This window comes from Enterococcus sp. C65, from assembly GCF_040887165.1.
GTDB lineage: Bacteria > Bacillota > Bacilli > Lactobacillales > Enterococcaceae > Enterococcus_B > Enterococcus_B hirae.
In genome coordinates this window covers 115,344-173,014 of record NZ_JBFOFG010000008.1, presented here as the reverse complement: position 1 = coordinate 173,014, position 57,671 = coordinate 115,344, and the positions used below count along the sequence as shown (strand labels likewise).

The 57,671-nt window shown below is 37.6% G+C and carries 50 protein-coding genes and 1 riboswitch (2 of these 51 cut by a window edge); of the genes, 6 read left to right on the top strand and 44 right to left on the bottom strand.

Translation table 11 applies throughout. The features are described from left to right. From ftsH to pth, 9 genes are all read right to left on the bottom strand, one after another. On the bottom strand, positions 1 to 514 hold the start of the coding sequence (gene ftsH, locus AB3I12_RS10505) for an ATP-dependent zinc metalloprotease FtsH (protein ID WP_063627630.1). The gene continues 1,598 nt to the left of window position 1, outside the view; only the first 514 of its 2,112 coding nucleotides appear in the window; its start codon is at positions 512 to 514; the stop codon falls past the left edge of the window. A 90-nt stretch (positions 515 to 604) separates the two neighbouring features. Next, positions 605 to 1,150: a hypoxanthine phosphoribosyltransferase gene (gene hpt / locus AB3I12_RS10500; protein ID WP_010737292.1), complete on the bottom strand. Its 546-nt coding sequence runs from the start codon at positions 1,148 to 1,150 to the stop codon at positions 605 to 607. Further along, complete coding sequence (gene tilS / locus AB3I12_RS10495) at positions 1,150 to 2,592, bottom strand: tRNA lysidine(34) synthetase TilS (RefSeq protein ID WP_063627631.1); 1,443 nt, start codon at positions 2,590 to 2,592, stop codon at positions 1,150 to 1,152. Before tilS ends, hpt begins: the two co-directional genes overlap by 1 nt. A gap of 110 nt (positions 2,593 to 2,702) precedes the next feature. After that, a complete protein-coding gene (locus AB3I12_RS10490) occupies positions 2,703 to 3,185 on the bottom strand; it encodes a S1 domain-containing RNA-binding protein (protein WP_010720579.1) in 483 nt (160 codons plus the stop codon). A gap of 44 nt (positions 3,186 to 3,229) precedes the next feature. Continuing rightward, the gene (locus tag AB3I12_RS10485) at positions 3,230 to 3,643 is read right to left on the bottom strand and encodes a septum formation initiator family protein (RefSeq protein ID WP_010737290.1); all 414 of its coding nucleotides are present in this window, start codon (positions 3,641 to 3,643) and stop codon (positions 3,230 to 3,232) included. 62 nt (positions 3,644 to 3,705) lie between these two features. Then, positions 3,706 to 3,981, bottom strand: a complete 276-nt coding sequence (locus tag AB3I12_RS10480) for an RNA-binding S4 domain-containing protein (protein WP_010720581.1) — start codon at positions 3,979 to 3,981, stop codon at positions 3,706 to 3,708. Further along, on the bottom strand, positions 3,981 to 5,591 hold the full coding sequence (locus tag AB3I12_RS10475) for an oligosaccharide flippase family protein (protein WP_010737289.1): 1,611 nt from the start codon (positions 5,589 to 5,591) through the stop codon (positions 3,981 to 3,983). The genes AB3I12_RS10480 and AB3I12_RS10475 overlap by 1 nt, the downstream gene beginning before the upstream one ends. A gap of 15 nt (positions 5,592 to 5,606) precedes the next feature. Further along, positions 5,607 to 9,128 carry a transcription-repair coupling factor gene (gene mfd / locus AB3I12_RS10470; protein WP_010720583.1) on the bottom strand — a complete coding sequence of 1,174 codons (3,522 nt, stop codon included), beginning with the start codon at positions 9,126 to 9,128 and terminating at the stop codon, positions 5,607 to 5,609. Positions 9,129 to 9,143: 15 nt separating this feature from the next. Next, a complete protein-coding gene (gene pth, locus AB3I12_RS10465) occupies positions 9,144 to 9,704 on the bottom strand; it encodes an aminoacyl-tRNA hydrolase (RefSeq protein WP_010720584.1) in 561 nt (186 codons plus the stop codon). Between the two features lie 353 nt (positions 9,705 to 10,057). Here pth and AB3I12_RS10460 point away from each other — a divergent pair, with 353 nt between their 5' ends. From AB3I12_RS10460 to AB3I12_RS10450, 3 genes are all read left to right on the top strand, one after another. After that, on the top strand, positions 10,058 to 11,032 hold the full coding sequence (locus AB3I12_RS10460; RefSeq protein WP_005875171.1) for an L-lactate dehydrogenase: 975 nt from the start codon (positions 10,058 to 10,060) through the stop codon (positions 11,030 to 11,032). Between the two features lie 170 nt (positions 11,033 to 11,202). Continuing rightward, a complete protein-coding gene (locus tag AB3I12_RS10455; RefSeq protein WP_010720585.1) occupies positions 11,203 to 12,609 on the top strand; it encodes a L,D-transpeptidase family protein in 1,407 nt (468 codons plus the stop codon). Positions 12,610 to 12,720: 111 nt separating this feature from the next. Then, positions 12,721 to 13,164: a hypothetical protein gene (locus tag AB3I12_RS10450; protein ID WP_063627632.1), complete on the top strand. Its 444-nt coding sequence runs from the start codon at positions 12,721 to 12,723 to the stop codon at positions 13,162 to 13,164. A gap of 238 nt (positions 13,165 to 13,402) precedes the next feature. Here the strand turns inward: AB3I12_RS10450 and AB3I12_RS10445 are convergent, their stop codons facing one another. Continuing rightward, complete coding sequence (locus AB3I12_RS10445; protein WP_010720587.1) at positions 13,403 to 13,909, bottom strand: VanZ family protein; 507 nt, start codon at positions 13,907 to 13,909, stop codon at positions 13,403 to 13,405. A 118-nt stretch (positions 13,910 to 14,027) separates the two neighbouring features. Here AB3I12_RS10445 and AB3I12_RS10440 point away from each other — a divergent pair, with 118 nt between their 5' ends. After that, entirely contained in the window at positions 14,028 to 15,830 is a 1,803-nt protein-coding gene (locus AB3I12_RS10440) for a M3 family oligoendopeptidase (protein WP_063627633.1), read from the top strand. A gap of 462 nt (positions 15,831 to 16,292) precedes the next feature. Here the strand turns inward: AB3I12_RS10440 and AB3I12_RS10435 are convergent, their stop codons facing one another. The 18 genes from AB3I12_RS10435 to AB3I12_RS10350 all read right to left on the bottom strand — a co-directional run bounded on the left by AB3I12_RS10435 (position 16,293) and on the right by AB3I12_RS10350 (position 34,499). Further along, entirely contained in the window at positions 16,293 to 17,855 is a 1,563-nt protein-coding gene (locus AB3I12_RS10435) for an NlpC/P60 family protein (protein ID WP_063627634.1), read from the bottom strand. Positions 17,856 to 18,072: 217 nt separating this feature from the next. Further along, positions 18,073 to 18,582 carry a rod shape-determining protein MreD gene (gene mreD, locus AB3I12_RS10430; RefSeq protein WP_010737284.1) on the bottom strand — a complete coding sequence of 170 codons (510 nt, stop codon included), beginning with the start codon at positions 18,580 to 18,582 and terminating at the stop codon, positions 18,073 to 18,075. Positions 18,583 to 18,585: 3 nt separating this feature from the next. Then, a complete protein-coding gene (gene mreC, locus AB3I12_RS10425) occupies positions 18,586 to 19,440 on the bottom strand; it encodes a rod shape-determining protein MreC (protein WP_010720591.1) in 855 nt (284 codons plus the stop codon). Positions 19,441 to 19,595: 155 nt separating this feature from the next. After that, positions 19,596 to 20,231: a thiamine diphosphokinase gene (locus tag AB3I12_RS10420; RefSeq protein ID WP_063627635.1), complete on the bottom strand. Its 636-nt coding sequence runs from the start codon at positions 20,229 to 20,231 to the stop codon at positions 19,596 to 19,598. After that, positions 20,232 to 20,882 carry a ribulose-phosphate 3-epimerase gene (gene rpe / locus AB3I12_RS10415; protein ID WP_010720593.1) on the bottom strand — a complete coding sequence of 217 codons (651 nt, stop codon included), beginning with the start codon at positions 20,880 to 20,882 and terminating at the stop codon, positions 20,232 to 20,234. A gap of 12 nt (positions 20,883 to 20,894) precedes the next feature. After that, entirely contained in the window at positions 20,895 to 21,794 is a 900-nt protein-coding gene (gene rsgA / locus AB3I12_RS10410) for a ribosome small subunit-dependent GTPase A (RefSeq protein ID WP_010737282.1), read from the bottom strand. Between the two features lie 128 nt (positions 21,795 to 21,922). Beyond that, the gene (pknB, locus tag AB3I12_RS10405; protein WP_010737281.1) at positions 21,923 to 23,956 is read right to left on the bottom strand and encodes a Stk1 family PASTA domain-containing Ser/Thr kinase; all 2,034 of its coding nucleotides are present in this window, start codon (positions 23,954 to 23,956) and stop codon (positions 21,923 to 21,925) included. Then, positions 23,953 to 24,693, bottom strand: a complete 741-nt coding sequence (locus AB3I12_RS10400; RefSeq protein WP_010720596.1) for a Stp1/IreP family PP2C-type Ser/Thr phosphatase — start codon at positions 24,691 to 24,693, stop codon at positions 23,953 to 23,955. Before AB3I12_RS10400 ends, pknB begins: the two co-directional genes overlap by 4 nt. Before the next feature lie 12 nt (positions 24,694 to 24,705). Further along, entirely contained in the window at positions 24,706 to 26,064 is a 1,359-nt protein-coding gene (gene rsmB / locus AB3I12_RS10395) for a 16S rRNA (cytosine(967)-C(5))-methyltransferase RsmB (protein WP_063627636.1), read from the bottom strand. Then, positions 26,064 to 27,005, bottom strand: a complete 942-nt coding sequence (gene fmt, locus AB3I12_RS10390) for a methionyl-tRNA formyltransferase (protein ID WP_010737278.1) — start codon at positions 27,003 to 27,005, stop codon at positions 26,064 to 26,066. Before fmt ends, rsmB begins: the two co-directional genes overlap by 1 nt. Further along, positions 26,998 to 27,489, bottom strand: coding sequence for a peptide deformylase (gene def, locus AB3I12_RS10385; protein ID WP_010720599.1), 492 nt, complete (start codon positions 27,487 to 27,489; stop codon positions 26,998 to 27,000). Before def ends, fmt begins: the two co-directional genes overlap by 8 nt. 13 nt (positions 27,490 to 27,502) lie before the next feature. Continuing rightward, positions 27,503 to 29,911, bottom strand: a complete 2,409-nt coding sequence (priA, locus tag AB3I12_RS10380; protein WP_063627637.1) for a primosomal protein N' — start codon at positions 29,909 to 29,911, stop codon at positions 27,503 to 27,505. A gap of 245 nt (positions 29,912 to 30,156) precedes the next feature. Continuing rightward, on the bottom strand, positions 30,157 to 30,462 hold the full coding sequence (gene rpoZ / locus AB3I12_RS10375) for a DNA-directed RNA polymerase subunit omega (RefSeq protein ID WP_010720601.1): 306 nt from the start codon (positions 30,460 to 30,462) through the stop codon (positions 30,157 to 30,159). A gap of 4 nt (positions 30,463 to 30,466) precedes the next feature. Next, the gene (gmk, locus tag AB3I12_RS10370) at positions 30,467 to 31,081 is read right to left on the bottom strand and encodes a guanylate kinase (RefSeq protein ID WP_010720602.1); all 615 of its coding nucleotides are present in this window, start codon (positions 31,079 to 31,081) and stop codon (positions 30,467 to 30,469) included. A gap of 304 nt (positions 31,082 to 31,385) precedes the next feature. After that, positions 31,386 to 31,670, bottom strand: a complete 285-nt coding sequence (locus AB3I12_RS10365; protein WP_010720603.1) for a hypothetical protein — start codon at positions 31,668 to 31,670, stop codon at positions 31,386 to 31,388. A 16-nt stretch (positions 31,671 to 31,686) separates the two neighbouring features. Continuing rightward, positions 31,687 to 32,577 (bottom strand): YicC/YloC family endoribonuclease, encoded by an 891-nt coding sequence (locus AB3I12_RS10360; protein WP_063627638.1) that lies wholly within the window; start codon positions 32,575 to 32,577, stop codon positions 31,687 to 31,689. An 18-nt stretch (positions 32,578 to 32,595) separates the two neighbouring features. Further along, positions 32,596 to 32,814 (bottom strand): YdbC family protein, encoded by a 219-nt coding sequence (locus tag AB3I12_RS10355; RefSeq protein ID WP_010720605.1) that lies wholly within the window; start codon positions 32,812 to 32,814, stop codon positions 32,596 to 32,598. Beyond that, on the bottom strand, positions 32,784 to 34,499 hold the full coding sequence (locus AB3I12_RS10350) for a patatin-like phospholipase family protein (RefSeq protein WP_063627639.1): 1,716 nt from the start codon (positions 34,497 to 34,499) through the stop codon (positions 32,784 to 32,786). The genes AB3I12_RS10355 and AB3I12_RS10350 overlap by 31 nt, the downstream gene beginning before the upstream one ends. A 261-nt stretch (positions 34,500 to 34,760) precedes the next feature. Here AB3I12_RS10350 and AB3I12_RS10345 point away from each other — a divergent pair, with 261 nt between their 5' ends. Continuing rightward, entirely contained in the window at positions 34,761 to 35,537 is a 777-nt protein-coding gene (locus AB3I12_RS10345) for a hypothetical protein (RefSeq protein WP_010720607.1), read from the top strand. Between the two features lie 76 nt (positions 35,538 to 35,613). Here the strand turns inward: AB3I12_RS10345 and thiT are convergent, their stop codons facing one another. The 9 genes from thiT to mprF form a co-directional block, all read right to left on the bottom strand. Further along, complete coding sequence (thiT, locus tag AB3I12_RS10340) at positions 35,614 to 36,174, bottom strand: energy-coupled thiamine transporter ThiT (protein ID WP_063627640.1); 561 nt, start codon at positions 36,172 to 36,174, stop codon at positions 35,614 to 35,616. An 84-nt stretch (positions 36,175 to 36,258) separates the two neighbouring features. Then, positions 36,259 to 36,360: riboswitch (TPP riboswitch) on the bottom strand. A gap of 18 nt (positions 36,361 to 36,378) precedes the next feature. Then, on the bottom strand, positions 36,379 to 37,347 hold the full coding sequence (locus AB3I12_RS10335; protein ID WP_010737274.1) for a ribose-phosphate diphosphokinase: 969 nt from the start codon (positions 37,345 to 37,347) through the stop codon (positions 36,379 to 36,381). A 93-nt stretch (positions 37,348 to 37,440) separates the two neighbouring features. Further along, entirely contained in the window at positions 37,441 to 38,814 is a 1,374-nt protein-coding gene (gene glmU / locus AB3I12_RS10330) for a bifunctional UDP-N-acetylglucosamine diphosphorylase/glucosamine-1-phosphate N-acetyltransferase GlmU (protein ID WP_063627641.1), read from the bottom strand. 376 nt (positions 38,815 to 39,190) lie between these two features. Continuing rightward, positions 39,191 to 40,009 (bottom strand): pur operon repressor, encoded by an 819-nt coding sequence (purR, locus tag AB3I12_RS10325; RefSeq protein WP_010720611.1) that lies wholly within the window; start codon positions 40,007 to 40,009, stop codon positions 39,191 to 39,193. 165 nt (positions 40,010 to 40,174) lie between these two features. Continuing rightward, positions 40,175 to 40,999 carry a metal ABC transporter permease gene (locus AB3I12_RS10320; protein ID WP_063627642.1) on the bottom strand — a complete coding sequence of 275 codons (825 nt, stop codon included), beginning with the start codon at positions 40,997 to 40,999 and terminating at the stop codon, positions 40,175 to 40,177. After that, complete coding sequence (locus tag AB3I12_RS10315) at positions 40,972 to 41,652, bottom strand: metal ABC transporter ATP-binding protein (RefSeq protein ID WP_010737272.1); 681 nt, start codon at positions 41,650 to 41,652, stop codon at positions 40,972 to 40,974. The genes AB3I12_RS10320 and AB3I12_RS10315 overlap by 28 nt, the downstream gene beginning before the upstream one ends. Positions 41,653 to 41,669: 17 nt before the next feature. Further along, on the bottom strand, positions 41,670 to 42,620 hold the full coding sequence (locus AB3I12_RS10310) for a metal ABC transporter substrate-binding protein (RefSeq protein WP_368015656.1): 951 nt from the start codon (positions 42,618 to 42,620) through the stop codon (positions 41,670 to 41,672). A 324-nt stretch (positions 42,621 to 42,944) separates the two neighbouring features. Next, the gene (gene ispE / locus AB3I12_RS10305) at positions 42,945 to 43,793 is read right to left on the bottom strand and encodes a 4-(cytidine 5'-diphospho)-2-C-methyl-D-erythritol kinase (protein WP_014834412.1); all 849 of its coding nucleotides are present in this window, start codon (positions 43,791 to 43,793) and stop codon (positions 42,945 to 42,947) included. A gap of 241 nt (positions 43,794 to 44,034) precedes the next feature. After that, positions 44,035 to 46,608, bottom strand: coding sequence for a bifunctional lysylphosphatidylglycerol flippase/synthetase MprF (gene mprF / locus AB3I12_RS10300; protein ID WP_063627643.1), 2,574 nt, complete (start codon positions 46,606 to 46,608; stop codon positions 44,035 to 44,037). Positions 46,609 to 46,782: 174 nt separating this feature from the next. Here mprF and proC point away from each other — a divergent pair, with 174 nt between their 5' ends. Continuing rightward, complete coding sequence (gene proC / locus AB3I12_RS10295) at positions 46,783 to 47,589, top strand: pyrroline-5-carboxylate reductase (RefSeq protein ID WP_063627644.1); 807 nt, start codon at positions 46,783 to 46,785, stop codon at positions 47,587 to 47,589. 153 nt (positions 47,590 to 47,742) lie between these two features. Here the strand turns inward: proC and AB3I12_RS10290 are convergent, their stop codons facing one another. The 7 genes from AB3I12_RS10290 to AB3I12_RS10260 form a co-directional block, all read right to left on the bottom strand. Beyond that, positions 47,743 to 47,904 carry a hypothetical protein gene (locus AB3I12_RS10290; RefSeq protein ID WP_010720618.1) on the bottom strand — a complete coding sequence of 54 codons (162 nt, stop codon included), beginning with the start codon at positions 47,902 to 47,904 and terminating at the stop codon, positions 47,743 to 47,745. A 124-nt stretch (positions 47,905 to 48,028) separates the two neighbouring features. After that, positions 48,029 to 50,932 (bottom strand): type 2 lanthipeptide synthetase LanM, encoded by a 2,904-nt coding sequence (lanM, locus tag AB3I12_RS10285; protein ID WP_063627645.1) that lies wholly within the window; start codon positions 50,930 to 50,932, stop codon positions 48,029 to 48,031. A gap of 474 nt (positions 50,933 to 51,406) precedes the next feature. Next, a complete protein-coding gene (gene rny / locus AB3I12_RS10280) occupies positions 51,407 to 52,963 on the bottom strand; it encodes a ribonuclease Y (RefSeq protein WP_010720620.1) in 1,557 nt (518 codons plus the stop codon). A gap of 569 nt (positions 52,964 to 53,532) precedes the next feature. Further along, on the bottom strand, positions 53,533 to 54,573 hold the full coding sequence (gene recA, locus AB3I12_RS10275) for a recombinase RecA (RefSeq protein ID WP_010720621.1): 1,041 nt from the start codon (positions 54,571 to 54,573) through the stop codon (positions 53,533 to 53,535). A gap of 105 nt (positions 54,574 to 54,678) precedes the next feature. Then, positions 54,679 to 55,926, bottom strand: coding sequence for a competence/damage-inducible protein A (locus AB3I12_RS10270; RefSeq protein WP_063627646.1), 1,248 nt, complete (start codon positions 55,924 to 55,926; stop codon positions 54,679 to 54,681). A 315-nt stretch (positions 55,927 to 56,241) separates the two neighbouring features. After that, on the bottom strand, positions 56,242 to 56,820 hold the full coding sequence (gene pgsA, locus AB3I12_RS10265; protein WP_010720623.1) for a CDP-diacylglycerol--glycerol-3-phosphate 3-phosphatidyltransferase: 579 nt from the start codon (positions 56,818 to 56,820) through the stop codon (positions 56,242 to 56,244). Between the two features lie 168 nt (positions 56,821 to 56,988). After that, positions 56,989 to 57,671, bottom strand: the 3' portion of a protein-coding gene (locus tag AB3I12_RS10260; RefSeq protein WP_010720624.1) for a RodZ domain-containing protein. 208 nt of this gene lie beyond the right edge of the window; the window shows 683 of its 891 coding nt (coding positions 209–891); the start codon falls outside the window, past its right edge — the gene reads right to left on this strand; the stop codon is at positions 56,989 to 56,991.

Below are 57,671 nucleotides of genomic sequence, written 5' to 3'. Positions count from 1 at the left end.
TACCAAAGTTCATGACACGGCCACCGCCGCCTCCGCCACCACCTTGTTGCCCCATCATCATATAGAAGAAGAACACAAGGATGATAATTGGTAAGAAGCTTAGCAATAAGGATACCCATACGCCACTGCTTGATTCTTCTTTGACTGTTGTAGCTACGTTATGTTCTTTCGCTAAATCAGTCACTTGGCTAAGTGTGGTATCGTTTGGCAAAATAATCGTTGTAAAGTGTGTCGTTTTTGTATCTGTCGATCCTAAGATAGCAAGTCCACCACTGTTAGAGACGGTTTGCTGTTCTTTATACTCTCCAGAAATTTTATATACACCATTTGCAGGTTGCACTTCAAATTCTTTGATTTTCCCTGCTTGTAATTGTTCTGTAAATTTTGTGTACTCGATATCTGACGATCGTTGGCCGTTATTACCAAAGATAAAATATACGACCATAACCATCGCTAAGATTACGAGGACATAATACAAGGCATTTTTCATCATGCCATTGTTTTTTTTGTTCATAGTTGCCCTCCCTATGCGTTATTTTAATTTAGCATTTTTTTTATCAATCCTGACCATTCTATTGTAACACAATTTATAGTAGATACAGCACTAATTTGATTGATAAACGCTAGGCTTCAATACACCGATGTATGGTAAATTACGGTAAGCTTCTGCATAATCTAATCCGTAACCCACTACAAATTCATTAGGAACATTGAATCCAACATAGTCTGCTTCAATATCAACTACTCTACCTTCTGGTTTATCAAGCAATGTGACAATTTTCACTGATTTTGCTTTACGGTATTTAAATAGATCAACCAAATAAGCGAGTGTTCTTCCACTATCGATGATATCTTCAACGATCAGTAAGTCACGGCCTTCAACATTGGTATCTAAATCTTTGACGATTTTGACTTCTCCTGATGAAACCGTTGCATTTCCATAACTTGAAACATCCATAAAGTCTATTTCCAAGTGAGCATCAATCGAACGTATGATATCTGCCATGAATGGAACAGCGCCTTTTAGAACACCAACAACGAGTGGATTATTATGCTTATAAGTTTCTGCCAATTCTTTGCCTAGTTCTTCACAACGAACTTGTATTTCTTCTCTTGTAATCAAAACTTTTTCAATATCCTTTTCTAACATCAGGTTCTCCTTCCAATTGCTTCTTTGTGATATTTGTAAAGAAGTATGTAGTGTATTTTATCAGTTTCTACACCAATACTCAAATAGGAATAGGTAAATGGGACCAAACTATAAATATTTTCATTTTGATCCCTCACGACCCATGCCTCTTTTCTTTGTGAATCAGGTACTTTGTTATCAATCAAATATCTGGATATTTTCTTTTTTAGTTTGCTATTTAGCTGGATACGCTCTCCTGCTTGTCTCTTTCCTACAAACAGTTCTTGATGTGAAGATAGCCAAAGATCATGAGAAAACTCGTCCCAATCATCTGCTTTTCTAGCTTCTTCGGCTGCTTCAGGTGTAAACAAGCCGATCCAGCAGCTTTCATCTAACCTGATGCGTTGATTCAACTCCAACTTATACGCCTCTGTTCGTTCTTGTATTGTTTTTGAGGGATCAGCTTTCTCTTGGATAAGATAGATTTTTTCATAGCTACGTTGCAGAACCCACCCTCGTTCAAGAGTAATTTTCCATTGGCCTTTTTTCTGTTGACACTGTTGTAAAATCAGTTGGATTTGTTTTTCTTTGATCACGATCGCTGTTTTTTCAAAAAAATGATCAAAGAATGCGTATAAGAAATAATAGCTTTCTTCTTCTGGCATCTCCGCTAATAGTTTCCAAGGAAAATGCACCCATTCGTTTTCTTCTACGACATTTTCCATCAAGACTTTCTTCATGTGTGTTTGAATCAATCGATCTGCCCATTGGATCTGCTGCGAAAAACGTTGAAAATGAACCATTGCTTGTGGATTTTCTTGTTTTAGTTGAGGCAGAACCAAATGACGAAGGCGATTACGTTGAACATCCAACTCTTGATTCGTATGGTCTTCAAAATAAACCAGCTCTCGCTCTGAAGCATATTGATATAATTGCGCCTTACTAAATCCTAGTAACGGACGAATCAATCGACCATTGGAGAAGGGTTGGGCTTCTTTGATCCCAGCATAGGTACTAAGTTGCCCCCCACGCAACAACTTCATTAAAACCGTTTCCATTTGGTCATCCCCATGATGTGCCGTCATTAGGCAGTCATAGCTGCCGCTTTGCATCTGCTTCGCAAACACTTGATAACGAAACTCTCGAGCCGCTGTTTCAATGCCCTTTTTTGTTGGCTTTTCCCAAACTTCCACTTGTAATGGGAGTTGATGTTGTTGACAATACTTCTTTAAATACGCAACTTCATGAACAGATTCTTCTCTTAATTGATGATTGATATGGGTCACTGCCAAAAAGAAACCCCATTTTTTTTGCGCTTCCATCATTAAATCCAGAAGAACCATAGAATCTACTCCCCCAGAAACCGCCAGTAGCGCTCTTGTTTTTTCATTCAAATAACCATTAATTTCACAATTTGTCAAAAAACGTTGTCTGATCTTCCTTGCGTCTTGTTCTTCTTCCATCGAATCACTTCCTTGTTCCTTCTCGGCTTCGATCAACCTACCATCAAAGATTCCAATGAAAAAAAGAGCGGACAAAAGTCTGCGACAATTGCCTGCTCTTAAGTTTTTGGTTAGCTGCGACGTCCGCCGCGTCCGCCACGTTTACCTTCTGTATTGCGCTTCAAGGAAGTCAATCGATCATCACTATCCTTTAAAAATGAACTCATTAATGAATCGAAGTCTTCTTTATGGTTATTAGAAGATTGACTGCGAGAAAAAGGTTTTTTCTGTGTTGAACGACCTCGATTATCGCGAGGATCTCTTTGTTGGTATTTTTTTGGACGCTTATCATCATCTGATTCTGTTGATTCCGCTGGTTTTGGTTGTGTTTGACGGATTGATAATCCAATTTTACCATCATCATTAACTGAGATAACTTTAACAGTTACTTCATCACTGACACTTAAAACATCATGAATATCTTTGATATAGCCATTTGAGACTTCACTGATATGAACTAGACCAGTTTTTCCAGCTCCTAAATCAATAAACGCGCCAAAATTTGTAATTCCTGATACTTTTCCTTGCAGTTTTGCTCCTACCTCGATTGACATAAAAAAAATGTTCCTCCTAATTATTAACCTATTTATAATACTGCTTATTTTGCAGTTGTTGAACTAGTTGTTTGGTCTGTGTCATCCGTATTTGATTCTAATACTGGATAAACCTGCTCGCCTTCTTTTGAATAAAAGTATTTGCTTCTCGCAAGTTTCGCCACATAGTCATCATCTTTCAATAATGAGACATCCTGTGTTAGCTGATCCACATCAGCATTGACTTGGCTTAATTCCGTATTTGCTTCAACTTTCAATTCGTTTAATTGATTCATTCTTTGCATATCACGAAAAATTTGAAAACCTAAAATTGCGAAAATGACCAAAGCACCTATAAAAATAACTGCTAATCGACGTCTACGAAAAATCAACTGGCGTTGTTGTTCTTGAAATTCGACATATTTTTTCTTTGCATACTCTGTATCTAAAGCAGCAATTTTGTTGCTTTTTTTTGTCACTTCTCTTCGCTCCAATCTTTTTTGATTGTCGTTTTCATTATACCAATATCATTGAGGGTTGTCTAATCTATTTCGTCAGTGTTTTGCTTGCGAATCTCCGAAATGATCTCATACATTTTTTGAGCATCTTCTTTTTTCGTTGACTCATGTAATTCATTGACTTTTACTTCCATTGTTTTGTTTCCAAATTGAATCTTCAATTGATCGCCTACCTTGACATCACTAGAAGATTTAGCCAATTTTCCGTTGATTTGAATTCTTCCTTTATCTGCCACTTCTTTTGCTACAGAGCGGCGTTTGATAATTCGGGAAATTTTAAGAAATTTATCTAATCGCATTAGGATTCCTCACTTTTATTTTTTATAAGTTTATTAAATCGTAAAATCTTTTTTCCAAACGGTAACATCAACCATTCTCTAACCGTAAATAATTTTGTCCAGATCACTGCATTCACAAAGACGAACGCCCCGATTCCTACACCTGCTAAACTGGCAAAGAACGCAGAAGACCGATGAGCAACCGGTCCAAAAATCATCGTCAGTCCGCCATAATAAATCAGTAAGGCTAAGATCATCCATCCCAAACATTGAAGCAATTTACTTCCAAAGCGACGTTCTTTCCAGAACTGATTGATTTCACTAGTCTCCGTGTGGACAAAATACCATAGAGTGACAGCCAATCCTAGCAAGGTCGACAAACTAGCACCTACTGTCCCTAGATAACCAGTTAGAAACGGGGTTGCCAAAGCTTTGGCTAACAGCCCCCAGCCTGCACCTTTCAAAGAGGGACGAAAAGAATTTTTACTTTGGGCAATACTTTGATAGGTTTGGATGATTGCTGTTAAAGCAATTGCAAAGACGAATAGCACCAACGCTGCATTCCCAGCGTAATCTTTAAATAGCGCATAGTTGATATACGGTAAAAGCATAGCTAGTCCTACAGAAGCAGCTAATGCTAAAGTCGTTGTTAACCGTAAATAGATTTTGGCAGTCTTTAGAAATTGACTATGCACAGCCGTTATCAAGTATTTCGTCAATGCAGGTAAGAAAGTCGCACTTAATGCAGTTGCAATCACTAGTCCTAATTGAACTAACGGTTGCCCACGATCATAGACCCCTTTTGCAATTTTTGCACTTTGTTCAGATAGTCCATAAACTTGAAGCGCATTTTTTACAAAAAATGAGTCGATCAGCTGAAAGAAAATCAGCAGACCACTATAGATTGACACTAAGCCCCCTTCAACTAAAAAACGCCGGATCAATCGTTTGTCAGGTCGTTTCGTGACCGAAAAATGTCGAAAACTTAACGCTCCACCATGGATTTTTTGTTCATAATAGCGCAACACACCATAGGCACAAAGTCCCCCGATGACTGCACCACTCATAGCAGCAGTTCCTGTTTGGTAAACTGACCAGCCAAATAGTCGAAAAGCAAAGGCACTGAAAACGATGATCGCCACTCTCACAAATTGTTCAACGACTTGTGAAACAGCTGTCGGTTCCATCAAAAATCTGCCTTGGAAATTCCCTCGATAAAAAGATAGTCCTGGCATCAGTAAGAAAGTAAATGAAACGATTTGGATCAGCGGTCGTAATTGCTGATCCCCCATCATCCAAGCAATCCAACGGCTAAAGAGAAAAGTAAACAGCCACAGAACAATCCCTGTCCAAAAAACTAATGGATAAAGCCGTTGCAGTGCTTCTTTTCGCTGAATTGGATCTTTTCGTTCAGCGACATATTTTGAAATGAATTGCGGTAAACCAGACAACGCTAAAGTCATGGCAATCCCATAGATTGGGTATACTTGTTGGTATACATAAAATCCTTCATCACCAACTAAGTTTTGGAGCGGAATGCGGTACAGCGCACTTAGGACTTTTGCTATGAAAGAAGCAATCGTCAATATAAATGCGCCATGCATCACGCGACGCATCTCTTTATGGTCCAAAGTATTCGCTCCTTCCTAAGCAGACAGATATTTTTGTTCACGTAAAGCTTTGACAAAACGTTGGATTTCTTGCAACCAAACTGCTTCATCGGTCTTGTTAGGAACCGTTAGTCGAATCACCATTTTTTCTTTTTCTACACCTAAACTTGCTTTTAGTTTTGTTGCAGTCAAAGCTTCAAATAACTGTTCTACAGTATAGCGTTTTGTTCCTGCTTTACTTAGATTAAAGACGATAGTCTGCTGTTGCTTGCGAATTGTTTCAATCAAGGCGCGATCGCCATCCATTTTGATTTGGCCAATCGTTAAGAGATGTGCCACCTCTTCAGGGTATTCCCCAAAACGGTCTAAAAGATCATCTTCTAATTCATCAAGCATTTCTTGTGAATCAAGTTCCCTGATCCGTTTATAAATTTCAATTTTCTGTCTTTGGTCCGAAACATATTCTTCTGGCAAGTAAGCATCGACCCCAAGATCGATTTCAACTGCTGTTTTTTCCACTTGGTTGTTCTTTCCTTGTTTACGTAAAACAGCATCACTTAACATTTGCGAATACATGTCGAATCCGACAGCATCAATAAAGCCGTGCTGCTGCGCACCTAGCAGATTTCCTGCTCCTCGGATCGATAAATCCCGCATAGCGATTTTAAAACCAGAGCCTAGTTCGGTGAAATCTTTAATGGCTTGAAGACGTTTTTCGCTGACTTCATTCAAGATTTTTTGTTGTTCATACATGAAGTAGGCGTACGCCACTCGGTTGCTTCGTCCCACACGACCTCGTAATTGATAAAGAGTCGATAGCCCCATGTAATCAGCATTTTCAACGAAGAGCGTATTCGCATTTGGAATATCGACACCCGTTTCAATGATCGTCGTTGTGACTAACACATCATATTGTCCTTCAATAAAATCAAACAATGTATTTTCTAATTGTGCTTCAGTCATTTGACCATGCGCATAACCGATCCGTGCTTCTGGTACAAGTTCTTGGATTTCTTCCACTTTTTGTTCGATCGTCTCTACTCGATTATAGAGATAGAACACTTGACCGCCACGCCCCATTTCTCGATGGATAGCTTCACGAATCGCTCCAGGATTTTTTTCCATCACGTAAGTTTGAATCGGATAACGATTGGCAGGCGGTGTTTCGATCACTGATAAATCACGAACCCCGAGCATTGACATGTGGAGTGTCCGTGGGATCGGTGTCGCTGTCAACGTCAAGACATCCACTTGGGCACGTAGTTGTTTCAAACGTTCTTTATGTTTTACACCAAAACGCTGTTCTTCGTCAACGATCAATAACCCTAAGTCACTAAATTCAATGTCTTTAGATAAGATACGATGCGTTCCGACTACGATATCGATTTGTCCAGTACGTAATTGTTCAATCGTTTCTTTTTGTTGTTTTTTCGTTCGGAAACGACTCAATAGACCTACATTTACTGGAAATCCTTCAAAACGTTCCAACATCGTTTCATAATGTTGTTGGGCGAGAATGGTCGTAGGAACTAAAAAGGCAACTTGTTTACTTTCCTTGACGGCTTTAAAAGCAGCTCGTAAAGCCACTTCCGTTTTACCGTAGCCAACATCACCAACGAGCAAACGATCCATCGGTTTTTCTTTTTCCATATCTCGTTTGATCTCTGCGGCACTCCGTAATTGGTCATCCGTTTCAGAGTATGGGAAGGCATTTTCAAATTCTTTTTGATACCCATCATCCGGTCCAAACGCATACCCTTTTTCTGATTCTCTGGCAGCATATAGTTTGATCAGATCATCTGCGATATCTTCAATTTTAGACGAAACCTTTCTTTTGGTTTTCGTCCATTCACTACTGCCTAATTTATTGATACGAGGTGCTTTTGATTCAGAAGCAACATATTTTTGGATCAAATTCAGCTGGGTAACCGGAATAAATAATTTATCGTCATTTTGATAAAGGATCGTCATGTAGTCTTGATGGACACCATCCACTTCTAACGTTTCCATCCCAATATATTTACCGATCCCGTGATTTGCGTGAACGACATAGTCGCCTGCTTTTAGTTCATTATAGCTTTTTAAACGTTCCGCATTAGTTACGGTTTGTCGCCGTGTTTGTTTCTTCGTCGTTTTTTGGAAAATTTCTTTTTCCGTAATTGCGACTATTTTTTCTTGAGGAAGTTCGAACCCTGTTTGCAGCGCCCCTTCCACTAGTTGCACTTGTCCTCTGATCAGTTTTTCTTTTTCGGTTTCCACGACTAGGATCTCTTCATCACGTAACATCTGCTCCGCTTTTCTAATCCGTTCTTTCGTAGGAATAAAGATGACTACTGTTTGTTCTTGCTTACGCCATCGGTCCATTTCTGTTTTCAATAATGGCATTTGACCGAAAAATTGTTGCATCGTACGATATTGAAAATTGTGAATCGCTTGAAAACGTAAATTCCCCATACCCTTTTGAAAAAGCGCAAAAAAAGTCGTCACAAATTTTTCTTTTTGAACTAATTTATGCACATCATTGACAAAAACTTGCTCTGAGAAGACACGTAATTCACTAATTTTTTGTGTTTGCCATTCAGCTGCTTCTCTTTCGATCTCCCGATTTGTTTCCATGATTCGTTGATAATCATCCACAATGAATAAACTACTTGTTGGAAAATAATCAAGGATCGTCGTTTCTTCTTGATAAAGAAGATCAGCATAAAGTTTCGCGTCTTCTGTCGGATTTCCTGCTTGCCATTGCGCGATCACTTGTCCAAAATAATCCTGCACGAATTGGCGGTCTGTTTCTTCTGAAATCGTCGCTAGTTTCTTTTCTAACAACTTTTCCAGTCGGTCGATCCCATGAAGTAAATCAGCTTGGTCGTAGACCTGTTCACTTGTCGGTGCGATCCAAATTTCTGTTACTTTTTCGATCGAGCGTTGAGTTTCTACTTCAAAATATCGCATGGAGTCAATCTCTACATCAAATAATTCGATACGTACGGGATGTTCGAGATTGATCGGATAGATATCAATGATGCTGCCACGAATACTATACTCTCCTGTTTTTGCCACCATCTCAACTCGTTCGTAGCCTAATAAAGTCAATAGACGAGGCAGATCGTCAACGGCTATTTCCTCTCCCGTTCGCCAAGTCAATTGGGCTTGTTTCCAAACTTTTGGACTGGGTAATCGTTTATGCAATGCTGCTACTGGTAATAAATAGACCCCTGGTTGTTTTTGTTGCAGGGCATTTAGTGTAGCAACTCGTTCTCTTCTTGCTTCTGGGGAAGAAAAAGCCATTTCCGCAGAAAGAACTTCATCTACTGGAAAAGAATGTATTTGTTCTGCTGGCAAAACATGTTGCAAATCTTCTGCTAGTTGATTCGCATAATACAGATTAGGCATTAATACGACTAAGTTTTTCTTTGTTTTTTTGAACGCTCGAGCAAAGAGAAGAGTTTTGGCTGAACCAGCTAAACCAGTGATCAATTGTCTTGGTGATTTTTCTTCTATCTGGTTGAGCCATTCCTTTACCTGTGGATCTTTACCAATTAATTGAACGATATCCATTTTTTTCCTCCTTCGCTAATTGAATTTGTTCATCGTATCGATAAACGAATGACCATCCAGCATAAACTCGAGTGCTGCCACTGACTGATCGATACTTGCTTCAATCAATGGTTGAACTTCTTTACTAAATGGGCTTAGCACGTGTTGAACAACAGTTTTGTTTCCTTCTGGTCGACCAATGCCTACTTTGATACGGTCAAATACATTTGTATTCAAGTGAGAAATGATACTTTTTATTCCATTATGCCCTCCAGCACTCCCTTTTTGGCGCAAGCGGATCTTGCCAGTTACAAGATCTAAATCATCATAAACAACAACTAATTCTTCCGGATAAATACCGAAATAAGTCATTAATGGTCCTACAGCACGACCAGATTCGTTCATAAAAGTTTGCGGCTTCACTAATAAGATTTTTTCTCCTTGATAGAAAAACTCTGCAACTTCCGCTTCAAATGTATTTTTTTTAAACACAGCTTGCTGCTTTTCAGCCATGCGATCAACGACCATAAAGCCGATATTATGTTTGGTTTGTGCATATTTGGTTCCTGGGTTTCCAAGCCCTACGATCATTTTCATTTGTTCTACCACCTAATTGAAAAAAGCAGCACAAAAGGCTGGAGCGCCCTAAAGCAATCCAGTCTTTGACTCATTTTTTCATTTTTTTACTTTCTACTATTAAGTATAACACACAAGTACCTGTTTCAACAAAAAGAGAATGTTTAACAAATGATAAAGAAATTAAAATTTTCTTCAAAGTCTAATAAATTAATAACCTTTTAAAAATAGTGAAATCACGCACATGTAAGCTTTTACATATAATACAACCTTGTTATCTGTTATATTTTATAGCCAAATAGCGTGACAGCGGGCTTGATAAATGTTAGCATAGGCATGGGAAAAAACAAAATCAATGGAAGGATTGATATATAATGACTGCAGCTGCAGAAAAAAAAGATCATCAAAAAGTAATTCTTGTTGGAGATGGCGCCGTAGGTTCTAGCTATGCCTTTGCTCTAGTTACTCAAAACATTGCACAAGAAGTAGGTATCGTAGATATCAACACAGCAAAAACTGAAGGAGATGCTATTGATTTATCACATGCTCTAGCATTTACTTCACCTAAAAAAATCTACTCTGCTACTTATGCAGATGCACATGATGCTGACTTAGTAGTTATCACTGCTGGTGCACCACAAAAACCAGGTGAAACTCGTTTAGACTTAGTAAATAAAAACTTAAAAATCAACCGCGATGTAGTAACACAAATTGTTGAATCAGGATTCAATGGTATTTTCTTAGTTGCTGCTAACCCAGTAGATATTTTAACTTACTCAACTTGGAAATTCTCAGGCTTCCCTAAAGAACGCGTAATCGGTTCAGGTACTTCACTTGACTCAGCTCGCTTCCGTCAAGCACTTGCAGAATTAGTTGATGTTGATGCACGTAACGTCCATGCTTATATCTTAGGTGAACATGGTGACTCAGAATTTCCTGTTTGGTCACATGCTAACGTTGCTGGTTTACAAATTTATGAATGGGTTAAAAACAATCCAGACGTTGATGAAGAAGCAATGGTTAACTTATTCTTTGGTGTACGTGATGCTGCTTACACAATCATTGAAAAGAAAGGCGCTACTTTCTATGGTATCGCTGTAGCCTTAGCACGTATCACTCGTGCCATCTTAGATGATGAAAATGCTGTACTTCCACTATCTGTATTTATGAATGGTGAATACGGCTTGAACGATATCTACATTGGTGCCCCTGCAGTAATCAACCGTCAAGGTATCCAAAAAGTTATCGAAATCCCTCTAAGTGACAGCGAACAAGATCGTATGGCTGCTTCAGCTAAACAATTAAAAGAAATCTTAGATGAAGCTTTTTCTAAATTAGACGCTGAATAATTAGAATAAATTTAACCACTTAATCAAGCAGAATGTCAGCATTCTGCTTGATTTTTTTACTTAACGATCGTTAAATTTTTGCTAAATCATTTGTCCCCTTCGTCTTTTTTCTCAAAATATGCTATGATTAGTTCGTTATACGCTAAACTATCAAATAAGGAGCTGCCCGCATGACAAGATCTTCTCATCATAAAAAATCGAAATCGCTACACATTGGTCTATTAACTACGCTAGGCGTATTCCTTGCATTAATCGGCTTTTACGCTTACCGCAGTACATATTACACCAATCATTTTTTACCTAACACGGAAATTAATTCCATCAATGTAAGTAACCTGACCGTGCAACAGGCAAATGACAAATTAAAAGACACCTTTTCCAATAAAAAGCTGACGATTGAAGAAAATGGGAAAGTTTGGGAAGAGATCGCAAAATCTGAGCTTGGTTATAAAGATGACTTTTCAGCAGATTTATCTCGATTGTTAAACCAACAAAATGCTTGGTCATGGGGCATGAACTATGTTTCCGCTAGTGAAAAACAAGAAATTGATCCGCAAGATACTGATCATCAAAAACTAGATGAAACGCTGGCTTCCACGACGAATAAGCTAACCGAATTAAATAAAGATCGGACACAGACACAAGATGCGACGATTGAAAAATCTGGTGACTCTTTCAAAATAAAACCAGAAGTAACTGGCGATACGATTGATGTGACAGCAGCTATCAACGCGCTGAAAACCAGTGTGAAGGATGGCAAAAACAAAATTGATTTAACTAAATTTCAAACAAAACCAAAAGTGACAGCGACCGATAAAAATTTAACAAAACAAGTCGATGAAATGAATGCCATTGCTAATATCAAAGGAACCTATAGTATCAACGGCAATACTTTCCAGATACCTCGTTCTGAAATTGCTAACTGGCTAACTTACACAGATGGTAAAGTTGATTTAGATACAACACAAGTTAAAAACTATGTAACAGGTTTAGGAGAAAAATATAACACAAGTACGAATGACACAAAATTTAAAAGTACAAAACGTGGTGAAGTAACGGTTCCTGTGGGTACCTATAGTTGGTCAATCAAAACTGATGCAGAAACAGAAGCTTTGAAGTCAGCCATTTTAGCAGGTAAAGACTTTACCCGATCACCAATTGTTCAAGGTGCCACAACAGCTGATCATCCTTTAATAGAAGATACCTATATCGAAGTTGATTTAAAAAACCAGCATATGTGGTATTACAAAGATGGTAAAGTTGCGCTAGAAACTGACATCGTGTCTGGAAAACCTAAGACCCCTACTCCAGCTGGTGTTTTCTATGTTTGGAACAAAGAGGAAAATGCTACATTAAAAGGAACGAATGATGATGGAACCCCTTATGCAAGTCCTGTAAACTACTGGATGCCAGTTGACTGGACCGGTGTTGGTATCCATGATTCCGACTGGCAACCTGAATATGGTGGCGATCTTTGGAAAACTCGTGGATCTCATGGATGTGTCAATACGCCGCCAAGTGTCATGAAAGAATTGTTTGGCATGGTAGAAAAAGGTACACCAGTAATCATTTTCTGATAGCTTCAATAAAAAATGAATTCGTAAAAAAACTGGTTTCTCAACAAAGTTTATCTTAAACTTTAGAGAGACCAGTTTTTTTACGTCTATCACTATCAAAGGGGGAATAAAATGGACGATAAGTTACAAGCTAAAAAAACTTATTATCAACAGTTTCTTGATTACACTGAGCAACAGATCTTAGAATTATCCGCCAGTATCGCAGACCAGCAAAAACTACTCGTCAAACCAGAGAATAATGAATTTGAACAAAAGATTTTAGTCAAAAAACTAGCTAGTGACAAGAGAAAAATGCAATCATTTTTAAATGGTGAGGGCCTCCTCCGTTCAATCCTTCAGCAACTGGATAATATTCATACTACGATCGCGAATCAAGATCAAAATAATTCGCTATGGAATAGGTTTTTTCGCTCATCATCCAATGAGTTGGCTAATCACCAGAAATTATTACATACATATGAACTTCTGTTTGAAGAAATAATGAAAGGATTATACAGCGATACACAAAAGGCGTCACCGTATAAAAAACTAGTGCCCAAAGAGAGGTACAGATAATGATTCAAGGATAAAATCAACCACTCTTAAAATAAATTACAATCCAATCTATCCATAAATAAACAACAGCTGGCTTTGATCCACAAGTTCTATTTTATAAAAATGAATCACAAGTATACTACGAAATGAAGCCGAAAAATCCTAAAATAGAAAACTATTTTAGGATTTTTCGGCTTCATACTCAATTTTAATTACTTCTATAACTCATTTTTTCATGTACACTAATTGATACTTCTACCTAAAATTTTTTTCTCACAAAACCAACGATCAAGCATAAGACAATCGCTGTCAATGCCCCCATTGAATCGAGCATGACATCTTGGAAAGACGGTGTTCGATCCCCTGTAAGCATCTGATGAAATTCATCTAACCCAGCATAACCGGTCGCCGATAACCAAGCTAAGACACTTGTTAACCACCAGATTTTCATTTTAGGAAAGACCCCTAAAAACAAACTACCACCTAAAATAAAATAAGACCCAAAATGAGCACCTTTTCGTAAGAAAAATTCAACGAATTTACCATAACCTAAATGATCTACACTCACTACACCATCGCCATAAGTAAAACGAATATTATCAAATACTTGTTTAAACGGATGATTGGGAAACCACTCTTCGATCCTGGAGACTTGGGATTGTTGTCCGTAAGTTTGCGATGAACTGTAAAATAAGAGAGCCATGATGAGTACTGCAATAACTAAATAAAAGTTGCCATTTTTCATTTGTTTTTTTATTGAATTCATAAGTCACCTCTGCCATTTATAATAGCTCTTTTTTTGCGAAACAACAAACTTTTCTTAGAGACTTAAATAAGAAAATAATGCTATACTAATTGTATTATAAATTGAAGGGAGCTTTTTCATGACATATTCACTAAATTGGGATCTTGATTCAATTTTTTCAGGTGGAAGTGATTCCCCAGCCTTAAATGAACGTTTAGAACAATTAGAAAAACAAATCAATACCTATTATCAATCCGTTAATCAGTGGGATCATTCAGTCAGTACAAATGATGAACTTACGACACTGATCAAACAACAAGAAACAATTACAGAAGGTTTTTCTCAATGTAATAGTTATATTACGGCTTTGTTATCTGCGAATGTCAAAGATACCCAAGCAAAGCTTTTATCAGGAAAATTATATGCACTATTACCACGTTGGCAATCCGCCGATACGATTTTATCGAAAAAATTTGCAGAAATATCTGACAATAATTGGCAAACATTGCTCCAAACAGATGAATTTTCTTTGATTGCTTTTCGTATGAATGAGATTCGCAGAGACGGTCATCGTTTATTGTCCGAAGCAGAAGAAAACATCATCAATACACTCTCATTAGACGGGCTGAACGCGTGGAGCAGTCATTACGACACAATTGTGGGAACAATCGTGATTCCATTTGAAGAAAATGGCAAGGTAACTGACTTGTCAGCAGGTCAAGCCTTCAATAAAATGATGGGTGATCCAGATCCACTCGTACGTGAAAAGTTATTTATTGCCTGGGAAAAAGCTTGGCAAGAAAAAACGTCTTTACTATCGGACACATTAAATCACTTAGATGGTTTCCGTTTATCAACCTATAAACTACATGGTATGAACGACTATTTACAAAAACCATTAGAATACAATCGTTTGAAAAAAGAAACACTTGATGTGATGTGGGCAACTATCCAAAAAAATAAACAACCGTTAGTTGATTACTTAACAAGAAAAGCCAATCTTTTCGGTAAAGAAAAAATGGAGTGGCAAGATCAAGATGCACCAATTATTTTAGGAGATCTAAAGGAAAAGACGTTTACCTTTGACGAAGCTGCCTCTTTTATCATTGAGAATTTCCAAAAATTCAGTCCCAAAATGGCAACCTTTGCACAATCTGCATTTGAAAAAAGTTGGATTGAAGCAGAGGATCGTCCGGGAAAACGACCTGGCGGGTATTGTACTGAGCTGCCAGAAACCCAAGAATCCAGAATTTTTATGACCTATAGTAACTCAGTCAATGAAGTAGCTACGCTAGCCCACGAATTAGGTCATGCCTTTCATAGTAGTGTCATGTGGGATCTGCCAGCATTGAACCGTGATTACGCAATGAATGTTGCAGAAACTGCTAGCACGTTTGCTGAATTGATTGTCGCTGATGCTACCTTAAAAGCAGCCAAAACGAAAGAAGAAAAAATCAATTTATTAGATACTAAATTACAAAATGCTTTGGCCATGTTTATGAATATCCATTCTCGTTTCATTTTCGAAAATCGTTTCTATTCTGCGCGACAAGAAGGACTTGTTTCAGAAGAAGAAATCACTCAAATGATGGTTGAAGCTCAAAAAGAAGGTTATCATGATGCCTTAGCTACTTACCACCCACACTTCTGGGCAGCTAAATTGCATTTCTTTATTGATGATGTTCCTTTTTATAACTTCCCTTACACGTTTGGCTATTTATTTAGTTTAGGTATTTATGCTTATGCAAACAAAAAAGGAACAAGTTTTGAGCAAGAATACATTGAGTTATTAAGAGATACAGCTTCAATGACAACCGAAGAACTTGCTCAAAAACATTTAGGTGTTGACTTAACGAAACCAGATTTCTGGCAAGCAGGCATCGATATGGTTTTAGAGGATATCAATAGTTTCATGACACTTTCTGAAGAATATGTACATTAATTGATCAAGCTAAATCATTACTAGATAAAATGATCGATTCATAAACAGTAAAAATAGCAGTTTTTTCATTCATTGGAAATCCTATTTTGACTAATAAGTCCAAATGAGCTAGAGAGAATAGTGATTGGTTTACACCAACCTTCTTCACTCTAGCTCATTTATTTTGGTTGCTTCGTCTCTCATTCCAAACATCCATGATCATTTTTTGTGAAAATCACCAATGTCCCCTACTATTTTATAGCTACATATAAACTTCATTCTTTACTCACTGATTGCATTACAGACTAAAAAAGACACGTTGTCAAAGGATATTGGTAAAAAGAAACCTTAGAATCATAGGGTATCATTTTTATACTTTTTAAACCATAAAAAAGATGTTGGTGAATTTCACCAACATCAAAAAGAATAGAGCCACAAAAAAATGAACAGGAAGGTTTCTCCTCCTGTTCATTCTATTTATTATTACATACTTACTGCAAAATCAGGTGTGTACCATTGAACTGAACCAACTTTAACATTTTCACCTGGTTGAGGTGCATGGATATATTGTCCGCCACCTAATGAAATAGCTACGTGATAAGTTCCGCCAGCAGAACCCCAGAATAACAAGTCTCCAGCTTTTGCTTGAGAAACTGAAATTTTTGTTCCAGCTGATTCTTGAGGTACTGTCCAACCACCGATGTCACGGCCAGTTACTTGTAAATATACATAGCGTGTAAATCCAGAACAGTCAAAGCCACTTGGATCTTTACCACCCCATACATATGGAGTACCAATATATTTGTAAGCTTCTGCTACAATCGCAGCGCCGTTCACACTACCAGAAGGATTTGGTGCTGGTGTTGGAGCAGGCGTTGGTGTAGGTGTTGGAGCTGGTGTTACAGTATTATTGTTATTGTTGTTATTTGTTGTACTGTTATTAGTGCTATTATTAGTGCTGTTATTAGTACTATTGTTTGTATTATTATTTACATTTGTATTAGAGCTGCTTGAACTGCTTTCTGTATTCGCAGGTGTTGACTCTTGTGTAGAAGATTCAGGAACTGTTGATTCTTCTGTTGAAGATGATTCAGTAGAAGAAGAGCCAGTTGATGAATTTTCTGTTGTTGTAGAAGATTCAGTAGATGTTGATTCTTCTGTTGTTGAAGACTCAGGAGCTTTTGATTCTTCACTTGAAGATTGTGCAGCTGATGAGCTTTCTGTTGTAGTTGATGCTGATGATGAAGCTTGTGTTTGTGCAGCTTGTGCAGCAGCTTGTTCACGTGCTTCTTTTTCAGCTTTTTCTTGAGCTGCTTGTTGACGAGCTTGTTCTGCTAAGCGAGCTTGTTCACGGATACGTGCTTGCTCTGCTTCAGCTTCAGCTTTCTTACGGTTCAAGTCAGCTTTCTTATCTTCTGCTGTTGCTTGTTCAGCAGCCAATGAAGTTTTCAAGACATTTAAGTCAGCTTGTTTTGCTAATAAATCGCCTTTTTGTGACTCTAAAGCAGCTTGGTTGTCAGCAAGTTCTTTTTGTTTTGCTTCATTTTCAGCTTTTTTCGCTTCTACTGCTTGTTTGTCTTCTTTTTGTTGTTGTACTAAGTCTTGGTTTGCTTTAACGATTGTAGACATTGCTTGGATACGACCAACAGCATCTGCTAATGAATCTGCATTTAACACAGCGTCAATATAGTTTGAACTAGTATTTTTTACTTGTGTTTCACGTGCTTGTTTTTGGATTGTTGCTTCACGTTTTTCAATACGTTCTTGTAAATCTTTGATTTCTTGTTTTAATTGAGCAGATTCTTTACGCAATGTATCTTGTTTAGTTAATAAATCTTGCGCTTTTGTGTTAATAGCAGAAACTTGACCTTCTAATGCTTCAATTTGTGATTGTGCACTTGCTTGTTGGTTTTGTAAGTCTGCAATTTTTTTGTCTTGTTGTTGTATCTGAGAATCAAAATCGTCCGCCGCGGCAGCGATCGGTGATCCTACGGCAGTTAAAGCGATTGAACTTAGCATTACCGCTGATAATAAACTCTTTTTCACTCTTCATTCCTCCGACTGGCTTAATTTAATAAATATCTAAATATATTTAAGTCTTTCTTAACGATATAAAAATTGTACCATAGCAGTATGTCAACGATATAATAGTTATGTTACAAAAACATTTCAAAATAAAATCTTAAAATGACAAACATGTAAGTTTCAATGATTATTCACAAAATATGACATTTATTTCAGAAATCAGTACAAAAAAAAGAAATTATTCATCACTGAATAATTTCTTGAATGGAAAAACAAAAACTGCGAATAGAATCATCGTTAATAATAAAGTTGGCCCAAGATATCTAGTAATAAAGTAAGTGTTATTTACAGATACTAATTTGAAAATCAATTGTACAGCTAAAGTGAACAACTCATACCCCGTAACAAAAATAATCATACTAAAAAATTCTGTAAAGATATTAAAGTGGATATAAGAACTCATCGAATACATAATAAAGACCATCAGTGGTAATGCCACCGCATAGATCCCGATTACACCGATATAGTAGGTATCAAAGATTGCTCCAAGGACGACCGTTGTAATCAATAAATACCTTTTAGGAAATTTCATACTGCAAAACAGCAAAGCCAAAATGAGAAAATGGGCACTAGCCATGTATTGCCCATTTGACCACTCGACAAACATTCTAGTCAAATGCCCATCGATCAACATCAATAAGAACAATACAACTGGCAAGTAATATTTCATTGTATCTTTTTTCAGCATAGGTTAATCCTCCACCAGTCGTTGCACGATCGTCACAACTGGCAAATCATACATTCCAGCGTAAGGCTTCACATATACTTCACGATCCAAGCCATAACTATCTGGTTTGGTCTTGATGACTGTTCCGATCGGCAGATCTGCTGGTGAGTTCCCACCTAAGCCAGAAGTTTGAACGACGTCGCCTTCTTTGATATTCGTATCTCCAGTTAATTGTGTCACGACTAACGCTTGCAGTTTTTCGTCATAGTTTTTCAATAATCCAAACGCTTCTCCACTAGAAGAAGATACCCGAACTGGGAAATGATTCGAACTTTCATTTGACGAAGTCAGCAGCTCGATCTTAGAAGAAGTGCGATTGACTTCAACTACTCGACCAATTAATCCTTTTTGTGCCATTACCGCCATGTTCACTTCAATGCCATCTTTTGATCCTTTATCAACGATCAACATATCTTGCCAAGTATCTGGTGAGCGTGTAATCACATTCGCCGTTACTTTTTCATAGTTAGTCAATGTTTGATTTAAGTTAAGTTCTTTCTTTAATGCTTCGATTTCTTTTTGGTCATTTTTATTTTTTAATGCTAATTCATCATAACTATCGATTTTCTCTTTTAATCGCTCATTTTCAGAATAAGTCGTGAAAAGATTATGGACTGAATCCACTCCATTTTCGACCCATCTTACGGGCGCAGAGATTGCACGGTCAACAAATGAAACACTGTCATTGACAAAAGACTGGAAGAAATTAGGTTTTCCTTCATTCGCTCGTTGCGCGGCAGTCACACTTAAGATTGTCACCACAATGATAACAATGATTAAGGTAATAATAATATTTTTATTAGGATTGAACTTCTTCACAAAGACACCTCGAATTAATTAGACTCTTATGGTCAATTTTATCACTAATTGAGGCGAAACAAAAGGTATGACACCTCTCTTAAGCTTTTTTTTAGTAAATAATTTGACTTGTCATTTTTAGCTATTTCTGTTGTATTTACTCGGTTAGAGCAAACTTAATCTTTACTTTGAATCACTGCGACCATCCCAGTTGAAAAGGAAAAATCAGCCGTATCTGAAACAAATTCATTGCTTGCATAAGAAGTTGCTTGGCTCACATCAGTTGTTTCCAGTTCATACTTGCTCTTTTGGATGGACAGCTCTGTTACAGGCGTCAAACAACAATAGGCCAAATAACGCATTTTATCCATTTTGGTAATCACATGTTTGCCGGGCGAATAGTAGGTGACATGATTTTGACGATCCCAAATAATGATCTTTTGAGCATGTGGTTTAAATCTTGGTTCTAACGGCAGCCAAAGGTTAGCAAGCAGGTGATCCAATCGACCACCAGTTGCGCCAATGATCGTGATTGTTGCTTCTGGATATCGTTCAATGGCTTGACACAGCCCCAACTGCGTATCTGTATCATCTTTTTCTGCTGGTGCTTGGATTAGTTCATTCGCTGCTTGTTCAACTTGTTTTTTTTCATCTACCGATAACGAATCAAAGTCACCGATTGCTAAATCCAAGGGGAAATTGTTTTGAAGAAGATACCATGCACCACGATCAATACCTATATAACAGTCATAACTGTTTTGTAGTTCTGGCCAATTTTCAGGAGAACCTCCTGCCACTAATAAAACCTGCATTTATTTCAATGCCTCTTTTAACTGGTTGATTTGTCCCACTGGATCTTCTGAGTTATAGATATAAGAACCGGCAACGAAAACATCTGCCCCAGCTTTTTGACAAATTTGTGCGGTTTCAGGAACGATACCGCCATCTACTTCAATGGAATAATGCCAATTATTTTGCTCGCGTAATTCTGATAATTCAGCAATTTTCTCTACCGTTTCTTCAATGAAACTTTGTCCGCCAAATCCTGGGTTAACAGTCATCACTAAGACCTGATCTGCTATCGGTAAAACATGTTTGATCATCGTTATAGGTGTGCCTGGATTAATCACGACTCCTGATTTCACGCCTAGATCTTTCATCATTTGCAATGCCCGATGAATGTGTGGAGTGGCTTCCACATGCACCGTGATGATATCTGCTCCAGCCTTCGCAAACGCCGGAATATATTTTTCCGGGTCAACAATCATCAAATGTACGTCTAGTGGTAACTTAGTAATTGGTCGAATGGCTTGTACGATATTGGGACCAAATGTAATATTTGGAACAAATTGTCCATCCATTACATCTACATGGATGTAATCTGCCCCTCCTTTTTCTACTAGTTCGATGTCTCTTTGTAAATTAGAAAAATCTGCGCTTAAGATAGATGGTGCTATTTTCATCAATGCTTCCTCCTATTTTCGTTTACCTTCTTTTTTAGAATAGATTGGTTTTCGATTTTCGACTTCCTGTAAAAATTGCAAATAGTTCTCATAACGTGTTTGGGCAATCTCACCTGTTTCGACCTGGCGTTTCACCTCGCACCCAGGCTCTTTAGCATGCATGCATTCTCTAAAACGGCAATGGTTTGATGCACTGACAAATTCAGGAAATTGTTTTGGTAATTCAGTCGTTTCGATCGTCAAAAAATCGATCGAGCTGAATCCTGGTGTATCTGCTACTAAGCCATCATACAATGGGAGTAATTCCACATGTCTCGTTGTATGTCTCCCACGTCCTAAAGAATCAGAGATTTCCCCCGTTTCTAAGTTTAGATCTGGCGAAATTTGGTTTAAGAGTGTAGATTTTCCAGCACCAGATTGGCCCATAAAAACAGTCAATCGTTCTGGGAAGTAACGAATTAATTCTGCAGTATCTCCAGGATATTTTGGAACAATCACAGGATAACCGATCGTTTCATACGTTTGCTTGATCTCATCGATTTGCTGTTCGTTTGAAGCGAGATCTGTCTTTGTCAAAAATATGACAGGTTCAATGGATTCATATTCTAAAGTCACTAGAAAGCGATCCAATAAATTATAAGAAAAATTTGGTTCTACCAAGCTTGTAACTACGACACCTAAATCGACATTTGCTACCGGTGGACGCACCAGTTGATTTTTACGAGGCATCACTTCTAACAAATAACCGTCCGTCTTGTTTTCGCTTTCAAATAGTACTTGGTCACCCACTAACGGAGTGATTTTTCGATTACGAAAGTTTCCTCGTCCTCTCGTTTGATAGGTCTCACCGTCTGCGTGTACATAATAAAACCCACTAATTGCTTTTCTGATTTGTCCTTTGATGTATGCCACCTCCAGTTTTCCTTATTTTACCACAGGAAAGAAAAATCATGTGGCGTTCCTGACAAGAAACTTAGCGAAACTCAATAAAAAATAGCAGAGCACGTTTAGAAACGCTCTGCTATTTTTTATTGTTATTACTATTTGGATGAAGACGACGTGCTTTCTTCTTTAGACGTAGTAGTACTTGAACTTTCTTTGCTGCTTGACGATTCTTTGGTTGAACTTGATGATTCTTTTGATTCTTTGGTTGGTTCTGGTCCTTTTGAATAAATGACATTGACGATCGTTCCTGGAGTGATCGATGCCCCCACGCCAGGAGCTGTTCGGATCACTTTATCTTTTTCTACGGTATCAGAATATTCATAAGACTCATGTCCGATGTATTCTGCGCCAATACTTGATAAATAACTTTGTGCATCACTTTTCGTATAGCCTGAAATATCATTTAATGTTTTCGCATTTGGTCCTTGACTAACGACAAAACTGATATAGCTATTTTCAGTCAATGGTTCACCGTAACTAGGTAATTGGCTAATGATTGAACCAGCTGGAACCGTATCGCTGTAATCATAAGTCTCACTGATCCTTTTATAACCATTTGAGCTCAATATCCCACGAACGGTGTCATAATTTTGACCAGTATAATCCCCCATCGTTGGTTGCGCGCCTTGGCTCACAACAAATGTGATCTTATCTGTCGTTGGATCGACTTCCGTTCCTTCTTCATCCGACTGGGAAATGATTCGTCCATTTTCTACTTCATCACTGAACTCGTCTTTTTTCTCGATACTATCAGCTGGAAAACCAAGCTTCTTCAATCGGCTACTTACTTCGTCAAAATTCATCCCAGTATAATCATCTAACTTGATTTTTTTCTTACCTGTGCTGACGTAAAGGGTAACTTCACGGTTTTGTTTCACTGTAGTTCCCGCTGCTGGGTCCGTTTTGACAACGTCTCCTTCTTCGATTTGTTCATCAGGGATCTCTTCGGTTTTTGTTGCTGCTTCTAATTTAGCTTTTGCTAAAGTATCTCTGGCAGACGCTTCTGATAATCCCGAAACGTCAGGAATTTCGACTTCTCCACGACCTCCAGAAGCAAAAAAGACGGCTGTTCCGATTCCTAATAAGGCTAAGATCACCAATAAAATAATCCACCATTTTTTATGCTTTTTACTCTTTGGATCAGGAACTGTCTCTTCTGCCATCACAGGAGTTTCTTCTGATTTTTCTTTAGGTAATGGCATGGATTTAAATGACTCTGGCATTGGTGTATCTTCTTCTAATGGTGTGATCACTTGAGTTTCTTTGGTCATTGCTTGTGGCACCCATTTGGCTTCATTTGCCCGAGCAGGAGACAGCGCTGTTGCTAAGTCTTCTGACATTTCTTCTGCTGTTTTATATCGATCTGCCGGTTCTTTTGCAGTAGCTTTCAATACCACATTTTCTAAAGCTTGCGGCGTTGTTGGGTCTAGATCCTTGATTGAAGGTAACTCATCTTGGAAATGCTTCAAGGCAATCGTCACTGCAGACTCACCATCAAAAGGAACACTGCCAGTTAATAATTCGTAAAGAATGATCCCTAAGGCATAGATATCTGATTGTTTCGTAGCCATACTTCCTCTAGCTTGTTCAGGAGATAAGTAATGGACAGAGCCTAACATCGTATTCGTTTGTGTGATCGATGTTTCAGATAATGCGATTGCTATACCAAAATCAGTGATTTTGACCACGCCCTCATTATCGATCAAGACATTTTGTGGTTTCAAATCACGATGAATGATTTGGTGCGTATGTGCTAAAGAAATAGCTGATAAAATTTGTTGCATAATATTGACTGCTGTATCATAAGGAACAGGATAATGGGTTTGAATATAGCGTTTCAGGTCCATTCCTTTTACATATTCCATCACGAGATACTGCATGTTGTCTTCTTCTCCAACATCATACACACTAACAATATTAGGATGAACTAGTTCAGTCGCAGCTAGTGCTTCTCGTTGGAATCGTCTAATTGCCGTTTGATCATTTTGGAAATCGAATCGTAACACTTTGACTGCGACATCACGATCTAAAATAAGGTCATGGGCTAGAAAAACATTTGCCATGCCCCCACTACCAATATTTCCAGTGATTTGATAACGACCATTCAACTTTTTGCCTAACTCAATCATGCTACGTCCTCCTTGTATTCGATCAGAAGAACGGTAATATTATCTGCTCCGCCTGCTTCATTTGCACGTTCGATTAATTCTGTTACCTTGTCGAACAAAGCCCCTTCTTGATTGATAATCGTTCCAATCGTTTCTTCAGATAACATGTTCGTTAACCCATCCGAACACAACAACAAACGATCTTTTAATTGCCAAATATAAGTCGATACATCGACTTCTACAGATCCTGGCATTCCTACAGAACGAGTTAAAATATTTTTTCGTGGGTGGTTCGCTGCCATTTCTTCACTGATTTCTCCAGATTTTACTAGTTCATTCACTAAAGAATGATCTTCTGTCAGTTGAATGATTTTATCTTCACGGATCAAGTAGGCACGGCTATCCCCCACATGAGCAATAGTAAACTGATCTTCTGATAAAGCTGCTGCTACGATCGTCGTTCCCATCCCATTGTATTCTGGTTGCTCTTGGCCACGTTGATAAATACGAGTATTTTCTTCTTGGATCGTTTGGATGAACCATTGCGCTACTTTTTCGTCATCACTTAAACTTAGATTTTCCCAAGCAGTTCCTAAGTTTGTCACTGCCATCTGGCTCGCGATATCACCTGCACGATGACCGCCCATTCCATCTGCTAATACTGCTAGTTTAATTCCAGCTTGATTCGTAAAAACACTCGCATAGTCTTGATTTGTATTACGTCGTCTTCCTACATCTGATTGATATTCAATCTGCATTCTTTCACCTCATTACTTTTTACGCAAACAACAAATGAAAAACCCATCTGTATAGAACTGATGTGGGTATAAAGTCAACATTTTATCTTCGATTGATGATTGTAGCACAGGATCAACTAAAACATCAATCCTTTCAAAATCAGTATGTCGCTGTAAAAATGTTTCAATGACTTCTTGGTTTTCCTCTTTAAGAATCGTACAAGTACTATAAGTTAATATTCCAGAAGATTTTAACACAGATGCACAACTTTCCAAAATCGCCAATTGGATCGCTGGTAAATTAGCTAACTCGCTGGCATTTTTTTTATAACGAATATCCGGTTTTCTTCTCAATAGTCCTAATCCTGAGCATGGAGCATCAACTAAGATACGATCAAATGTTTCAGCTGAAAATTCCTCTTTCACTTCACGTGCATCCATTTTTTGTGCATAAACAGTTGTAAAAACACCTAAGCGTTCCGCATTTTCTTCGATGAGTTTTACTTTATGTTCATGAACATCCAGTGCTGTAACTTCACCACCACATGTTGGATCTAAAAATGTGGCAATATGCGTTGTTTTTCCTCCTGGTGCCGCACAAGCATCTAAAACATGATGTTCTGGCTCGATTTGCATAGCGGGTGCGACCAGCATCGAACTTTCATCTTGGATCGTCATGACCCCGTCATGGAATAAGGAACTAGATGCTAAATGTCCTTTTTCAGCAATTACCCCATAAGGACTAAGTTTACTTGCTGTCGCTGAAATTTCTTCTGCTTGGAGTGTCTCGATTGCTTGTTCTCTAGGATATTTTCTGATATCTACTCGACCACTGACGTGACTTGGCTGGTAGAGGGAAAGTCCTAATTTTTCCGTTTCTTCATAACCGATTTGATCAGTCAATCGCTTGGTTAACCAGATCGGTAAACTAATTTTTACGGATAAGCGTTCAATCGGATCACTGATTTGTTCAACATCCGGTTTACCTTGTCGTTGATAATTTCTTAAAACACCATTTACAAATTTCCCAGTACCAGGATTTCCCTTGATCTTAGCAATTTCGACCGCTTCATTTAAAATCGCATGAGCTGGAACTTTATCTAGAAATTCCAACTGATAAACTGACAAATAAAGTAATGTTTTAACCCAATCATCCACTTTTTTTGCTTTTACTATCAATGGAGCGACATAAAATTCCAGTAAAAGTTGACGACTGATCGTTCCATAAACCAATTCAGTAAACAAGCCAACATCTTTTTGATTTAAATCCCCTTGATTGATCATTTCGTTCAATAATAAATTAGAATAAGCACCGCCCTTGTTTACTCTTTCAAGGGTGATCAGTGCCATATAACGAACAGATTTTTTCATTTTTTTTGGTATTTTTGCCATTATTTCACCTGCTGCCCAATCATTACCTGTTGTCCACTACCATTCAAAAACTCATTGATCGCTTGTTTTCCTTTACCTGCTGGCTGTAATTCTTTGATTGCCAACACCGTTTGTTTACCACAAGCAATCCACAGATTTTTCTTATCTTTTTTGATGATGGTCCCTGGCTCCGCCGTAGTTTTCTCAGCTAACGCTTCTACATTTAAAAGTTTCCAACGGGTTTGTTCGTATGTCGTAAATGCAATCGGCCATGGTCGCATCCCACGGACTTGGTTGTCGATCTCTTCTGCTGTCTTGTTCCAATCAATTGCTTCTTGCTCCCGTGTGATATTTGGCGAAAAAGTTACTTTTGATTCATCTTGTGGACGTGGACTCAAATTTCCATTCAAAATATCAGGTAATGTTTTAAGTAATAGTTGTTTCCCTAATGCACTTAACTTTTCAAACATGGTTCCCACATCGTCTTGTTTAGTGATTGGTAAACTTTCTTGAGCATAAATGCCCCCTGCATCCATCTTTTTGATCATTTCCATGATCGTTACACCGGTTTCTTTTTCCCCGTTGATAATCGAGTAATGAACTGGCGCCCCTCCTCGATATTTTGGCAATAAAGATGCATGTACATTTATAGCTCCGTGAACAGGTGCCTGTAATAATTTTTCTGGTAAAAATTGACCAAATGCAGCTGTGATAATCACATCTGGTTGTAGGGCAATGATTTTTTCCATTTCTTCTGAACCAGAGATTTTTTCAGGTTGTAAAACCAATAAACCGTGTTTCACGGCTGCTTCTTTTACTGGGGTAGGGGTGATGATTTTTTTACGTCCCACAGGGCGATCAGGTTGTGTCACGACTGCGACTACTTCATACCCTTCTTCTAATAAGCCTTCAAGGATCGGTACTGAAAAAGCTGGCGTTCCCATAAATACTAATTTAGTCATCAAGATGTTCCTCCATATACTCTTCTAATTCGGCTTCTGGAATTTGCTCAATCATTTTTTCAACGAATAATATACCGTCTAAATGGTCGATCTCATGCTGAAAGGCACGAGCTAAGTAACCAAAGGCTACTACTTCGATTTCTTCGCCTTCACGATCATAATAGCGAACCGTTACTTCGTCAAACCGTTTGACGGTCCCATAAACATGAGGGATGCTTAAGCAACCTTCTACATCAATGCTTTCTCCCTTTGCATCAATAATTTCTGGATTGATTAATTCAAACTTTTCACCTTCATCTACTTCTACGATTGCAACTCGCTTGTTTTGACCAACTTGTGGAGCGGCAATGCCAATACCGTCGTTAGCAACCATCGTTTCATATAGGTTATCTAGTAAAGTAATTGTTTCATCTGTGATCACATCGATTGGTTGTGCGACACGTTTCAATTTATCATTGGGGTGGATCAATATAGGATAGCGCATGTAAATTCCCTTCTTAAATAAAGTGTAATGGTTCATTATCAATCGCGACAAATAATCCTTGTCGTTGTTCTTTTTGGCTCTGGTCTAAAATATTTTTTAAGATATTCGCTAAATTAGGCTCATGTTTATATTTAATGATCAACTGGTAATAGTACCGATTTTTTACCCGATTCACTGTACTAGGGGTCGGTCCTAATAACAAGCTTTGATTTCCTAACACTTGCCGTAACTGATTCGCAACCTCAAAAATCTTCTTAGCAGCAACTTGTTCTTCCTCATGGCTGGTCGTGATTTTGACAGTAAAATAATAAGGTGGGTATCCACTACGATGTCGGACGGCCATTTCTTGTTGATAGAATCGCTCATAATTTTGTTCTTTTGCTAATTCAATTGCATAATGTTGCGGATTAAAGGTTTGGATAATCACTTCGCCTGCTTTTTCGGCTCGGCCTGCCCTTCCCGAAACTTGCGTAAGCAATTGGAACGTATGCTCGCTTGAACGAAAATCAGGCAAGTTAAGGGAAGTATCAGCATTCAAAACGCCGACCAATGTCACATCAGGAAAATCCAACCCTTTGGCAATCATTTGCGTCCCCAGTAAGATATTCGCCTTTTTTTGACCGAATTGTTGCAAGATACGTTCATGCGCACCTTTCTTTCTGGTCGTATCAACATCCATACGTAAAACACCAGCTTCTGGGAAAAGGGTCTTTAATTCTTCTTCGACTTTTTGGGTCCCTGTTCCATAGTAACGAATTTTATTCCCTCCACAGTTAGGACAACGGTGTGGGATTGGTTCTTCATGTCCACAGTAATGGCAACGCATGGAGTGGGTGTCCATATGAAGGGTCAGAGAAATATCACAATTGGGACAAGGTAAAACAAAACCACAATCCCGACACATCACAAAGGAAGAATATCCTCGCCGATTTAGTAACAGCACAATCTGTTCTTTTTTCGCCAAACGGTCTTGGATTTTTGCTTGTAACTGTTTGGAAAATGTGGACGTATTATGTTGTTGCAATTCTTGTCGCATGTCAACAACTTCAATTGTTGGAAGCTGAGCAGACAAGTTGGCTCTTTGACTCAAATGGAGTAATTCATACAGCCCTTTTTGTGCTCGAGCACGTGATTCAAGAGATGGTGTCGCGCTTCCTAGTACTACTGGACAATGATGATAATTTCCACGCCAAATCGCTAGATCTCTGGCATGATAACGTGGCGTTTCATCTTGTTTATAGCTTGATTCATGTTCTTCATCAATGATGATCAATCCGATATTTTCTAAAGGGGCAAAAATTGCCGAGCGGGCGCCAACAACAACCTGGGCTTCATTTCTTTCGATTTTACGCCACTCATCGTATTTTTCTCCCTGAGATAGCCCGCTATGTAAGACAGCTACCGCCTCTCCAAAACGCCCTTTAAAACGCTCTACCATTTGTGGTGTCAAAGCAATTTCAGGAACAAGCATAATCGCTGTTTTATTTTGAGCTAATACCTCAGCAATGGCCTGTAGATAAACTTCTGTTTTTCCACTTCCAGTAATTCCTTCTAATAAAAAAGTGTGACTCTTCTCTTGTTGCCCTGCTTCAACGATACGTTTTACTGCATGTTGTTGTTCTTTATTTAGCTGGAATGCTTGTGTTTGTTCAAACGTGCGATTTTTATAAGGATCACGATAACTTTCTACTTCTTCAAAAGTTAACCAGCCTTTGTCTTTTCCTTGATTCAAAGTTGCCGTGCTGATACCTTTTTCTTTGTAATAACTAATTGGTTCAGCCTTTTTTTGCTCAGATAAGCAAAGCAGAAGTTCTTTTTGTTTCTTCGCATTCGCTCTTAACTTTCCCCACTCTTCCTCAAGCTGGACACTATTCAAATTTGAGCGGATCAAACGAATCGTTTTGACTTTGTTCTTCGTGTGTACTTCATATCTGATATCTACTAACTTGTCCTGACGCCAACGGATCAATTGGGATAAAATGCCCTCTTCTTGCGCTTCTTTCCAGGAGATTTCTGTTCGTCCTTTAAAGAATGCCTGGACGTCCGCCGCTTCACTTACAGGATAGATTTGTTTGTCATAGGATGCTTTCATGACAGCAGGAAGCATCGTTTGTAAGCAAGTGATCTTAAACGCATAAGTGATCGTCTTCATATAATCAGCCAATTGAAGTAGTTCTTGATTAACCACAGGTGCTAAATCTAATACTTGGACAATCGCTTTTAAATTTTTTTGTTCGATGCTATCTTGTACTCGCAAACCTACAACGAACCCTTGAACATGACGGTTGCCGTTACCAAAAGGAACTTCTACTCGCATCCCGACTTGAATCGCCGTTTCTACTTCAGAAGGAACCAGATAGGTGAAAGGCTGATCGGTTTGCATAGTGGGTACATCGACGATAACATCAGCTGTGATTGGCATGGTTTCCTTCCTCCTTTAGTTACTCTATCAAATAGACAAAATCGTTCTTGCCTATTTTACTAGAGATTGCTTGGTTTGTCTTATTTTCTGATGAATCCTTACAAAAAATTAACGGCGCAGCAGCATTCCGCAGAAAAGTCATTCTTATATGCTAAAACGTGATCCTAAAAAGAAGCCGAAATTCCACAAAAATTTGAGAATACAAATTTCGGAAATTTCGGCTTATCCAAAGAATCTAGCACTTTTTATTGGTTTTGCTCTTCACGGATACGTGACTCTAACTCTTGTTGTTCACGATCTTTTTTGGCTTTACGCTCTTCATCTTCCATTCTCAAGCGTTCCCGTTTTAATTCAGGATGAGGATCATTGATCACATTTCCTGCTTCGATTTCTTCTAATGCCTGTCCAACACTTTTTACTGATTCAAATGAATCCATCGTAGGTTGTGCTTTTGCATCTAGCTCGTGTGCACGTTTGCTTGCTAAGATAACTAGAGAATATTTTGAATTTACGCGATCTAACAATGAGTCGATTGAAGGTTTCAACATCATAAGACTACATCTCCTTTAACATTTTGATATATTTGCCGATCACACGGTCGACACGAAAGTGTTCACTGGCAATGATATTTTTGATTCGTTCTACCGCCAGGGGTACCTGGTCATTGACTACGGCATAATCATATAGTGCCATCATTTCAATTTCTTCTTTGGCAACTTTCATTCGTTCTTCGATTACTTCATCTGCATCTGTCCCACGGCCAACGATTCTTGATTTTAATTCGGCTAAATCGGGAGGAGTTAGGAAGATAAATACGCCATCTGGTACTTTTTCTTTGACTTGTTGAGCACCTTGGACTTCGATTTCTAAAAATACATCTTTTCCTTCGTCCAATGTTTTATTGACATAAGACAAAGGTGTTCCATAATAATTCCCTACATATTCAGCATATTCCAGCATTTCTCCGGCTTCGATCATTGCTTCGAATTCTTCTTTGCTTCTAAAGTAGTAATCGACTCCTTCGACTTCTCCTTCACGCATCTTACGAGTAGTCATTGAAATCGAATATTGGAAATCATTATCCTCACTCTCAAAAATTGCTTTTCGCACTGTGCCTTTTCCTACACCTGATGGTCCAGACAACACGATTAATAATCCACGCTCTGACATGACGACGTCCTTTCAACTAGTCTTTTTATACTAACGTTTATTTTGCACTTTTTTTCGACAACTTTCAAGGGCATCTTTGATTATAGCAAAAAAAAGCGCCTTTGACTGGCAAAACCTTTGCTTTTCACTCGGGCTTTTGATGATAGTGATTAACTATCAAGTTCATCCTTCACTCAAAAGTTCAAAAAAAGGTCCCTCTCACCTTACAGGTTCTAACTGAGCAGCATTCTTTTTCAAAAAAAATAGTGAGAAGCGCAACATATGGTTGCAGCTCTTCTCACTAACATGCCGATTACCGTCGTTTTTAAAAACCCATGTTTGACAAGGTATTGACAACACCCATGATCTCATCTTTTCGAGAGAGTGCTTTTTCAGTTGGGTCTTTCACTTCTTCTGCATCGATTCTCACAATAAATTGACGATTCATCGTCACGTAAGTCCCATCGTTAACTAACAATTGGATTTCTTTTTCCGTCACTTGCGCACAGGCATCCTGCCAAGCTTCAAATCCTGCTTTTTCAGAAGGAACATTTCTTTTGATGACCGTTTTCCCACTTAATTCATGAAACGTGATATCATAATAGTTCATTTTTTTCGTCTCCTTGCTATTCAATATTTTGGATCTGTTCTCGGATTTTTTCTAAAATCGTTTTTAACTGGATCACTTGGTTTTTGATTTCAATCGCACTTGATTTTGAACCAATCGTATTGATTTCTCGATTCATTTCTTGGATCAAAAAGTCGAGTTCTCTGCCAACTGGCTGTTTTACTTGAAGTAATTCATCCAATTTGCCGATATGGATCACTAAGCGATCCAATTCTTCATGAATATCTCCTCGCTCTAATAAAATAGCGAGTTCAGTCAGCAATCTTTGTTGATCGACCGTTGCTCCCAAGTAATCTTCTAGTTTCTTTTGATATTTTTCCTGATACTCTTGTTCGTATAACTCAACAAATTGTTGTAAGTCATTTAATACTTGTTTCAGTTCATCACTGTTTTTCTGAATGATCGCCTCTAAGGCTGTCCCTTCTTTTTGGCGACTTTTTTCAATTTCAGCTAGTGCTTCATGGACCGTTTCTAAAACCAAAGCTGTCAGTTCATCCATATTGTTTTCATTTTTTTCTTCAATCACGACAAAAGATTCATTCGTTGTCAAAGTCTCTAATAGACGTCCAATCTGTAATTGCTGTTTCTCTCCATAACGTTGGGTTATTCCTTCAGTTAAGTTCGTCATCAGCTCGTCAATCAAATTCCAATCAACAAAAACTTGTTTTTGATTTTGTCCCAAATACGTCAGATTGATAAAAACTTCGACTCGACCTCGACTTAAATGTTGTTTCATCAATTGGCGAATATCATTTTCGAGATAATTTAACAATTTAGGACTACGTATTTGCATATCTAAAAAGCGTTGATTGACACTTTTGATCTCAACTTCTATTTGATACTCTGCGGTTTCACGGGTGGCTTTACCAAAACCAGTCATACTTTTCATTCAACAGGGTCCTTTCTGTTACATATTTTCGATAGCTTTTTGTAATGCCTCAAATTCTTCATTGGTTAGAGTAAGCCCTTTACCCATTTTCTCATGTTCGGGCGCCCAGTCACGAAGATCGAATTTAGGTGGGCGGCCATTCCAGCTGACTAGGTTCAGCTCTTTTCGCCATCCTTTATTATTTTCGGATAAAACAGCGATCTCTTCTATGATTTCGTAGGAAAATTCTTGTGCCATGGTTGTTCCTCCTTTAGATAAAGTAAATATAAATTCAATAGGGTGTCAAATAACTGCGTATGAAGCTTAGATTGAAGTTGCTCGTTCTTTTTTTGTTTAACTAAATGAGCAATTTCATTGATTTGTTCCTGTTCAATCTTTTGCTTTTTTTGGTATTTTTGGACTCTGCGCCACTCATTACTATTTAATTGTCCGACCTCTCGAATCATTTGATCGAAAAATGAACTTGATTCTTTTTGAATGATCTGTTCGATCAATTCATCTACATCATAAACTTTATTCGGTAAAACGAGCTTTTTTTTGGCTAATAGTTCAAGCATCGCCACCCCGCATGTTTCAATTACTACCCTGTCTTTATATATATTACGCAGAGTTTGCCAAAATTTTGGTTGTTGAACAAAAGTTGTTTCTAGCTGAAGATCATTCACTAGATAGCTTAAAAATTTACGCCAATATTGTTCTGCAAGTTTCGTTGAATAGAACGTATACCAATTCCCCTCAAAATCACCTAACTTTTTTTTCATTTCCAGATAGCCTAATTGGAGATTGAATTGGTTTCTCTGCCGATCAAAAATCAAGAAGGTTCCCAATGACCAATTAGAGCGGCAGAGCCATGGAACAGTCTCTTCTGGTATCGTAATCTTCTTAGTCACTCCGGGACCATCCACATCTACTATTAAGCACTCCGTTGCCCCTTCTTTAATTGCTACATCCACAGGCAAATTATTTCGATAACCACCATCAATATATTTTTGTCCAGCAATGTTTCGATAACTCATAGCGGGATAAAACGAGGCCGAAGCTAGGATCCAATCAGCAATTTCATTGCTTGCCAATTGCTGGATCGGTGTCACCACTTCTTTAAAATCAGGAAGTCGAGTCGAAACGGTAAATAAACGAGGACTTTTCATTTTTAAAATCTTCTCAGCATCTAATTTACTTTTGAGTAACTTTTCCAAAGGGGTGATTGAGGCTCCCCCCTTGATAATTGCTGCTCTCGTCATTTGTCGTGTTTCTTGGATAAACCTTTTCCGTAGATCTTCTGATAATGCAGTTTCTGGTAGCTGTAATACTTGATTCGTTGCGAGGGATTGCCATAAAGAAAGAGCTTGCGATAAATCATCTTGCAAGATCAATACACCGTTTAACGCACCAACTGAAGTTCCCGTAATTACTTCAAAATGAATCTGATGTTCTTTTAACGTTTGCCAAACACCGATTTGATAGGCACCATGAGCGCCACCGCCACCTAATACTAAACCAATATGATAGGTCAGTTTTTTTTGCCAAATTGTCTGAGCCAACTGATTGTCTTGCGTATAACCATGATGAGATAGGAGTGTCTGCCAATATGTCGACAGTGGTTCAATCCATTGAAAAGAACAATATTTTTTGAAATAAAAACGGGAACACCACTCTATCTCTTTAAAAAAAAGCGTCCAACCAGGCATGTCACCAACCACTAGCACATTTTTAATCAGCCATTGTTCACTGGTTCGTTCGGCAATAAAATAAAGGGTATGTTTGTTACCGATCATCCGCCAAGCTTGCCTTTTCTTTGTTGCCAACCAAAAGGCATCACGGCTTTCCTGATGGGTAGCATAAAAGGGTAGCAATTGTTTGGCTCGTTGAAGTGTAGAGTAGAGGACTGTTTTTTCTGAACCGTACACTTGTTGAATCAGCATAATCTTCTCCTTTTTTATTATAACAAGACAAATATATTCTTTTAAAGTATACTATTTTTTTGAGAAATACTAAAATGAATACATTGTTCTTGTAAAAGCTATAACAAAATCCATTCCATCCATTTATACAAAAACAATGAAAATGTCCATGTTTATCACAAAAAAAGTGATTTTGTAATGGAATTTTAAAATAAAAGAAACAAGCTTTTTTTTAATAAATGTTGTAAAATGAAAGTGATAATGAGTGAGAGGAGGAGCATGATGTCTGAGTCAGTTTATGTACATATTGATACTACTAGCAATGCGGTTGTGACTAAGGGGCTGACTATTAGTGATTTTTCAAACAACATCGTGCATTTCCCACAAAATTTATTGTTATTAGATCCTTCAGAAAATGCTGGTGAATACGAATCCCATACTGGGTTGAAAGTGATTCGTGGAACAGAAAATATCCAACGCTTTTTCTCTTCTGCACGTAATCGTAATCATTCGAGTGATTTAAAATGGATCGATTTTAACGACTTAACGATGCTGAAAGAATTAACGCCATTAGAAATTTCAGAATTGTTATATTTTGGACACATGAAGACCCATCTTCACTCACCATTTTTTTATAAATTACAAAATAATTTCGTCTACTTCGATCTTAACGATCAATTAGAACGAATCTATTACCGCTATTTAGATGAATTTTATCGGATCTTTGCCAATAAACTAAGTATCATCTTGTCAAAAAAAATCAATGAGAAAAAATCGTTTTTCAAACGAGATATTCCGGTCGAAAAAATTAGTGTGGAATTACTGAAGAATATGCGTAATTTGATGCAAGAAGGAATCATTTTTTCTTTTGAACAAGGTGGATTGATCGATAACGATTATCATATCCCGATCTATGTCATTGAAGATTATATTTGGAAGCTAAAAGGAACAAGATACCTTGATGAAGAAGCAATTGGCACTTTAGTTTATCATGCAGAAGAAAAACGCTGGGAGCTTGTAGGAGAAGCTGCGGAACTCAACTATACTCCTTTAAGCTGATGCTTGGATGTTCCATCATTTTATACTTATAAAAAAAGAGCCTAGACACTTTTATAGTGACTGAGGCTCTTTTCGTTTATTTTTTCCCGATGAACAAAGCTGGAACTGTTCGACCGATCCCAAGCAAAACAACCATTGTAACAATTCCTGTAGCCAAGGCACTTGCACCATTCATGACTAAAGAAAAGAGCCATGGCTTCATTCCCCACAAAGCATAACTTCCCCAAAAAACGACGCCTGCGACAAAATGCCAGAAATATCTAGCACCAACACCAACTAAAGTTCCTAATATAATAGTGGTTGTCATCCCTTTTTTATTGCCCATCGTTAGACTGTTTTGCAGCCTTTTAGCGAACACTCCTGCAAATCCTGCAAAGGTAAAAGCAATCGGATACTCGATCAATACTTGAATGACACTGAGATAATACACTTGTCCTGTTGGAAAATGTAAAATCCCCCAAATAAATCCTGATAAAATCCCTGCCTTCCAACCTCTTCTTAACGCAAACAATGTCAGTGGAATCTGTCCTAATGAAATCTCAAAGCTACTACCTATTTGAAGAGGAATAAAGGATAACACCATCGCTAGTGCAGCTACAAGTGTCCCCTCAATCCATACTTTATATTTTTTCTCCATAAAAAAACTTCCTCCGTTCATTTGAAATCACAAAGGAGGAAGTAAATACAACATACTTCTACAACTAACGTTACATGACTAACGTCAATTGATCGTCACAATTCCTACGCTCGCATAACCGATACAGGTACGAAGGGTTTAGAAAAACTTCAATCTCAGCCTCATAAGGCTCCCCTTTGTGATACTATTCAATTTTTTTAATTCTTATTTTTTTGTTTCAAACAATGGACTAACAGGTTTATTTTCGTGGATACGTTTAATTGCATCACCCATCAAACCACCGACACTTACTTCATCGATTTTTTCGATCTTACGGTCATCTGGCAGATAGATCGAATCTGTTACAACTAAGCGTTCAATCGCAGAATCTTCAATACGCTGTAAAGCTGGTCCAGATAATACTGGATGTGTACATGATGCGTAGACACTTACTGCGCCTGCTTCTTTTAGTGCGTTAGCCGCTAAGGTAATCGTCCCTGCTGTATCGATCATATCATCAATCAATACACAAGTTTTTCCTTCTACTTGCCCAATAATATTCATTACTTCTGCTACGTTTGCTTTTGGACGGCGTTTATCAATGATCGCAATTGGTGCTTTTAAAAATTCAGCCAATTTACGCGCACGAGTTACACCACCATGGTCAGGTGATACAACTACTACATCGTCCCCTTTAATCCCTTTTTCTAAGAAATAATTTGCAATCAATGGTGCACCCATCAAGTGATCAACAGGAATATCAAAGAATCCTTGGATTTGGACAGCATGCAAATCAAGCGTCAACATTCTAGTTGCTCCAGCTTTTTGAATCATGTTCGCCACAAGTTTTGCAGTGATTGGTTCTCTGGCACGAGCTTTACGATCTTGACGTGCATATCCATAGTAAGGCATTACTACGTTAATCGTTTTTGCACTGGCACGTTTCAAGGCATCAATCATGATCAGCAATTCCATTAAATTATCATTTACAGGACTACTCGTTGACTGAATAACATAAACATGTGATCCGCGAATACTTTCTTCAATATTCACTTGGATTTCTCCATCACTAAATTGAGTAACCGATGATTTACCCAATTCGACACCGACAGCTGCAGCAATTTTTTCTGCTAACGGGCGATTTGAATTTAACGCAAAAATTTTTAATCTTGGGTCAAAGTAATGTTTTGACATGGGGACCTCCACTTTCTTTTTCACAACTCTAGAATTCTACCTATTAAATACTAGTCATATTTTCTGAATAAATCAAGGGGTTTTACAAAAGTCTTAGTTTAAATAAGGGAGTTTTTTAGCATACTCTTCTTTATTGACCTGTCTTGCACGGGCAATTGCCATAGCATATTCAGGGATATCCTCTGTGATTGTTGACCCTGCAGCTACTGATGTATTTTTAGCAATTTCCACTGGGGCAATAATATTTGCATTAGAACCGATAAAACTATGATCACCAATTGTCGTGCGGTGCTTGTTTTTCCCATCGTAATTCACAAAGACCACGCCACAACCAATATTGATTTCTTCGCCTAATGTGGCATCACCGACATAAGTCAAATGACCAACTTTGGTATTTTTACCAATTTCAGCATTTTTGACTTCCACAAAATTACCAATATGGACACCTTCACCAATTTCTGCTTTTGGTCGTAAATGAGCAAATGGTCCCACGTCCGCATGACTTTTCACAAGACTTTTTTCGATCACAGAATGTTCAACTACCACATGATCTTCAATCACACTATCTACGATTCGAGAATGGGCACCGATCACGCAATCTGATCCAATGACGGTTTTACCTTGAAGTTGGACGCCTGCTTCGATCACTGTATCAGAACCAATCTCTACCCCGGCATCAATATAAGTCGTTGCTGGATCAACAAAACTTACACCATTGACCATATGCATTTTGTTGATTCTTTGGCGCATCAATTCATTAGCTTTAGCTAATGCAATACGATCATTGACTCCCATTGATTCATCAAAGTCTTCTGTCTGATAAGCTGCTACTGTTTTTCCAGCATCTTTGAGGATTTCAATGATATCGGTTAAGTAGTACTCCCCTTGTGCATTGTCTGTTCCTACTTTGTTCAATGCTTCAAACAGAGCTTGATTGTCAAAACAATAAGTTCCTGTATTGATTTCTTGGACCAATGCTTCTTCTGGTGTAGTATCTTTTTGCTCAACGATTTTTTCAACGATCCCAATATGGTCACGAATGATACGGCCATATCCAGTTGGATCTTCGGCTTGTGCGGTTAGAATCGTGGCACTCGCATTTTTTCCTTGGTGATACTCAAATAAATTGTTCAATGTTTCAGTGGTTAAAAGCGGTGTGTCTCCACTAATCACCAGTGTCGTGCCTTCTTTCCCTTGTAAAAAAGATGCAGCTTGCAATACTGCATGACCTGTACCAAGTTGTTCTGCTTGCAGAGCGTATTCACTACGTTCACCCAACTGTGCCTTTACTTGCTCAGCGCCATGCCCGACGATCGTGATGATTTGATCTGGGTTGGTTTCACTTACTCGATTGATAATATGTTCCACCATCGGCTGTCCTGAAACTGGATGTAAAACTTTATATAATTTTGACTTCATGCGAGTTCCTTTTCCCGCTGCCAAAATGATTGCATAACGTGCGTCCAACTGCGTCACTCCTAATTGTATTTGATGGTTTTAAGTTTAGCCCACTCTACTCAATTTTTCAACCAAGCAGACTATATTTGTAACTAGACCATTTTTATCTTTGGGGTTAAAAAATCAATTAGTCAATCAACAATAGTGAGAGAAAAATAGGGTTATATGAAAAAGGAGAACGAATTTCTCTCATCTGACAGATAACAGCTGGATATCTGATTTGTTGTTGCTTGTTGCTGTAGTGTCTCTATCGAAAATAAGCCAAAGAATTCCCAAAATAGGTGAAACTATTTTCGGATTCTCCGGCTTATTTCTCAGAGCTGGACACTTCTGTCACAATCTCTTCCAGCTATTATTGATCGGCAAACAGGTAAATTTTCAATCTCTAATCTTTGAAATAATTTCCTGGTACAACTGTAATATTTTTGGTCTTCGTGTCGACATCTTTTACGTATAGCAATGAAGTATAATCGTCAATTGCACGATGACCATTAAATTTGGATTCTGCAAAAACGGTGATTCCTACAAGTTCAGATTCAAACTCTTCGATCAAGCTCTTCATTCCATTGACTGTGCCGCCGCCTTTCATAAAATCATCAACGACTAGGACACGAGAACCACGTTTAAGACTTCTTTTTGACAATTCCATCTTTTCGATTCGTTCAGAAGAACCAGAAACATAATTCACACTAACTGTCGATCCTTCTGTGATCTTTGAATCACGGCGTACGATAACAAACGGTGCATTTAAATAATAGGACACAGCTTGCGCGATCGGTACGCCTTTCGTAGCAACTGTCATCACTGCATCGATTTTTTCACCTAAATACTTAGAAGCAATGATTTTTCCAACTTGGCGCAATAATTCGGGCTCACCTAGTAAATCGGATAGATAAACATAACCACCAGGCAACAAACGATCTTGTTCAGACAATCGTTCAGCTAACGACTCAATGTATTTTTTGGCTTCTTCGTAAGAAATCTCTGGTATAAATAAAACCCCACCAGCGGCACCTGGAATTGTTTCTAGGGTACCATACCCTCGTTCCTTAAATGTTTTTTTGATAATTGCCAAGTCTTCACTGATCGAAGATTTAGCAGATTCATAACGTTCGGCAAAACTTGTCAATGAAATTAATTCGTGAGGATGATCTAATAAATACTGAGTCATATCAACAAGACGTTCACTGCGACGTACTTTCACATATTTCAGCTCCTTTTAAGAAATTATATCGTTTTACATTATATAAGTTTTCATTTAAAAATTCGAGCATTTTGTAAGAAAATAAGTTAAATAGTTCGGTATTTATCTAAATATAAGAAAAAGCAATGAAAATTTTTCGTTTTCATCGCTTTTCTTTTTGATTTTTTATTTATTTTTTCGCTTAATGGAAATAAGCACCCGCTTGAACAAATTGACCACAAGAAACAACACGATAAAGACTAGCGTGATCGTCGCACCCGGTGGCGTATCTAGATAAAAGGAACTTGTTAGTCCCGATAACATGCCGATAAAGCCAACACCGATACTAATGGCAATCACCACATTGAAACTTTTGCCTAAGCGCATACCGATCGCTGCAGGCAGGACCATAATTGCTGAAATCAATAATGCCCCGGCAATTGGGATCATGACAGCAATCGCAACACCCGTGATCACGTTGAACAGCATTGACATACGGTGAACAGGCAGACCATCAACATGGGCGGTATCTTCATCAAAAGTCAGCACGTACATTGGTCGCTTGAACAAAAAGAATAAGAAACCAATAATAACAAATAATACACCCAAAAAGATAACTTGATCCCAAGTAATCGTCACAATCGAGCCAAAGAGGTACGATTGGATACTTGTGGCTGAGTTTCCACCACTAAGATTCATCAAAACTAATGCCAGCGCCAGTCCGCCAGCCATTAAGATCGCAATTGAAATTTCTGAGTAAGTACGATAAATCGTACGTAAATATTCTAAAATCACCGCAGCTAATATTACTACGAACATCGTAGTCAACGTTGGATTGATATTCAAAAAGAAACCCAATGCCACCCCTGCCAGTGAAACGTGTGACAGTGTATCTGCCATCAATGATTGTCTTCGGATCACTAAAAAGACACCTAACATTGGAGCAATCCCCGCAATAAAAATGGCTGCTAAAAAAGCTCGTCTCATGAATTCATATGAAAGCAACGCCATGGAGAATCCTCCTTTCTTACCAAACGAATTTGTCGATCTGCATATTGCTTGATATCCTCATGATCATGAGTAATCATCAAAATTGCCTTGCCATGTTCATGGGCACTATGACGCAATAATCGATAAAATTCATTACGAGATTCTTCATCCATCCCCGTTGTCGGTTCATCCAATATAAATAAATCTGGGTCAGTCGCAAAAATACGGGCTAAGCTAATCCGTTGTTTCTGTCCACCGGATAATTCTCCGATCCGTCGATGACGCATCTCCCACATTCCAACAGATTCTAAAGCCCGTTTAACATGCTGATGATCTTTTTCAGAAAGTCGTTTGAACCAACGTCCTCTCGGATAGCGACCCGAACGAACCAATTCTAAGACTGTACTTGGAAAGCCAGCATTAAAAGATGCCACTTGTTGTGGAATGTAACCAATACTTAATTTTTGTCCTTCTTGATTTTTTGGGGCGATTTTCACTGTTCCCTTAGAAGGTTTTAACAAGCCTAAGGAAGCTTTGATCAATGTTGATTTTGCTGCACCGTTTTCTCCTGTTAGAATAACGAACTCTCCTGCATCAACGTGATAAGACACATCTTCTAATACAGGTTCTTCATCATAATAAAAAGTCAAATCGGATATTTCGATATAATGCACGCGAAATACCTCCGTTCTTAATTAATACTTTCTTTTAACGCTTTTAAGTTCTCTTCCATTACCGAAATATAATTTTCGCCGGCTTTGATTTGTTCACTTGTCAAACTCTCTAATGGATTCAATACTTCTAATTTAACACCCGTTTCTTTCGACAATGTTTCCGCCACTTTGGATGACGCATTTTCTTCAAAGTAAATCACTTTGATCTTATTTTTATTCACAAAATCTTTTAGTTCAGCTAAGCGGCTTGGTGTGGGTTCTTGATCAGGCGTTACCCCTGCAATCGCTTGTTGGTGTAAATCATACTGATTCGCTAAATACGCAAATGCGGCATGTTGCGTCACAAACGTGCGGTTTTTGGCATCTTTGAGTTCATCCGTATATTTTTGGTTCAGGTTTTCTAATTTTTTGATATAAGCATCCGCATTTTTATCAAAAGTTGCCTTTTTATCAGGATACTTTTTCCCAAGCTCTGAAGCAATTGTTTTGACCTCTTTGATTGCTAACACAGGATCTAACCAAATATGTGGATCATACTCATGCGAATGACTTTCAGAAGAAGCTTCTTCATGTTCATGATCATGGTCATGGTCTTCTTCTGCTGATTTCAGACGATCAATTCCTTTAGCTGCTTCAATCATCAATGTTTTATTCGTATCGACAGAATCTTTCAATGAGTCAACAAAAAATTCCATATCTGGACTATTATAAACAAACACATCCGCATCAGCGATTTCTGCTTGTTGTTTTGCACTAGGTTCAAAATCATGTGGTTCAGTCCCAGACGGGATCAACAACTTGACGTTTCCTTCATTTCCAACTACTTCTTTCGTAAATTCATACATCGGATAAAAGGTCGTAACAATCGTTAACTCATTTTTCTTTGAATCCTTTTGGTTCGTACCACCACAAGCCGCTAATAAAAACATCCCTACAGCTAGTGTTAAACCAATCATATATTTTTTCATAAGACTCTCCTTTCGAACAAATCGTAAAATTACGATTTATCAACGGAACTTAATGTATCAGAATAAAAAAATAGAGTCAATAGAAATCCTTCAATTTCTGATTTATACGAACAAATTCAATGTAAACCGTAAAATGAATGATAGTTTGTTCATGTTACTGAGAGCCCAACAAGCTATCTAGTCCATTTTTTCCAATTTCTAAATAGAATAAATAACGTTTAGAGTAGCTAAGCTGCAACCAACTCAAAAAAATCTCAAAACAGCTTCTTCTGTTTTGAGATTTTTTATTCTTCATCTCTTAGCAACAACTAGTTCTGGCCTATTTTACAACGTGCGTACTAAATATACTTCATCACAGAAACCTTTCAGCCCGTTATAGACTCTTTGTGCTCTTGAATAATGTTGACATAAGGCAAAGACTGTCGGTCCGCTTCCGCTCATCAAAGCGGCATCTGCCCCATACTTTAACATGCGTTCTTTGATTTGATGGATAATTGGATGACGTTTGCCGGTAACATCTTCTAAACTATTTCCCATGTATTGAATCATCGTATGGTAATCTTGTTGCTGGATTGCCTCCACTAGTCTAGGAATGTTCTGATGCTGGATTTTTTGCGCATCTACTTCTTTGAAGACGGTTCTAGTCGAAACACTCATTTTAGGTTTCACCAAGATTACCCAACACTGAGGCATTGAAGGGAGAACTTGGACCACTTCTCCTTTGCCGCCAACAAACGCAGTATTACCATAAACACAATAAGGCACATCCGTACCAACTTCCAAACCAATCTCAGCTAATTCTTCCAGAGAACAACCGAGATTCCATAGTTGATTGATCCCTCTCAGTGCAGCTGCACAATCTGTGCTGCCCCCACCCAGTCCAGCTGCAACTGGAATATTTTTTTTCACAAATATTTTTACGCCTTTTTTGATATGATACTTATTCTTAAGCAATGTTGCTGCTTGATAAACGTTATTTCGTTGATCTACTGGCAAAAATGCCTTATTCGTTTCTACGATGATTCGATCCTCAGGTATCTCTTCAAAGAATAAGTGATCTGCTAAATCTACACTCGACATTACCATTTCCAGCTCGTGATACTCATCGGGACGCTTGTACAAGACATCTAATCCCAAATTGATCTTAGCTGGTGCTTTTTCTATCAGTTCCATCCTCTCACCCATTCAAAAAGTCTAAGTCGCAAGTATTCTATCACAGAGAAAAATAAAAGTATAGCTCATACGAGTGACGTGTTTACGATCTTAGCGGTTTTCTCAGACCTTTTCTGTCTACAGATAAAACAAACCATCCTTCGACCACATTCATTTTCTCTAGCTACCGTCAATCGCTTTTTCACGTTTTAAACTATGGGCAGCTAAAACACGTCACCAGTTATTCCTCTATTTACGCAATTTACAATTCCGTTAATACTTCTTCTGCAAAACTGATACTTTTTTCTTTTCCCTTCCCAATTAGTATAAACAACTGTAATGTGGCAAATGTAAAACTGCTTCCCTTCATGTAAGCAAAATAGCGACCTTCCCAACGAGTGACATAGCGCAGTTTTTCTTCATAGGTCGATTGAAATGAGTAAAAGAAACTACCATAATTATAAACAATATGCATGATGCGCTCTTGAAAGAATGCAAAGTCTGTTTCCCCTACATTTGCTAACGGAGCTAAACCAAGATTTGTCTCAAGATAACCCTTTTCTTGGTAGACAACAAATAGATTGACTAATAAATAATCGGATAGTTCAGCAGGTTCATCTGGCAATACACGTAATAGATCATAGCCTGCTTGGCTTTCAGATATTGGTTGCTCTGTAATAAATCCGACCACTTTTTGTTCTTTGCGTACCACTCCAACACCGCTGGCTAACAGATAAGATTCGTCAAAACGCCCAACAGAAAAATGCTTTTCTCTCGCACCATGTAACCACTGATCCGAAACCTCACTCACCGCAGCTAATAATTCCTCAGGTAATTGTTCGTACCAAGTGAAATGATAGCCTTCATTAGTTAGACGCTGGTACTCTAGCTGTTGATTGACCCAAGGCATTTCTTCTGTAGTCAAATCTGCCATTCCCACCTCGCCGACTTTTGTAAAATGAAAACCTAATTCATGCAACATTACCACATATTTTTCTGAGATCTTGTAAAAAGCAATTTGATACCCTAAGCAATCAGCTTTTTGCATAAATTCTGTAATAGCAGGACGAATCATTTTAGGGTTGCCAATCGGGTCTCCCAAAACAAAGCATTTATTTCCTTTGATCTGGTAACCAAAGACGACTTGATCCTCTCCATTTTGTTGATAGTAATAATATTTATATCCTGGTAAACGAAGATAATGACTAGCAGAGGTCCCCTGATAGACGGACAACATCTGTTTGAATCTTTCGATTTGTAAATCTGACCCTAACTCATTCGTTTCAGAAGCAAGGTACTGATACAATGCTACTAATGCCAACAGCGATATCCCTAGACCAATCAAGCCTGAAAACCAAACTTCATCGGATGGGAACAGGAGAAAGCGATCAGCTGTCAATCGATTTACCCAAAAACGTCCACTATGATACCCTGCAATTGCATAGACGATAAATAGAAACCCAAACAAACATAGATCAAAAAGAATGGCACCCCATGAATAAACAAATTTCTTACGGTAAAATTCTTTCCGAGCTAGCCAGACAGCCAGAAGAATCAAGATATACACTAAAATCAATTGCCAAGATAATGTTCGAGTAACTGTGTTAATGATTCCAAAAGCTAATAAAGCAATAGTTGGTAAAAAAGCCTTCTTCACTTTCATTGCTAACGCTCTTCCCAACCCAAGCAATAAGAAGCCAATCAATAGATTCAACGTTTGGTCTAAAAAATTAAACGAGAAAGGTAATAAAATCTGAAACAATCGACTGATCGCAGAAAGATTCGTAATCGTAGATAGTAACACCATCATGATCCCTGCAAAATAAACGGCTGTGACCAAAATAAAATGCGCGATTTTTTGAAAGAGCAGTCGTGGTATATTGTCTAAAAAACGATTCACTTTTACTCCAGTATGTGACAGAAATAAAAATAAGCCAACCGCAAAAGGAACCACATAATAAAACAAACGGTAATAAAGTAACCAAACCACTGCAATATCTTGTCGAACAGCTAACTGACTCATACCTAAGATCATCAACACATCAAATGTCCCGACACCCCCAGGAACCATTGTCAACATACCGATTAACGTAGCGATAATAAACATTGGATAAATCGAAAATAAGGAAATATCTACATCCATCAAATAACCAATCGCTAAAAAAACGACCAATGCTCCAGTCCATTGCCCCACAGAAGCTAACAGTAACCCGACTAGACCCTTAGGATAGAATTCCGCAAATAATGTTCTTCTTTTTAAATAAGCAAAGAAAAAAATAGCCGGTGCTATCACACTACCGCCAAGTAACCAAATCCAATAACTTCTAAAAATACTAGTAGTTTGTAGAAAAAAAACATCAATGAACGTTAGAAATGACCATAATGATAAACCAGTCAACATAAATAATGCAACTTTAGAAACGGTAGCAAGTACCATTTTCCGATTTGTTTCTTTTCCATAAAAATTTGCTCTAAGACTAGCTCCAACAATTCCTCCAAAGCCCGCTAAGTTATTAATTGTATTCGTAATAAAAGCAGCTAAGAAAAAATCGTGACGCTTCATTTTAGGTTTCCCTTGTTTTTCCAACACGCGAATCGTCACCCAGTCATACAACAACATTGGCAAAACACCGATCAACCCCACTAAAACCATTAAACACAGCGTAACATAACTTTGTTGTCGCATAGTTTGCCAAATATCTTGCCAACTCATTCCATTTGCAATATTTACGACTTGATTGGCAACGAAAACTATAATAGATCCAAAAAAAATCATTTTTAAAATCAAGCTATGATTTTTCAACCACTGAAATGCCGTATGACTTTTATTTTTCACACTTTACCATCCTTACTTGAAAACTTTCAATTTATAAATCAATGTTAGCTTATTTACCTTATTTTTACCACTTATGCACTAGTTTCACCTGTTTATGTATCTATCCACACGCTTTATTCTTTGCTTGCCCTTCATTGAAAAGAAAGCTATGCTAAAACAAAAGGAGAGGATAACATGAAAATTGGATTCATTGGAGCAGGTAATATGGCGCAAGCAATCATTAACGGCTTGATTGAACACGAAACAGTGGCTAAAGAAGATATTTTTGTCTCAAGTGGTCATTTCGAAAATGCACAACGTTTTGCAGAAGCAACTGGTGTAACCGCCTGTCAAACAAATCAAGAAGTCGCAAAACAAGTAGATGTCATTTTACTGGCAGTCAAACCTAAAATCATTGACCAAGTACTGAAGGATTTAAGAAAATATAGTCAGAAATGTCTCTTTATTTCAATTGCTTCAGGAAAATCATTACATGATCTGGAAAAAGCCCTAAATGACCCCGAAGCGAAAATCATTCGTGTCATGCCAAACGTAAACGTTAGTGTGGGTGCAGGTGTCTCTGCTATCTGTAAAAATCATCATGTCACATATGAGGAATTCAAAGAAGCAACGCAAATCTTTGAAGCGATCGGCAGTGTCTATCCACTGGCAGAAGGTGATTTCAGTACGTTTATTGGGTTAGCCGGTAGTTCACCAGCATTTATTTATATGTTGATCGATGCCATGGGTCGTGCGGGTGTCTTTAATGGCTTACCTAAAAAAATGGCAACCGAGATCGCTGCCAAAGCTATTATGGGATCTTGTCAAAAATTCCTAGCAAGTGATGAAAACCCTTGGGAGCTAGTTGACCAGGTTTCTTCCCCTGGCGGAACAACGGTTGCAGGTGTTGTGGCTTTAGAAGAAGCTGGCTTCATTCCTGCTATTATCAAAGGGATCAATACAACGATCGAAAAAGATCGAGAAATGCTGGATAAGAAATAAAACGAATGAGTCTGAAGGAATCTTTTTACTAAAAAAAGTAGGACATTAATCAGATTTTTTCTGATTAATGTCCCAGATTCAGACTCTTCATTCTGAATTATTATTTTTCAATATTCACAATAAAACCTCTGAAACCTTTCATCCGTATATATTTTAGCAACAGCTAGATAAAGAGCCACAACCAAAACTACCACAACCAAGGCTACCCATTGTTCCGCAGATGGTATCTAGCGAAGCATTCAAACTATGTTCGTTGTTTAATACTGCTAATTCTTCAGAAACATTGCCTGCTTTCATTAATAGTCCTACTGCCATTTTCTTCACCTCCTTTCAAGTTGATCAATCATTTTTTATTGTCATCAACTGTTTGTTACACTTATCAATCTATTATTCAATCAGATCCTATCTCTTCATTCGTATTTTCGATTGAAGGATTTATCTATAAATCGAATAAAAGTATGTTTGGTATGTTAGGGTTCTCCAACGCTAACAATCCCAAAATCACCCCGGAAAGACCGGTCATCAAACCAACATCTAGAAACTCGTCTTCTAAACAACTTTCATTAATTGTTCGTTTGTCTAAGTATGCATTCCAATCATCGAGTAAGAACGCATATGACTTTATATTATGATGAATGAAGAAATGACGGTAAAGCCACATATTTCCTAAAAAGCCATGACATAAGCAACTATCTACACGTTCTTTGTTTAATTCTTCTTTTAATCGAGCAAAATATAATAGCTCCTCTGGGCTTTCTCCTTCCATAAGATATCGATGAGTAAGCATTCCTACAAGACCATTACAATAAAAAGTATTTTGCTCAATCCATTTTTCTCCTCTTGTATCAAACCACACACCGTTTTTACGATGTTGGTTTTCAAATAAGGTAACTGCGCCAATCGTTTCTTTTATTTTGGTTACCGAAAATAACTCTTCATAAATCGCTAAAGCATAAAGAATACCTGATGTTCCGTGAGAAAAACCTAAAATAAGTTTCTTTTCTACAGAGGATTCCCAATAACTTCCTTTTCCCTCTGATTCTATTAAATTATTTAATAAATTCTCCACACAAAGTCCAATTAATTTTTTTAATTCTTTATTAGGGCTCTTTTTATAAATATTACAAAAAAGTAGTAATAACCCCGCCGTACCACTCATAATATCCAGAATTTTGTCTTTTTTTATTTTTTGTCCCAGATATTGAAGGATATCTTGCTCAATTGCGATCAGTTTTGATGTTCGCAAGGATGGAGCAATCAAATTAAATAAATAGATATAACCACCTAATCCAGAAAAAACCCCTATATCATAATTTTTTTGATTAGATAAATCAAAATGATCAAGTAAATCATTCAATATTAATAGAAATCTGTTTTTGTAATCAAAATCATTTTTTGTTTTCCATAAATAATAGTAAGTGATTGCTACACCAATTTTCCCATTATACAAACTGTTATTCATTGGCTGCAGTTTTAAACGAATTTTAAAATCTTTGTCTTTTGTTAAATCTTCATAACCGGTATGAAGCCACGTCACCTGCTTATTGTGTACTATCCTTTTACTATGGATGTAAGATTCTAAAGTCTTGATCTCATCATTTTTTTCTCCAATTATAAAAAGATCTTCTAACGTAATATTTTTATCTCCAAAGCTTTTTTGCAAAATATTTAATTGGTAGTTTAAATCTTTCTCACTAAGAGAATGGATCTTTTTTTTCCATAGTGTTAAGAAATCTATACGACTGTTATTCGTAAATGTCATTTTTTTTGAAATGTTAAGTGTATTTGAGTTAAGTTTTGAAAAAACATAAGGGATATCCCCCTCTAGTATGTCCTCAATTTCATAGGTAAGAAATGGTGTAGAACCAAATCTTGCCATTTGAGAATAGACAAATAACAAGCGATCAAACGGTGCTGTCAAGAACCTAGGATGATAACTTAAAGTCGCTATTTTACTGTAAGTTGCTGTTGGTTTTATTAAATGTCGGATAGTAATATCATTTTTATAGCGCTCAACAATATCAATCAGCTCTGATTTTTTATCCAAAAATAGGTGAAATGTTTCTGTAAATCCTTGATAGATCTGTTGCTTATAGTCTAAAAAACGATAATTTTGTCCATGATACATCGGAACATTAGAATATGAATATTTAAATTCATCAGAATTTTCAGTGAATTTAATTTCTAAATCATCTTCTGAAACAATCAATTGTGGTACTGAAAAACGTTGGAATAAGTTTTCATGGCTTCCTAAAGCCGAAATATCATCTTTAAAAAATTCGTTGTACATAGGTACAATTCCAGAATTAAGAACAGAATTAGTCAAAATTTCATGTATCTTATCATTTACAGATAATGCTTCCATACGATCTAAATTGTTAAACAAGCATTCTAAATCAATGAGCATGGGTGAACCACCACTTGCAATTAGATTTTCAAGATGAATATCCGAAGCATTTAAATAGAAAAGAATTGCAATAATTGCCCCCATTTTATAATAGAAATCTTGAACTTCTTCTTCTGATTGACAAGGATCACTTACAATAAATTCTGACCAAGAATACGTTTTACGATTCAATAATTTTATTTGTGCTAGTTGTTTGTTAAAATTATTTTTATTAAATAAAGCAACGCATTCTCCAAATAATAAATCATTGTAATTACTTCGTGGTTTATAAATAATTTTATTCTTTTTACCTGTTATCACGAGTGGAAATTTTCCTGACAGATGCGGATCACCCAAAGAAAATTCAACTCCTATTTCTTGATCAAGTTGAATACTAAACAATTCGTTAATTTCCTTTGAATCATACTCTACATGTTGGATAACTTCAGAAATGTAACAGATTGTTTCTTTGATTTTTTTATCTATTAAATTGAATAAAACAGGAAATCTTTGAAACAAACCTGTGACGTATTTCTCATTAGATAAATAATTTCTAATATAACTTTTCACAGAGAGTTTTTGTAACTGTGACTTTAATAGATTAAAGTCATAAACAATCGTTCGCAAAAGAATCTCATGAATATTTTTGCAAAGGTTTTCATTAATGTTATTGCTAACATTTTTGTATTTTATTAGATTTGGGTACTTCATAAAATATTGCTCAGTTAGCTTTATTGTTACTTGTTGCGAGAATTTTTCAATTGAATCAACTTGTCTCCATTCTTTTAGTTCATTCAACATCTCTTCGTTTTGATCTTTTAGCAGTTTTTTTGAATGAACATACTGTTCCTTAAATTCATTAATATTCTGAAAATGAAAAAATTGTAAAAATTCCTCTTGCATATCTGAAGTCATAAATTCTGCTAAATTGTATTCCAACAACTCATAATTATCCATCTGCTTATCCCACCTCATCTATATTTAGATCATATAGAATCAATTACTTGTGTTTTCAAGAACAAAAACTATATCTTTCTACCCAATAAATCCTAGTAAAAAATTGTACATAAAATTGATTTCAAACTCATAGATCAATATATTACTAGTTTATACAACTTTTATCTCTCGTTAACAAAATGTACAATAATGCAACAAATTTTATTTCCTAACTATTCTTCATCCTAGTTTGATTTTCTAGTAGTCATTAAGAATAATTTTGATCTACTTTAATGATAGAATAATCGTCTCTAGTTAGATTATGCCTACTTCTTATTAAGAAGCTAATTTAGAACTCAAAGTTAACACACCATGTTTATAGCTGCTCAACCTCTTATCAAAATAATGTTAAAACGATCAAGCTTGATTAAATAGTGGTTTAAAACAAAAAAGACGCTACGATTATCCTAACTAATCGTAACGTTCTTTTATTTTTTACTTAGCGTAGTCTGTCGCACGCGTTTCACGAATAACGATGACTTTGATATGCCCTGGATAATCTAATTCTTCTTCAATTCGTTTACGAATATCTCGTACTAAACGAACTGCATCTAAATCAGAGATCTCTTCTGGTTTTACCATAACCCGAACTTCTCGTCCAGCTTGAACAGCAAAACTAGATTCTACTCCGGCAAAGCTATTTGAAATGTTTTCTAAGCTTCTTAAGCGACGGATATAATTTTCCAAGGATTCACTTCTAGCTCCTGGTCGTGCAGCTGATAAGGCATCTGCAGCAGCTACCAAGACAGAAATAACTGACGTTGCTTCAACATCTCCATGATGAGATGCAATCGCATTGATCACTACAGGATTTTCTTTGTATTTAGCAGCTAACTCTGCGCCGATCTCTACGTGAGAACCTTCGATTTCATGATCTAATGCTTTCCCGATATCATGAAGCAAACCAGCTCGTTTAGCTAATTGGATATCTTCGCCTAACTCAGCGGCTAGTATACCTGACAATTTAGCAACCTCTACTGAATGTTTCAAAACATTTTGTCCATAGCTAGTTCTAAAATGAAGACGACCCATGATTTTGATCAAATCTGGATGAAGGGTATGCGCACCAACTTCAAACGCCGCTTCTTCCCCGTACTCACGGATTCGTTCATCCATTTCTTTACGCGATTTTTCGACCATTTCTTCGATTCGTGCAGGATGGATCCGTCCATCTTGGATCAGTTTTTCTAAAGTCATCCGAGCGATTTCTCTACGAATTGGATCAAAACCTGAAAGGACCACTGCTTCTGGTGTATCATCAATGATCAAGTCAATTCCAGTCAATGTTTCTAGTGTACGGATATTTCGTCCTTCTCGACCAATGATGCGTCCTTTCATTTCATCATTTGGTAAAGTTACTACGGATACAGTTGTTTCAGATACTTGGTCTGCCGCACAGCGCTGAATCGCTAACGATAAAAGATTTTTGGCTTTACGATCTGCTTCTTCTTTTGCACGTTGTTCCGATTCTTTGACCATTAACGTCAATTCATGATTCAATTCTTCTTCAGTTGATTTCATGATGACATCTTTTGCATCTTCTTTAGATAAACCAGCAATTTTTTCTAATTCTCTTTGTTGTTCTTCAATCAACTTTTCAACGTCTTTTTCTCGCTCTTCAATCAATTGCTGTTTTGAACTAAGTGCTTCTTCTTTGCTTTCAAGTGAGGTCTCACGTTTTTCCAATGAGTCATCCTTACGATTCAACGTTTGTTCACGCTGAATTAAACGATTTTCTTGAGATTTTAATTCTAACTTGCTTTCTCTCAACTCACTCTCCACTTCAGAACGATATTTCTGGTTTTCCTCCTTAGCTTCTAACAATGCTTCTTTTTTTAGAGTTTCTGCTTCTTTCTTTGCACTATCAATAATTCCAGCTGCTGATGATTGAGCACCTGCAATTTCTTTTTCATGACGTGACTTTGCAACCATAAACCCTAAACCAAGACCGACAATTAAACCGATGATAGCGAGGAGAATATTGAATACCATAAAATCCACCTCCATACTATCTTTTTCATTTTTATCATCTATATAACTTTTATGATAAAGTACTCTAAACTTGTTAATATGCTTTATGCATAGGTGTACAAAAACATGCACAAGTTTATTCTAATGTTTGTACCCCGTAGTGTCAACTTTAAATACATAAGAAACGGCTTTCTCGATTTTCATTTAAAGGTCATTTTATGAACAAAAGATAATATTAAATAATAACCAAAACATATTAAGAACATATAATTTTGCATTAATGAAAATTAAGAACAAAAAATGACTTTTAAGTAACATGTTATCCTTTCATTTAAGTAGAATAGTCCCTTTCTGTCGATGTAGTCAATCACTGCTTAAACATCCCCCATTTTCCATTATGTTTTAGGAGAAAGTATAGTCAAATGACTACTTAAAAGACAAAAAATAAGCCGAAATTTTAAAAAATTTCGGCTTATTAGATTCAATCGACAACATATCAAAGGAAAACACTTTCTCTGAACGACGCGAGTTCTCTCGATGCTCAAACATCCTTTGAATAGTTATTCGATTATTTCTATTCTTACTTCGTCTTATTCCTCTAAAGGAAGTTCTGCTTGCGTTTCTTCGGGTATTTCTACATCTTCACCGATCCCATAAGCCGCCCGGACTAAAGCAGAAACTTCTGCCATCATTTCAGGATGAGTGGACATGTAATTTTTTGCATTCTCACGACCTTGTCCAATACGATCTTCTTTGTAAGAATACCAAGCACCACTTTTATCAACGATATCTTTTTCAACCGCCATATCAAGCAATTCTCCTTCTTGAGAAATTCCTTGCCCATACATCACATCGACTTCAGCAATTTTGAATGGTGGCGCTACTTTATTTTTAACTACTTTGATCTTCGTACGGTTACCAACAATGTCTGTTCCTTGTTTCAATTGTTCTGCACGGCGCACTTCTAAACGAATCGTTGCATAGAATTTTAATGCGCGTCCACCAGGTGTGATTTCAGGATTACCGAACATCACTCCAACTTTTTCACGAATTTGGTTAATGAAAATAGCGATCGTTTTGGTTTTATTGATCGACCCAGATAGTTTACGTAGTGCTTGTGACATTAATCGAGCTTGTAACCCTACGTGAGAGTCACCCATTTCTCCATCAATTTCAGCACGCGGAACTAAAGCGGCAACCGAATCGACTACTACGATATCTACTGCACCACTTGATACAAGCGCATCAGCGATTTCTAGTCCTTGTTCCCCAGTATCTGGTTGTGAAAGAAGTAATTCGTCAATGTTTACCCCTAATTTTTGAGCATATTGTGGGTCTAAAGCGTGCTCAGCATCGATAAAAGCGGCTGTTCCGCCATTTTTTTGTACTTCAGCGATTGCATGTAAGGCAACGGTTGTCTTACCTGAACTTTCAGGACCATATACTTCAATGATACGTCCTCGTGGGTAACCACCAACACCTAAAGCAACATCTAATGCAAGAGAACCACTTGGGATAGTCGAAACTTGTTGGTCGATTTTTTCGCCAAGTTTCATGATCGAGCCTTTCCCATAGTTCTTTTCAATTTTTTTCAACGCAGCATCTAAGGCTGCTTTACGATCATCTGCCAATACGATAATCCTCCTTATATTCACAAATCAGTGCGACATTTCATTGTACTAATCATATCGTTTTTAATGACAAAAAGCAAGAAAAAACCGAACAAATATTCGCATTTATTTTTTTCTTAATAGTTGTCTTCTAATGAGATCAAATCCTTGCATTACTGCGCTACTCCTTATATGAGAACGGTCTCTGGTAAATTGGTATTTCTGCGAAATGACCTCCCCTTCACTTGTTGCAACCGCGATCCAAACTGTTCCAGCTGGCTGTCCTTCTAAGGTATCTGGTCCAGCCACTCCAGTAAACGAAATCGCATAATCTGTTTTTGCTAAATTACGTGCTTGGATAGCCATTTGTTCTGCACATTCTTGGCTGACGGTTCCATGCTGCTTCAATAGTGCATCATCGATGTGTAAAAATTCTGATTTAGTTTCTAAAGAATAGGTAATGAAGCCTCCTGAGAAGACTTGAGAAACACCAGAGATCTCTCCCAAAGCTGATTGAAAGGCTCCAGCAGTCAAACTTTCTGCTGCAGTTATTGTTTGGTTTCTTTCCTTTAATAATTCTACGACCACTTTAGGCAATGAATTATCATCACCATATCCATAGAAGTACTCACCTACTCTCGCCAATACTTTTTCTTCCAAAGCAAGTAAGGCTTGGTTTCCTGCATGTTTGTCTTTGGTCTTCACAGTTAATCGTAAAGTGACTTCGTTAGGTTTTGCGTAAGGGGCAATCGTTGGGTTGATCTGTGTTTCAATCAAGTCTTTTAATTCTGTGACTAGTTGGGATTCCCCGATACCGTAAAAACGTAAAACTTTTGAGATCAGCATTTCTTCAGATGGAAAGTTTTGCTCCAATAATGGGCGAGCTTGTTCAATGAACATTGGCTTTAATTCGCTCGGTGGTCCAGGTAACAAGAGATAGACATGGTCTGCTGTTTGATAGAACGTACCTAATGCTAAGCCTGTGCGATTAGGTAAAGCAATCCCCCCATCGATGATTTGTGATTGTTGTAAATTGTTTTCAGTCATTTTACGCTTGGTCGTTTCAAAAAATGCTAACAATTTTTTATAGCCTTCGGTGTTTTGGATCAATTCTTCCCCTAGATGTTTCGCAGTAACTTCTTTCGTCAGGTCGTCTTCTGTCGGTCCCAACCCTCCACATAAAATGATCAAGTCACTTCTGGTTTCTGCTAATTGGAGTAATGATTCTAAGCGGTCGGGATTATCACCAACCACCGTTTGATAATACACATCAATCCCGAGGTCTGCTAACTGTTCGGATAAAAACGTGGCATTCGTGTTGACTACTTGTCCTAATAAAAGTTCTGTCCCTACTGCTATGATTTCTGATTTCATTTTTTCGCTTCCTTCATTACAACAGACGAATTCTCGTTGGCCTGTTTTGGTCTCTTCTCAATCTCTTTTTATCTACTAATAGTATACGCCATTTGCTAAACGTTTCATTTATCATTTGCTCATTTTCTGATAAAGAGTTTCATCATTTTCATCTTCATCATAAGATAGCTATGCATCTAGCTAGTTTAGAAAAATGGCGATCAAATAAATGATTGAAACGTGAATCAGCATAAATAAATTCGTCTTACCCCAAAATATAAAATGTTATTTTGGGGTAAGACGAATTATCGAAATGGTACATCTTTGTAAGGAATCTTACATCGAACCTTTGAACACACCACTATTTTTCATAAAATAATCAACACCTGAATAAATCGTGAAGATCAAACAAGCATACAGCATGATTTGATCCATCGGTAAATTGATCAGATTAAATGGAATATTATTGATGAATAACAAAATAATAGCCACCATTTGCGTAGCCGTTTTTACTTTTCCTGGCCACGCTGCTGCCATGACTTCCCCATCTTCGACTAACAATAGTCGCAGACCGGTAACAGCTAGTTCTCGACAAACGATAATCGCAACTACCCATCCTGGTGCCTTACCTTGCCCCACCAACATGATAAAAGCGGTCATCACTAACATTTTATCTGCTAATGGATCAGCAAACTTTCCAAAATTGGTGACTAATCCTCTGGCACGAGCAATTTTTCCATCGAGCCAATCGGTAATACTTGCTAAAGCAAAAATAATCGCTCCTACTAATTGCGTCACAGCAAGTGATGTTGTTCCTACGGTTACTTGTCCCCAATCTAAGGGTAATCCGACAACTAAAATAAAAATCGGGATCATACAAATTCTAAGTACAGTTAATTTATTTGGTAAATTCACACTATCGACTCCTTTCTTCCCTATTCTACGTGACTCGTTCTAAACTTTCCACCGATAATGATCAGTTTTTATCAGCAGTCGTGAAAAAAGATAAGCACCTAAGATGAATCTGCCTTCCCAGGTACTTATCTTGTTTTCTTTTTTCACATCATTCTACTTATAAGCGATTTACTCTGCATACTGTAGTGTCAATGTGACATTTTTAGGATTTTGATTATTCGCTCCTGGATTAACAGGGATTTCTTCCCCGTTTATCTTAACCGTTGCATTACTTGCAGCTCCTAATCGAATCGTTGCATTGGTTGCCGTTTCCGGTAATTGCGTGCTTTGTGTTTCATTTGCTGCTAATGTCCCTTGATAAACATAGGCATTATCCACTAATACACCGATCCAAATTCGGTTAGTCGCTGCAAATTCAAGTGTAACAGGTTTTTTCGCATCCGTAACATTCACTGCGATCGTACTACCTGTGTCTTCACCAGCCGTAATCGCCATCTTTTTCTCTTCTTGTGTTGTTGAAGTGGTTGTCGTACTTGTTGAAGAAGAGGATTCACGCTCTTTCTTAGTGCTAGATGTCGTTTGTGTAATTGCACCGTCAACCGAAACTGAAGTTGCCGTTGTATCAATAATCGGGTCAGATTTTCGATCCTGCCAAGTCATATAACCCACAACAGTAATAATTGCTAAAGCGACTAAACCAAGTAAAATAACCGGTAGACTTGTCCAAAACTTACTTGGATTGGCTTCTTCCTGATGCATCGCTTTTCTCGAACCACTCACTGTTTCTGGTTCAGGACGTGCGACAACTTCTCCAGCTGATAATTTGCTTTTCCCATCAAATACATCAACTA

Bases quoted from the DNA above. Each gene is read 5' to 3' on its own strand.
- hpt (WP_010737292.1), bottom strand. From the start codon at position 1,150: ATGTTAGAAAAGGATATTGAAAAAGTTTTGATTACAAGAGAAGAAATA.
- tilS (WP_063627631.1), bottom strand. From the start codon at position 2,592: ATGGAAGAAGAACAAGACGCAAGGAAGATCAGACAACGTTTTTTGACA.
- AB3I12_RS10490 (WP_010720579.1), bottom strand. From the start codon at position 3,185: ATGTCAATCGAGGTAGGAGCAAAACTGCAAGGAAAAGTATCAGGAATT.
- AB3I12_RS10480 (WP_010720581.1), bottom strand. From the start codon at position 3,981: ATGCGATTAGATAAATTTCTTAAAATTTCCCGAATTATCAAACGCCGC.
- mfd (WP_010720583.1), bottom strand. From the start codon at position 9,128: ATGGATATCGTTCAATTAATTGGTAAAGATCCACAGGTAAAGGAATGG.
- pth (WP_010720584.1), bottom strand. From the start codon at position 9,704: ATGAAAATGATCGTAGGGCTTGGAAACCCAGGAACCAAATATGCACAA.
- AB3I12_RS10460 (WP_005875171.1), top strand. From the start codon at position 10,058: ATGACTGCAGCTGCAGAAAAAAAAGATCATCAAAAAGTAATTCTTGTT.
- AB3I12_RS10455 (WP_010720585.1), top strand. From the start codon at position 11,203: ATGACAAGATCTTCTCATCATAAAAAATCGAAATCGCTACACATTGGT.
- AB3I12_RS10450 (WP_063627632.1), top strand. From the start codon at position 12,721: ATGGACGATAAGTTACAAGCTAAAAAAACTTATTATCAACAGTTTCTT.
- AB3I12_RS10445 (WP_010720587.1), bottom strand. From the start codon at position 13,909: ATGAATTCAATAAAAAAACAAATGAAAAATGGCAACTTTTATTTAGTT.
- AB3I12_RS10440 (WP_063627633.1), top strand. From the start codon at position 14,028: ATGACATATTCACTAAATTGGGATCTTGATTCAATTTTTTCAGGTGGA.
- mreD (WP_010737284.1), bottom strand. From the start codon at position 18,582: ATGCTGAAAAAAGATACAATGAAATATTACTTGCCAGTTGTATTGTTC.
- AB3I12_RS10420 (WP_063627635.1), bottom strand. From the start codon at position 20,231: ATGCAGGTTTTATTAGTGGCAGGAGGTTCTCCTGAAAATTGGCCAGAA.
- rpe (WP_010720593.1), bottom strand. From the start codon at position 20,882: ATGAAAATAGCACCATCTATCTTAAGCGCAGATTTTTCTAATTTACAA.
- pknB (WP_010737281.1), bottom strand. From the start codon at position 23,956: ATGATTGAGTTAGGCAAAAAGTTGAATGGTCGTTATCAAATCACTGGA.
- AB3I12_RS10400 (WP_010720596.1), bottom strand. From the start codon at position 24,693: ATGCAGATTGAATATCAATCAGATGTAGGAAGACGACGTAATACAAAT.
- rsmB (WP_063627636.1), bottom strand. From the start codon at position 26,064: ATGGCAAAAATACCAAAAAAAATGAAAAAATCTGTTCGTTATATGGCA.
- fmt (WP_010737278.1), bottom strand. From the start codon at position 27,005: ATGACTAAATTAGTATTTATGGGAACGCCAGCTTTTTCAGTACCGATC.
- def (WP_010720599.1), bottom strand. From the start codon at position 27,489: ATGCGCTATCCTATATTGATCCACCCCAATGATAAATTGAAACGTGTC.
- priA (WP_063627637.1), bottom strand. From the start codon at position 29,911: ATGCCAATCACAGCTGATGTTATCGTCGATGTACCCACTATGCAAACC.
- rpoZ (WP_010720601.1), bottom strand. From the start codon at position 30,462: ATGATGTTGAAACCTTCAATCGACTCATTGTTAGATCGCGTAAATTCA.
- gmk (WP_010720602.1), bottom strand. From the start codon at position 31,081: ATGTCAGAGCGTGGATTATTAATCGTGTTGTCTGGACCATCAGGTGTA.
- AB3I12_RS10365 (WP_010720603.1), bottom strand. From the start codon at position 31,670: ATGAACTATTATGATATCACGTTTCATGAATTAAGTGGGAAAACGGTC.
- AB3I12_RS10360 (WP_063627638.1), bottom strand. From the start codon at position 32,577: ATGAAAAGTATGACTGGTTTTGGTAAAGCCACCCGTGAAACCGCAGAG.
- AB3I12_RS10355 (WP_010720605.1), bottom strand. From the start codon at position 32,814: ATGGCACAAGAATTTTCCTACGAAATCATAGAAGAGATCGCTGTTTTA.
- AB3I12_RS10350 (WP_063627639.1), bottom strand. From the start codon at position 34,499: ATGCTGATTCAACAAGTGTACGGTTCAGAAAAAACAGTCCTCTACTCT.
- AB3I12_RS10345 (WP_010720607.1), top strand. From the start codon at position 34,761: ATGTCTGAGTCAGTTTATGTACATATTGATACTACTAGCAATGCGGTT.
- thiT (WP_063627640.1), bottom strand. From the start codon at position 36,174: ATGGAGAAAAAATATAAAGTATGGATTGAGGGGACACTTGTAGCTGCA.
- AB3I12_RS10335 (WP_010737274.1), bottom strand. From the start codon at position 37,347: ATGTCAAAACATTACTTTGACCCAAGATTAAAAATTTTTGCGTTAAAT.
- AB3I12_RS10320 (WP_063627642.1), bottom strand. From the start codon at position 40,999: ATGGCGTTGCTTTCATATGAATTCATGAGACGAGCTTTTTTAGCAGCC.
- AB3I12_RS10310 (WP_368015656.1), bottom strand. From the start codon at position 42,620: ATGAAAAAATATATGATTGGTTTAACACTAGCTGTAGGGATGTTTTTA.
- ispE (WP_014834412.1), bottom strand. From the start codon at position 43,793: ATGGAACTGATAGAAAAAGCACCAGCTAAGATCAATTTGGGATTAGAT.
- proC (WP_063627644.1), top strand. From the start codon at position 46,783: ATGAAAATTGGATTCATTGGAGCAGGTAATATGGCGCAAGCAATCATT.
- AB3I12_RS10290 (WP_010720618.1), bottom strand. From the start codon at position 47,904: ATGGCAGTAGGACTATTAATGAAAGCAGGCAATGTTTCTGAAGAATTA.
- lanM (WP_063627645.1), bottom strand. From the start codon at position 50,932: ATGGATAATTATGAGTTGTTGGAATACAATTTAGCAGAATTTATGACT.
- rny (WP_010720620.1), bottom strand. From the start codon at position 52,963: ATGGTATTCAATATTCTCCTCGCTATCATCGGTTTAATTGTCGGTCTT.
- AB3I12_RS10270 (WP_063627646.1), bottom strand. From the start codon at position 55,926: ATGAAATCAGAAATCATAGCAGTAGGGACAGAACTTTTATTAGGACAA.